The following is a 57,671-nucleotide window of genomic DNA, read 5'->3' as shown; positions in this document are numbered from 1 at the left end:
GTTTGAATATCCTACAATCGGCTTTGTTATAATAAGTGATAAAGAGGTATTTGGACAGGATAAAAGGATAAAAAAAGCAAAATCCAAGCATGACGGCAACAAAATAAAGGCTTTTTCCGATTTGAATGTGGGGGACTTTGTTGTTCATCAGGCACATGGAATAGGTCAGTACATCGGAATTGAGAAATTGGCTGTCGGCGAGATAAAAAGGGATTACTTAAAAATAAAATATCAGGACAATGGATTTTTGTATATACCTACAAATCAGCTTGATCTTATTCAGAAATATATCGGGAACGACGGAAAAGATCCAAAAGTGAATAAGCTTGGCGGTTCCGAATGGGCAAAGACAAAGAACAGGGTAAAGGAATCATTAAGAGAGCTTGCAGGTGAACTGATAAAGCTGTATGCCCAGCGGCAGGTTTCAAATGGATTTGCTTTTTCAAAAGACACAGTTTGGCAGAGACAGTTTGAGGAAATGTTCCCTTATGAAGAAACGGATGATCAGCTTAAATGTATTGATGAAATAAAACAGGATATGGAGTCTGATAAGCACATGGATAGGCTTCTTTGCGGAGACGTCGGGTACGGAAAGACAGAGGTGGCAATCAGAGCCGTATTCAAAGCTGTTATGGACGGAAAGCAGGTGGCGTACCTTGTGCCTACCACAATACTGGCCCAGCAGCAATATGAAAATTTTAAGAAGAGGATGTCTGATTTCCCGGTAACGGTGGATGTTATAAGCAGATTCAGGACTCCTGCGGAACAGAAAAAAATTATTAAATCTGTTAAAAGCGGTAATATCGATATTTTAATAGGAACGCACAGGATACTTCAAAAGGATATTTCATTTAAGGACTTGGGTTTGCTTGTTGTGGACGAGGAACAGCGGTTTGGTGTAACACACAAGGAAAAGCTGAAAGGTCTTAAACCAAATGTGGATTCACTTACATTAACGGCAACGCCGATACCGAGAACCTTGCACATGTCTCTAGTCGGAATCAGGGATATCAGCGTTATAGAGGACCCGCCGGAGGAGCGCTATCCTGTTCAGACATATGTTATGGAGCATAACGATGAATTAATCCGGGACGGCATAATAAGAGAGCTTTCCAGAAAGGGTCAGGTTTTTTATCTTTACAACAGAGTCAGAGGAATTGAACTCAAGGCCAATGAAATAAAGAGACTGGTGCCTGAAGCAAGAGTTGCCGTAGCACATGGACAGATGAATGAAAAAGAGCTGGAAGATGTAATGTATAATTTTATAAATGCAGAGTTTGATATCTTGGTTTGCACAACGATTATAGAATCCGGACTGGATATGCCGAATGTAAACACAATAGTGGTTGAGGATGCAGATAAAATGGGGCTTTCCCAGTTGTATCAGATAAGAGGCAGAGTAGGGCGTTCAAACAGACTGGCGTATGCGTATATTACTTACAAAAAGGACAAGGCTTTGTCTGAGGTGGCAGAAAAAAGGCTTCAGGCAATTAAGGAATTTACTGAGTTTGGTTCGGGCTTCAGAATAGCAATGAGGGATTTGGAAATCAGGGGAGCAGGCAATTTGCTTGGCTCTGAGCAGCATGGGCATATGGAAACGGTGGGTTATGAAATGTATTGCAAGCTGCTTGAGGAAGCGGTTCATGAGCTAAGCGGTGACAGCAGTAATACCTTTGATGATGAAATGGCGATTGATTTAAATGTAAGTGCATATATTGATGACGATTATATTGAATCTGAAGAGCTGAAAATTGATATGTATAAGAAAATAGCCGCCATACAGGATGAGAATGATGTTATTGACATAAAGGATGAACTTATTGACAGATATGGGGATATTCCGGGAGAAGTTGAAAATTTGATGGATATTGCATATATAAAGGCACTTGCCAATAAATGCAGCTTCATTAATGTACAGCAGAAGGAGGATACTGTCATTTTTCAGTTAAGCAAGTCGGCAGTAAGCATATCCTTGTACATTGGAGCTATTATGGATAAATACCCCAGAAGGATAATGTTCAATGCAAGCAGCAGCCCATATATAACCTTCAGACTCCTAAATAACAATCAAAAGGATATACTGGCAAATATTAAGATTTTATTACATGACATTATTAAATTGCAGTATTCCTAATAATTGAATATAATTGTTATAGTGGGGTTTTGTAAAATACAGGATTTGGGAGTATAGAAAAATATATAATGGGGAGCGATAACCTTTGGAGAATGAAAACGTAAAGGAAAATGCTAATGTAAATGAAGATGCAATTGAAAATACGAATGAAGAAGCAGTTGCAGATACAAGTACAGATGCAAATGAGATTGCAAAAGAAGCTGAAAAAGAAAATTTAAAAGAGCCTGCAAAAAAACCTAAAAAGGCAGATAAAAAAAAGAAATCAAAGGGCTTTGTTATCGGAGTAACTGCTGCGGCTTTAGTGGTTATAGCTGTTGCAGCAGTATTGTTTATATTTAAGCCTTGGTCAGCAGGATATGTCGCTACAGTGGACAAGCAGAAGATAACAGAGCAGGAATACAAGGTGATTTCAAAAGTTAATATGCAGCAGTTTTTAGCAAGTGCAGGAGTAGACAGCAGCACGACAGTTGAAAATTACGACTGGAACCAGCAAAAAAACGGAGAAGCTATTAAGGAGCAAATTCAGAAGGAAACATTAGATCAGCTTCAAGAAAATAAGATTATGCTTACAAAAGCCGGAGAAGCTGGCATTAAGCTTTCAAAAGAGGACATTTCCAATATTGACTCTACTATAACCTCACAGTACGGAAGTGAGGAGGCTGCTAAAGGCTCGATTGAAAGTACCTATGGTGTAACCTTGGAGGAATTCAAGGAATTTTATAAGGGTCTGGTGCTGCAGCAGAATTATTTTAGTTCAGAGCAGTCGAACAGCAAGATAGCAGTTACTGATGAAGAAGTGCAAAAATATTATGATGATAATCAAGATTTGTTTGATCAGGCTACAATATCCCATATAGTCATTTCTACGCTTGACAGTAACGGTGCGTCTGTTAGTGAAGGCAAGAAGGCTGAGCTAAAGAAGCAGGCTGATAATGTAGTGACACAAATAAAAGCCGGCAAGGATATGAAGACTTTGGCAACAGAAAACAATTCAAGCACTTCTGAAGACAATATAGAAATTACTTTCCTTAACGGGGAATTAAGCTCACAGTATTCAGTACTTGAAGCCCTTGAGAAATGGACTTTTTCAAATGATGAAGGTACAATTGGTATTGTTGAGGCTTCTTATGGCTATGATGTAGTAAGAATTGAAAAGAGAGGTATTAAAGCTTTTGAAGAAGTTAAGGATCAGATAAACTCTAACCTTAAATATACAAAATTTTCTGAGGAATTCAACAAAAAGCTTGAAGGCTGGAAAAAAGACAAGCAGTTTGAGGTCGTAAAGAATGGGACTGTCTTGGATAAACTTAACTTAGAGTTATACGGAAAATAATATTTATTTAAAAGAAGGGAATCACTTTAAATGTGGTTCCCTTTTTAATGTATAAAAAATGGTTGCTATCAATGAGTTACCAATTATGTATAAAAAATCATCAACTTAACAATACTAAGACTAAAATAACCTATTAAGGAGGTAATACTAAATTGAAAGCAACTGGAATAGTTAGACGAATAGACGATCTTGGAAGAATTGTAATACCAAAGGAAATAAGAAGGACTTTAAGGATAAGAGAGGGTGACCCGCTGGAGATATTTACCGACAAGGAAGGAGAGGTTATTTTAAAGAAATATTCTCCTATCGGAGAGCTTAGCGATTTTGCTACGCAGTATGCAGAATCATTGCATAAAACCAGTGGACACATTACATGCATAACAGACAGAGACTCTGTAATTGCAGTATCAGGAGCATCAAAAAAAGAATTTCTTGAAAAGCAGCTGAGCAGTGAAGTGGAAAAAACAATTGAAGACAAAACTACTTTACTTATAAAATCTCCCGAGGAAAAAGCAATATTTATATTAGCGGATGAAAACGGAGAAAGAAAGTATACTGCTCAAGTAGTTTCTCCTATAATATCTGAGGGAGATCCAATAGGTTCTGTAATATTACTGGCTACAGATGCAAATTCAAGAATGGGTGAGATTGAAGTTAAACTTGCTCAATCGGCAGCAAGCTTCTTAGGAAAGCAAATGGAACAATAATACTGTTAAATGGATAGGTTATTATATAAAGTGTAATTATTAAATAGTATCAATTTAGAGGAGAAGATTTGGAATGAGGGTCTTCTCCTTTTTAAAATTATTATGTTGACAATGAATATCAAACAATATATAATTATTTCAAGATTAAAGTAAGTTATTTCTATTAGAAGCATTTCATTTCTTAAATTCCGGAAACAACCTTAAAAAAGTCGATTGCTATTTCTAACTTAAAAGCTATTATTTTCCCCAAATATTTCTAAGTTCTATAGAGGTTTCTTAATTATCCTTTTAAAAACATGTCTAAATAGAGTATTTCAACCCTTGTTTAATTTTTTCAGCCTATAAATTTATATTTTAACAGGTTACATTTGCTTTTTATCTGCACATGCTAAAAGACAGCTATATGCAATTGCTGTACAAGGATTGGCATGTATGGAGCAATAGCAGTAATAATAAAAAACAGCCTATTTAAATTGGGCAAAAGGAGAATGATTTATGAATAACGTCAGTCTGGTTGGCAGGTTAACAAAAGATGTTGAGCTGCGCTATACAGCTAAAAATTCCAAAGCTGTGGGAGCATTTATATTGGCAGTAGGCAGAGAAATTAAAAAAACCGCCCAGAATAAAACAACAGATTTTATACCTATTGTCACATGGGGAAAAACAGCAGAATTTGCAAGCAAGTACTTCGCAAAGGGGAATAGAATAGCTTTGCAGGGAAGTATCCATACAAGAATGTGGGAAGATGAGCAGAAAAATAAACATTATGTTACAGAGGTGATAGCAAACAGAGTTTTCTTTGCAGATTCAAAACAAAAGGTGCAGGATGCCGATAATGCTAATGAAGCTTTAAATGAAAATCCTGCTGATGAGTTATTCAATGAAATGACGGATGAAGAGAAAGCTGATGAGGAACAAATTACATAAGGATTTGATATTCCTTTTATCATATGAAGGGGGAGGTCATAGAAGCGGTTAAAATTCTGCATACCCTTTCCTGACCGGCAAAAAATATAGTATAATAGATAATGTTAAATTTGTACATCATGAGGGATAAAGGGTAAACAAATGGCCCAAATTGCGATGTAAAAGGGAGATATGGAAGATGGAAAATGGCAGACTCGAAAGATTATTAAATATAATGGAAATACTCAGAAGCATGGAGGGATGTCCCTGGGACAGAGAGCAGACACATCAGAGCCTGAAAAAGTATTTTATTGAGGAAACATATGAATATCTGGAAGCGGTTGATTTAGATGACAAGGGCAAAATGTGTGAAGAACTGGGGGATGTTTTGCTGCAGGTGGTATTTCATGCACAGATTGCAAAAGAGAACGGGGATTTCAGTATGGAGGATGTAATAAACGGGGTTTGTGATAAAATGATTCACAGACACCCGCATGTCTTTGGAAATGTCAATGTTAAAACATCGGGTGAGGTTTTAAGGAATTGGGAAGAAATAAAGAAAAAAGAAAAGGGAAATAAAAATCAAACATCTGTATTGAAGGATGTACCTGCAAACCTGCCTGCTCTTATGAGGAGCTATAAGGTTCAGCAGAAAGCAGCTCAAATTGGGTTTGACTGGGATAATACGGAGGATGTATTCGCAAAAATCAGAGAAGAAATAGATGAGCTTGAAGAGGAGTTTAAAAAATCAGATAAAAAGGGTATTGAGGATGAGCTGGGAGATGTGTTGTTTTCAATTGTAAATTTGTCGAGATTTCTAAAGGTTCATCCCGAGCTTACTTTATCCCAGTCAACCGATAAATTTATCAGAAGATTTGAAATTGTTGAACAAAAAGCATCAGAGCTTGGCAGGAATATAAATGAAATGACACTTTTAGAACTGGATGTACTTTGGAAAGAAGCAAAAATGCATAAATATAATAAAAATGGATAGAATCATACTATAATAAAACTTATGGGAGGAATTGTTAATGAATAAGTCAGAATTAGTAGACAGTATTGCTGAAAAGTCGGGTTTGACTAAAAAGGATTCTGAAAAAGCCTTGAATGCCTTGGTAGAAAGTGTGGAAGAGGCATTGGTGAATAATGATAAGGTTCAGCTTATTGGTTTTGGGTCCTTTGAGGTTAAGCAGAGAGCAGCCAGAAAAGGAAGAAATCCGCAGACAATGGAGGAAATTGATATTCCTGAGAGTAAGGTTCCGACATTTAAAGCAGGTAAGGATTTAAAAGAAATGGTAAACCAGTAGAATCATAGTTTTTTATGGAATTGATTATTATCTTTTTAACTGTTATAGTTTTTAGCGGTTATAACTGCCGGCAGTAATCGGCATGAATTAAGTGCTTTTCGGTATGTGGGGATACGGAGGTTAAAATGAGGATAGACAAGTATTTAAAGAACAGCAGAATTATCAAAAGAAGAACTGTCGCAAATGAAGTTTGTGAGCAGGGCAGAGTCAAAATCAATGATAAAATAGCCAAACCCGGTTCTGAGGTTAAGGTTGGAGATGTAATTGAAATTCAATTCGGAAATAATACAACAACAATAGAAATAACAAGAGTCACGGAACATGTTACAAAGGATGATGCAAAGGAAATGTATATCATTAAGTAGCAAGATTGATGGATTGGCTTTATCAAAAGATATTTAAAAGCAGTTTTAGAAAAAGAACAAAACGCTATATGTGTTTGTTCTTTTTTATTTTGTACATGCATATGTATATGATGAGGAGGGATTCAATAATGGAGGAAAAGAAAATTATTAAACAAAAAAATCAGACACTTCTGCTTGAAAACAGGGAAAAGCTGTGTGTTACCGGTGTTATTGATGTTGAGAGCTTTAATGATCAGATTATAATAGCTGTAACAGAATTAGGAATATTGATAGTACGAGGTGCAGAGCTTCATATAAACAAACTATGCCTGGAAAGCAATGAACTTATTATAGAAGGCGATATATATTCATTAGAATACAACGATGGAGAAACTGCCAAATCCAAGTCATTTTTCGGGAAAATGTTTAAATAGCGATATGCCTTGACTAAGGTCAATTACGGTTCAAGCTGGATTTTGAGCGCGGCTTGGGTTTGAATTTGTTTTGACTTCAGGGGGCTTCAGCCTCAACCTCAAACTATCGGCCGATGGAATCGGGTTTTTAGCAGATGGTAATTAATTTAAAAACTGTAAAGGCTTGTGGTATGATAAATGATATTTATTGCAGATCAGGTATACATATTTTTGTATGCGATTGTCGGTGGAGCAATTGCAGCTTTCTTTTACGATTTTTTAAGAATAAAAAGAAGAACAATAAAAACAAATGCAGTAATAGTAGCATTTGAAGATATCCTTTATTGGCTTGCAGCAGCTGTATTCCTGTTTGTTACAGTATACATAAGCAATGGCGGAGAAATGCGCGGATTTATATTTATAGGAAATATTATAGGCGTTTTGCTGTATGAATCAATTTTCAGCAATATAATTATTGCTTCTTCCGTAATGATTATAAATATATTGAAAAGGCTTCTGCTTTTCATATTCAAAGTCTTGAGCTATCCCTTTATAATGCTGTATAAGGTTATAAAGGCAGGGATGACATTACTGTATAAGGTAATAAGATTTATTTTTAAACCAATATGTAATATTATGAATTTCATATATAAAAAAATATATGGTTTATTGGAAAAACCGATTAATTTAATTTCCGGCAAAGTCTTGGGAATTTTTAAAGAGTTTTTTGACAAGGTGAAGAGATTAAGCGGCAAAGCAAGCTGTGCGGCAGAAAAGAAATTAAAGAAAACCTCCGGCTTTAAAAAAAATAAAAAAGAACAAAAAAATAATTAATATTGCAGGAGTTTTTACCGACATATAGAATATAGGAAATGTGGCATTGTGTTTTTATTTTACAAAAGATATTGATAAGAGGAATAATAATGAAAAAACAAAAGAGATTCAAATTGTGGACACTTATTATGGTAGCTTCAATTTGCTATTTTGGCTATACATTATATACACTTCAAATTAGTATTAATGAAAAAGAGCTTAAAAATCAAGACCTGCAAAAGAGCATTTATAGTGAGACAGTTAAGAATCAGCAGCTTTTGAAGCAGAAATCATTAATTAATACTGATGAGTTTTATGAGCAAATGGCTAGGGAAAAATTAGGATATATCAAGGATAATGAAAAAATATATATTGATACTAATAAGTAACTATAGCTTGACGTAAATCAGCATGTACTGGTATAATTGAAGTGTTTTAGTGCTTAGACGTTATTAAGCTTGGGGTTAACCGAGGAGGATTTCTTATTTTATGCCACTTGAAGTAGGTACAATAGTTGAGGGTAGGGTTTCCGGCATAACTGCATTCGGTGCATTTATTCAACTGCCGGAAGGAAGAACAGGGCTGGTGCACATTTCTGAAGTTGCACAGGAGTATGTGAAGGATATAAGTGCTCATCTGAAGGAAAATCAAACAGTAAAAGTAAAAGTCATTTCAATTGATCTCAATGGAAAAGTAAGTCTTTCTATAAAAAAAGCTTGCGAGCAAAAACCGGCTTCAATGACAGTTAAGCCACCAATGGAGATAGAATGGAACAGCAGCAAAAATGCAGTTGCCAATACTTCTTTTGAAGACCGCTTAGCAAAGTTTATGAAGGATAGCGATGAGAAGCTGCATGACTTAAAGAAGAATGTTGATTCCAAGAGAGGCAGCAGCGGATATAAAAAATCAGCTCAGTATTGATTTCCATTCTGACTGGCTATAGGCAGATACGTTAAAAATGTATATGGAATTATTGTACCAAAATTTTAAAAATCTTAAATTAGGTGTTGACACCTTAGCGGTTATAGTATTATAATAATCTAGTCGCAAGCGGTAAGTGGCAATGGGTATGCCGAAGTGGCGGAACTGGCAGACGCACAGGACTTAAAATCCTGCGGAGTTAACCCTCCGTACCGGTTCGATTCCGGTCTTCGGCACCAAATAAAGGATTGAGATTGCTTTTAAAAGAGTATCTTAGTCCTTTATTTATTTTTTCTCCGCAATAAAATGTAAAGGAGAGCAGCTATGAAATACGACTTTGATGAAATTATTGACAGAAAAGCTACTTTTGCCGAGAAGCATATAAATCTTGAAAAATTATACGGAACTGATAAGGTCATACCTCTATGGGTTGCCGATATGGATTTCAGAGTGGCACAGCCTATTATCGATGCTATGAAGGAAAGAGCGGAGAATGGAATATTTGGCTATACAGTACGCCCGGACTCCTATTATGATGATGTGTGCGATTTTCAAAAGAGACAAAAAAATTGGGATATAGATAAAAAGCTGATGAGCTTCAGTTCAGGAGTTATGCCTTCAATATGCATGATAATTAAGGAACTGACAAATTTAAAGGACAAAATTATAATCCAGACACCGGTTTACCGTCCATTCTATAATGCGGTTAAACAGGCAGGCAGAGAGCTGCTTGAAAGTCCGTTAAAAGAGTCGGATGGCTTTTTTTCTATGGATTATAAGGATATAGAAGAAAAAGCCAAGCAAGGGGCAAAATATTTGATTCTGTGCAGTCCGCACAATCCTGTAGGGAGAGTGTGGTCATATGATGAATTAAAGAAGCTGGGAGATATTTGCCTGCGCTGTGGTATCACGGTGATATCCGATGAAATTCATTCTGATTTGATTTTGTGGGGAAACAGGCATATTCCGTTTGCTTCAATTTCAGAAGAACTGAGAAAGATAACTATAACATGCTTTTCTGCCACAAAAACCTTTAATCTTGCAGGACTTCAATCTTCTATTGTTGTTTTTCCGGATGAAAAGCTTAAGCAGGAGTTCGAACAGAAGTGGGCGGATTTTCATGTGGAGTGCAATAACTGCATGAGTATAGCCGGAACTCAGGCAGCATTCAGGTATGGAGATGAATGGCTTGAACAGCTTATAGAATATATTGAGGGAAATGTAACCTTTGTTTTGGAGTATTTTTATAGGTATATTCCTTCTATCCGGCCTGTTCGACCTGAAGGGACATATCTTGTGTGGCTTGATTGCAGGCAAATGGGTCTGAGCGGTCATGAGCTGACCAGGTTTATGGCTTTGAAGGCTGGTGTTGCAATGAGTGCCGGCACATATTTCGGACGGAACGGGGAAGGCTTTATGAGGATGAATGTTGCATGCCCAAGAGCTGTTCTTGAAAAGGCACTGGCACAGATAAGGTCAGCTATAGAAAAATAGGCTGGTGTATGTCTTGCAGCAGCTGCACTGTGTTAGCCAGCTTGAGCTCTTAATAATAAATGAAAAAGCGGCAGGTGAATAATCAAAATCCCCTGACCGCTTTTATATGCTTTAATATTTTATTTGCATATTAATATTGATACTGAAAGGCTCTTTTTTAAAAGGCTGGGTTTTAAAGCTAAATTACTTGCTCAGTACAGTAATAGTTTTAATTTTAACAGTTTCTGTCGGAACTGATTCTTCTCCGGTAAGAGAATTTGCTTTTACTGGAGTATCCGCTATTTTATCAAGAATATCTTCGCCGCTGATAAGCTTTCCGAAGGCAGCATATTGACCGTCTAAAGAAGCAGTGTCTCCATGCATGATAAAGAACTGGCAGGATGCCGAGTCTGGATCCTGACTTCTTGCCATTGAAATAACTCCCTTGGTATGTTTAAGTGTATTCTGTTCGAAGCCATTGCCGCTGAATTCACCCTTTATTGTTTTACCGGAGTCGCCGGTTCCGTCACCTTTGGGGTCCCCGCCCTGAATCATAAAGTTCTTGATAATTCTATGAAAGGTCAACCCATCATAAAATCCGGATTCTGCCAAGCTGACAAAATTATTAACTGTTTCTGGTGCAAACTCGGGATAGAGCTCAAAAACCATCTTATCGCCGTTTTCCATTTCGATTTGTACTTTAGGCTTGCCGGTTGACTCAGAAGTTTCAGACTTAGAACAGCCCGCCGCAAATGAAACCGTGCAAATTGCAGCCAATAATAGGGCGGTTGTTTTTTTAAATACAGATTTAAACATATTATTACAGCCTCCGTTTTTTAATAAATTAATTATATTTTTCATAATAAGCAAATTATTAATGCTTATTACAAGAAATTAAAATATTACTGTGATTATAATACCTTATAATAAAGAAAAGGTCTAGAATTTTTGATAAAAATAGTATATAAAAACATAAAATTATAAAAAAATCATATTTTATATGCTATCATATTTTACAATTTCAATTGAGTAAAATCTTACCGGTTAAATTTACTTTAAAAAAAACTTGCATTATTTAAAATTCTGTGTTAAAGTATAATAGTTGTCGGCGAGGGTAAGTAATGAATAAAAAGCTAACTATCGCATATAATAACAGAACAGTAAATTTCATATATCGCGGGATGGAGCAGTTGGTAGCTCGTCGGGCTCATAACCCGAAGGTCGTAGGTTCAAGTCCTGCTCCCGCAACCATTTGAGTTTAAATCACCGGAAAACATTTATTTCGGTGATTTTGCTTTCTTAAAAAAATTTCATTTCGCAGTATTCCCTTTATATCATGGAGAGTTTAAAAAACATAGAAATTATGGTAAACTTTCTAGTATTACAATTTATACTTGAAATATTACAAATCTATGTCTGTAAAGTTATGGAAATTATAATTGACTAAAGTCAAATATTGTTCCAAGCCTTAACCTGAATAAAAATATCGGGATGATATCTCTATTCAGGTGATATGTGCTTTTAGCTTGCTCAGATATATGAAGCTTATTATTATAGGTTGGCTGAGAAAAATAGTGATTTTCAGGGGCGAATACCTCTTCTGATTAAGGCAGATATTTATAAGCTGATAGCTCTAAAATAGAAGCTTTGAAATTTTAGCAGGAGGAAGTGTAATGCGAAAAAAAGTAAACCATAAAAAGAGGTATTACTTTTCGGACAAGCTTACAAGGAAGCTTGCCCAGATATCTCATTATCCTTTGACTGTAGTGGAGGCTCCGTTCGGTTTTGGGAAAACCACAGCTGTCAGGGAATATTTAAAAGCAAATCTTCCTCTTGATGCCCTTGAATGCTGGTATACCTGTTTAGGTGAACCGGTTTCCATAACATGGTCAGGCTTATGCGAATTATTGTCCAATGCGGATGCCAAGGCCGCAGATAGCCTCAAGGGTTTTGAAAATCCAACGATGGATACACTTTTCCATATAGCTTCATATATAAAGGATTTCAAATGTCAGGCTGAAACCTATCTGGTAGTAGATAACTATCAGCTTGTAAATTGTGATGTGTCACAGGAGCTGATAAATGTACTTTCAATGCACAACAGCCCCAACCTTCACCTTGTATTTATTACTCAGCGGCTTGGAGCCAAGCAGCAGTATTTGATTAATAACAACAGCATACATACAATTGACAGGAAGAATTTTTTGTTGAATAAGGAGGGAACAGGCACTCTTTTCAGCATGGAAGGAATAAATCTTGCCGACAATGCGCTGGAAAAGGTATATAAGAGAACAGAGGGCTGGGTGTCTGCCATCCGCTTTTATATGATAAATTACAAGGAAACAGGTTCTTTTAATATTACTGCTGACATTGAGCAGTTAGTGGAGTCAGCTGTTTGGGACAGGCTTACTCAGGAAGAAAAGGAGTTTTTGCTGTCTGTTTCGGTTATGGACAGCTTCACAGCATGTCAGGCAGCTATTATATTGGATAAGAAGAAACTGCCCGAAAAAATCGAGGAGTTTCTTAGGGACAATGACTTCATACAATATATTCCCGATAAGCATATTTACAGAATGCACAGCATTTTACTGAATTATGTGCGTAACCGTTTTAACTATTATCAGCCTGAGGAGTATCAAAACGAAATATACCGGCGGGCTGGGCGATCCTATGCCATGAGCTCGCAATATTATCAGGCGGCCTGTTTTTTCTATAAGGTCAGAGATTTTGATGCCATACTGTCTCTTCCCTTTAGCGGTGAATATTTTGATGCTCAAAAAGAAAAATATCAGCCTGAATTTATTGCGGAGATAATTAATGAATGTCCGGATAATATACTATGCAGGTATCCCTTTACTTTGCTTGTGTTTGGGTATATGGCATTTTCCTGCGGCCAGTATGAGGTTTATCACAGGCTGTGTCATTTGCTTTATTCAGTCATACAGGATGCAGAAAGGCCTGATGAGGACGAGCTTCTGAAAATTAAGGCTGAATACAGGCTGTTGGCTTCAATGAGAGATTTTAATGATTATTCGAAAATAAGAAAGGAATACGAAACGGTATTAAATATCTTGTGCAAACCGTCCGATGTGACAAAATATTGCACACCGTGTTTTTTTGCGGCTCCGTCTGTTTTGGATATTTTCTGGCGTGAATCAGGTAAATTGGAAGCTGTAATACAGCAGCTTGAGGAAGACTGCATATTATACAAGAAATCTGCCGGAGGATACGGTGCGGGTGTCGGCAGTTTAATGCGTGCAGAAGCTATGCTTATGAAAGGAAATGAGGACGAGGCTGAAATTCTTTGCCATAGAACGCTGTATTACGCCCAAAGGAATAAGCAATTCAATATATGTCTATGTTCTGAATTGGTACTTGCAAGAGTTGCTGTCCTGCGCGGAAATGCAGAGGGTTATCTTAGTGCAGTGAAGACTATTAAGGGCTATACAGGCAAATATTCAAATTCTTATATACCTCGCATGGTTGACCAATGTATGTCAGTAATAAGTCTTGTGCTTGGCATTAAGGATAATGTGGCTCCATGGCTTTATGATCTGGAAAAAATAAATAAGGTGCTGTATGCTCCTGTTGTTCCTCATGCTCAGGTTCTTTATTTAAGGCTTTTGCTAATGGAGAGAAGGTATAATGAATTTTACGGTATTTCTCAGGCCATCCTTGAGGAGGTCAGGAATAAAGCAGGGAAGGTTCAATACATTATGCCCCAGGTATATATTCTCATATATCTTGCCATAGCAAAGCTTAACAACGGGAATGGACATGAAGCCCAGAATTATCTAAGGCAGGCCTTGGCAATTGCATTGCCGGATAAGATTTATCTTCCGTTTGCTCAGCATTTAAGGGAGTTAATGGCCCTTTTGGAAATGGCAAAAGGCTATATTTCTGACAGGGAAGGTCTGAATGCCTTGATTGCATTGGGTATACGTCAGGACAAGGGTGCTGCCGCAATAAAAAAGGCAATTATTGCAGATAAATCCCCTCTGACACCCAGAGAACGAGAAATTGCCCTGTATGCCAGAGACAGATTAAGTGCAAAAGAGATTGCCGATAAGCTGTACATATCGGAGGCAACTGTCCGAACTATTTTAAAAAGTGTTTATGGAAAGCTGGAAATACATTCAAAATATGAGTTGGATTCTACACAATTTTGACGAAAGATGAAGAAATACCTCGAAATTGGGTATGTGTAAAAAATAATCTGCTGTATTCTTAATACAGCAGATTATTTTTTGCTTGATAAAGCTGAACGGGAGGAAGCAAATTGGATAACGGATTTTCAAATCAAACTATACTGGATACCTTCATATATGAAACCGCACAGAATATAGAGCAGCTCGAGGAAATAATACTGACAAGCGAAAAAGCAAGTTGCTTTGCGCCGGATGCCGTCAATGAAATTTTCAGGATTATGCATACAATTAAAGGCTCTTCTGCAATGATGAGGTACAGTAACATCGCATCAATATCCCATGCTACTGAAGACCTCTTCTATTACATAAGAGAGGAAAGACCTGAAAATATGGATTGCAGCCTTCTTTCGGATTTGATTCTGGAGTGTGTTGATTTCATTAAGCTGGAGCTGGAAAAGGTAAAAAATGAGGACATCCTCGACGGTGAGCCGTCAAACCTGATTGAAAAGATAAGGAGCTTCTTGATATCTATTAAGAAGGAAAGAAACTGCTCAGTTATTTCAGAAATGAAAGAACAAACCTTGCATAAGGGGCAATACACGTTGTCACGCAAGGACACTGAGACTGGTGAGCTGAAAGCTTATGAGGCTGTTATTTATTTTGAGGAAGGCTGTGAAATGGAAAATATCAGAGCCTATACTATTATTTATAATCTAAAGAAAATTTCTGAGGATTGCTTCTGCTTTCCGGAGGATATCACAGAAGATAACGGCAGTGTGAATATCATACAGAAACAAGGCTTTAAGATTATTTTCAAGTGCGGCAAAAGCATGAGGGAAATGTATGACTTTTTAAATAGTTTTGCCTTCATACGTGATCTTGAGCTGACCGAAGCATCAGGCTGTCAGTTTCCGGGACAAATTTGCATGTCTGAAGGCAAGGCGCCCGAAGAGGCTTTTGTCAAAATGTCAGGGCTTCAAGCTTCCGACCATGCTGTTCATGGTTCTGAAAGCAAAGGCTCCCATCAAAGCATTATAAGTGTTGATGTACAGAAGCTCGACAAGCTTATGGACCTGATGGGCGAGATGGTGATTTCCGAAGCAATGGTTACACAGAACCCCGAGCTTGAAGGAATGTCGCTGAGCAGCTTTTACAAGGCGGCTCGCCAGCTCAGGAAGATTACAAGCGAAATGCAGGATATGGTAATGTCCATTAGGATGGTTCCCTTGTCTGCCACCTTCCACAAAATGCAGCGAATTGTAAGGGATATGGGGCGAAGCCTTGATAAGGAGGTGGAACTGATGCTGATTGGAGAAGAAACAGAGGTTGATAAAAATATTATAGAGCATATATCCGACCCTTTGATGCATCTGGTTCGAAATGCGGTTGATCATGGAATTGAGTCTTATGAAAGCAGAATATCTAATGGAAAGTCCAAAGCCGGAAAGGTTGCCTTAGAGGCAAAAAATGCCGGAAGTGACGTTCTTGTAATTGTCAAGGATGATGGTAAGGGCCTTAATAAAGAAAAAATACTGCAAAAAGCGAAGGAGCATGGATTACTCAGCAAGCCGGAAAATGAAATGACAGACAGGGAGATTTTCAATTTGATCTTTTTACCCGGGTTTTCCACAAATGACAAGGTGACAGAGTTTTCCGGCCGGGGAGTAGGAATGGATGTTGTGGTTAAGAATCTGGAAGCAGTTGGAGGGTCAGTATCCATAGAAAGTGAAGAAGGAGCCGGAACTGTAACGACGATGAAAATTCCTCTCACCCTTGCTATTATCGACGGAATGAATATCCGTGTAGGCAATGCCAAATATACCCTGCCTACCACTTCCATACAGGAGACCTTTCAGCCTAAGAGCAGAAATATTGTTGAGGCTCCCGGAAGGAATGAAATGATTATGGTTCGGGGAGAATGTTATCCTATACTTCGTCTTCATAAAATGTATAGTGTGAAAACAGATATAACAGATTTTGAAAAGGGGATCATGCTTATGGTGGAGCAGGACGGAAAATGCATGTGCCTGTTTGCGGATGAACTTCTGGGACAGCAGCAGGTAGTTGTCAAGGCACTTCCAAGCTATATTAAAGACACGCGAAATATAAAAGGCTTGGCAGGATGTACCCTTCTCGGAGATGGAAGTATAAGTCTTATACTGAATATCGGCGGATTATTAAATATAAAAATATAAATTTGACAAAGCCAATTGAAGGCAAATATTGTTTTCAAGTTGACTAAAGTCAATTACGGTTAAAGCCTTCGGGACGATATCTCGTCTTTTTAGGTGAATTAAGCTTTTAAGCTGATTTTGAACACAGTTTGGGTTTGAATTTGTTTTGACTTTAGGAGGCTTCAGCCTCAAACCCAAACTATCGGCCGATGGAATCGGTTTTTTAGCCGATAGTAATTGACTTTTTAACGAAGTCTGTGCTTGTATATTTAATTGACTTTAGTATCAGAAAGGAGTGTCCGGATGGCGCAGGAAGAGGTGCAGAGATTATTGGAGCAGGAGGAGGATACACAGAAGGGAAGATTCCTTATATTTACAATGGGAAATGAAATGTATGGTATTGAAATCCGATTTGTCACCGAGATAATAGGAATACAAACGATAACAGAAGTTCCGGAGCTGCCGCAGTACATAAGGGGAATAATAAACCTGCGGGGAAAGATTATTCCGGTTATGGATGTCAGGCTGAAGTTTAAGAAGCCCTTTATGGAGTACAATGACAGGACTTGTATAATAGTTGTTGATATTAATGAGGTATCAATAGGTCTCATTGTTGATAGAGTATTGGAAGTGCTGTCTATTCCGGAGGGAAATATTGTTTCGCCGCCGGAATTGAATAGAGGGCTTGGCAACAGGTATATAAAAGGCATCGGAAAGGCTGGAAATGCGGTAAAGCTGCTTTTGGACTGTGAGAAGCTTATAGCGGAAGGAGAGCTGGAGAATTTAAATACTGTTTTATAAAGGCATGTGAAAACTATTATTTTAGGAGGAATTACATAATGAAATGGTTTCTGAATCTAAGGATAGCTGCAAGGCTCATTGTCAGTTTTCTATTTGTAGCATTGATTGCAGGCGTGGTAGGGGTCATCGGTCTTATTAACATTAATAGTATTGTAGAGGCTGACAAATTGATGTTTGAAGAGAACACATTAGGGCTTCAGTATACAGGCAATGCTTCTGTTTATTATCAAAGAGTAAGATTTAATTTATTAAAGATGACAATGGTTACTAATGCTGAGGATATCAATACCTGCATTAGTAATATAAAGGATTTTTCCGCAAAGAATGATGAGCTGCTGGAAAAATACAATGATGGAATAACAAGTGATAAGGACAGAAATCTGTTTGATAGCTTGAAACCTCAATGGGAACAGTATAAGTCTTCAACTGCGGAGGTTATCGAGCTGGTACAGGCAGGGCAGAAGGACAAGGCTATAGACCTGATATTGGGTGATATGGCCGATGCGGGAAGCTTATTGCAGAATTCCTTTGACTCATTATTCGAATACAATTCCTCGGAGGCCAAGGCAAGATCTGACAATAATACACAGCTTGCGGATACAGCCACATTAATCATGATAATAGTAATAATAGCCGGAATTATTATTTCCGTTGCACTTGGTATATTCATATCCGGTATTATAAGCAAGCCAGTCAGAAAATTGGCAGAAGCAGCCGATAAGCTTGCTCTCGGTGATGTAAATGTAAATATTAAAGCAGACACAAGTGACGAAATAGGCAAGCTTACGGCGTCCTTCGGTGATATGATAGAAAATATCCGCAGTCAGGCTATTATTGCAGGTAAAATAGCTGATGGAGATTTGTCTGTTGCTGTTGCTGTTAAATCGGAAAACGATCTGCTTGGCAAAAAGCTTTATGAGCTGGTAGAGAAAAATAATGAAGTGTTGTCCAGTATTACCAGTGCATCAGAACAGGTAGCCTCGGGGGCCAAGCAGGTTTCCGACTCAAGCATTGCTCTTTCACAGGGAGCAACGGAGCAGGCCAGCTCTATTGAGCAGCTTACTGCTTCAATAGAAGAAATTTCTGCTCAAACCAAGCAGAATGCTGAGAATGCAAATCAGGCAAATGAACTTGCTGATACAGCCAAGGCTAATGCAGAGCAGGGAAATACCCGGATGAAGGAGATGCTGAAGGCAATGCAGGATATTAATGCTTCTTCTGCCAGCATTTCCAAGATAATTAAGGTTATTGATGAAATTGCCTTCCAAACAAACATATTAGCTTTGAATGCCGCAGTTGAAGCGGCGAGGGCAGGTCAGCACGGGAAAGGCTTTGCGGTGGTTGCGGAGGAAGTGCGAAATCTAGCGGCACGTTCGGCAAATGCAGCAAAAGAAACCACAGATATGATAGAAAGCTCTATTAAAAAAGCTGAAGACGGCACCAGAATTGCTAATGAAACAGCCGGTGCACTCGTCAGGATTGTGGAAGGAATATCTAAGGTGGCCAGTCTTGTGGACAACATTGCTGTGGCCTCCAATGAGCAATCTACAGGCATTAATCAAATTAATCAGGGAGTGATGCAAATATCTCAGGTAGTTCAGAATAACTCGGCAACTTCCGAGGAGAGTGCAGCTGCAAGCGAGGAGCTGTCAAGTCAGGCAGAGCTTCTTAAAGAGCAGGTCGAAAGGTTTAAGCTGAAAAAAGGAGCAAGAAGGTCTTTCTATAGAGGGACTGAAGAGCTTAATCCTGAAGTTTTGCGTATGCTTGAGACAATGAGTCAAAACAATAAGCCTGATGAAAATATGGATGCAGAGGCTGATATTGAAGCATCAGCCGTGTGTGCAAGAAGGATAGCCTTGAGTGATAAGGAATTTGGGAAATACTGATTGAAGTCAGTTACGGTGGAGGCTTTAGCCTCAACCCCAGACTATCGGCCGGTAGAATCAGTTCTTTAGCCGGTGGTAATTGACTTTCGTTTATAAAGGCAGATGAGAATATGGCAGGGATAGCTGAAAAAGAGTTCAAGCAATTCGCAGAATATATAAAAGCCAGCTGCGGAATAAATTTGAAGGCTGAAAAGCAGTCAATGGTGGCTGGCAGACTTAACAATATACTTTTAAACGGTAAATTCAAAAGCTTATCAGATTATTTGAATTATGTGCTATCCGATAGAACAGGGCAAGCTGCTGTTACTTTGCTTGATAAGATTACTACAAACCATACCTTTTTTATGCGGGAGGCAGACCATTTTTTCTATTTCAGGGATAAAGCTCTCCCGTTTCTTGCACCTGCAATTAAGGATAAGGACCTGCGGATATGGAGCGCTGCATGCTCCTCAGGGGAAGAGCCCTATACTCTGGCAATGCTTATTGACGAATTTTTTGGAAAAGAAAAGCTTCTGTGGGATACTAAAATATTAGCCACCGATATTTCCAGCAATGTACTTGAAATAGCCAGAAAGGGTGTATACAGCAGAGAGAGAATTTCAGCCCTGCCTTCATCATGGAAGCTGAATTATTTCAAGGAGCTGGATTATGAAAATTTCGTACTGACTGAAAAGGTCAGGAATGAAGTAATATATAGAAAATTTAATTTAATGGATTCTGTATTTCCATTTAAACGAAAGTTTCATGTGATTTTTTGCAGGAATGTAATGATTTATTTTGACAGCAAGACCAAAAATGAATTGGTTGAGAAGCTGTATGAATTGACCGAATACGGGGGTTACTTGTTTATAGGGCATTCGGAATCCTTAAACCGGGATTTAACCCCGTACAGGTATATTATGCCGGCTGTTTACAGAAAGGAGTAGGCGGATACTGCTTTTAAGGAATTTTGTGAAGGCTTCAACGCTTGGGTTCAGCCTCAAACCCAAGCTATCAGCTTTCAGCCCCCAAAAATTATTTACAGTCCCGCTTTATACTCCTTTGGACTCATGCCGACATATTTTGTAAATACATGAGTGAAATATGCGGGATCTTCAATTCCCACAGACAAAGCTATTTCAAATATTTTATTTGTAGTATTCTTTAAAAGCTTTTTTGATATCTCAATTCTATGCTTATTTATAGCATCAACAATAGATTCTCCGGTTTTCTTTTTATAAAGGCGGCTTAAATAGCTGCTGTTGACATGCACATAGTCTGCAATTGACTGCAGGCTTATATTTATATTGTAGTTTTTATTTATATACTCATTCACCTGTATTACCAGATAATTATACTGCTTTTGATTAGAGGCAATTATAAATGAAGAAGACCTTATGACATTGCATATAATTTTGCTTACACCATTTATGGATTTGCTTGATTGTATCTGCCTGTAAATATTTGTTTCATCTGCCACAGAGCCTTCTTTATTATTTAAATTATAATTTGCAAGAATCCTGAAGCATTGAGAACAAATAAGCATACTTGAAACCTTCACGTTTTCGATAGGCTCCTTATTTTTCCTGTATTCTCTGAAAAGCTCATGCAAAAGGTGAAATGCATCGTCATGGTTTCCGTTCTGTATGCTGTTTATAATGTTATCGGCATACTTATGAATATTGATTTTATTGCGTATGTGAATACTATTCTTTTGCATATATACTGAAACATGGTTGTCGGTATAAAAGCTTTCGGAAAGAGCCTCTGTAGCTTCTAAATATGCCGGTGACAGCTCGTAGATATATTTGTGGATATTGCTTATTCCTATATTGAGGGTGAACTTCATGAAGCCTTCTGCAGTTGACAATATTTCGTTGCAGGTTATCAGCAGAGACTGCATATATTTTGAAGAAGCATTATTATTAAAGGATACGATTGTGATAAGCAGATTTTTGTTCATAACTGCCGTGTAATGGTGATAATCCTTAAAAGCCATTGATAAAAAATTTTTTATTGAAAAAACAAACTTGTTTTGTTCTTCAAGCGTGGCATTGATATTATCTTCCGAGGCATTATTTATTTCATATACTACAAGAAAAAAATTATTTATGTTAATGTTAAGTTCTTCAGCCTTATCGGAAATTAAGTCATGATTAATTATAATGCCATTTATAATATCCTTTATGAAATTATCGCATATTTCGGTAAAGCTGCAATTTATCTTGTCCTCCAAGAGCTTAAGCTCTTTTTCCTTGCACTTTTCATTCTCTATTACCTGTTGGGCTTTTCGTATAGCCTCAGGAATTGTTTCAAAGGGATTTGTCTTTACGACAAAATCTATAACATTGTATCTTATAGCCTGCTGGGCATATGAAAAGTCTGCATAGGCCGTAAGTATTATGATTTTTATCTCAGGGTAATTTTCATGTATATATCTGGAAAGGACAATTCCGTCAATACCGGGCATCCTTATATCAGTAATTATTATGTCAGCAGAACTTTTCCTTAAATATTCAATGGTGTCTGCCCCGTTTCCGGCTTCAAATACTACAATGCAATTCATTGCTTCCCAATTTATAAAAGACAGCATACCCTTTCTTATAACTGGCTCATCATCCACGATTATAACTTTATACATCAAAATCCTCCCTTCTGTCAACAGGAATATGAATAGTGACTTTCGTATTTTGATTCAGTTCGCTTTCAATGCTGATACCATATTGACTGCCATATAAAAGCTTTATTCTTTTATTTGTATTACGCAAGCCGATATTGTTATGCTTTTTTTGCCGGTCAACGGGAGGCTCACAGTCCTCCAAAGTAACAGGATTTTCAAAGCCGATGCCATTGTCTATAATTTCGAAGTATATCGAGCTATCATATTGCTTTATATTTATTTCTACTATTCCCTTGCCGATTTTATTTTCTATGCCGTGTACAACGGCATTTTCTACTATCGGCTCTGCGCAAAGCTTCGGAATAAGATAATTCAGAACTTCTTCATTGCAAATATTTATTTTGTACTCTAGCCTGTCCTCAAAGCGTATTCCCTGGAGATAAAGATAAAACTTTATGTATTCCAGTTCCTGCCGTATTGGAATCTTTGTTTTGCTGTCGGCATATATACTTGCCTGAAGCAGATTGCTAAGAGACGTTACCATATTGTATATGGTTTGGTTATCTGACATTTTTGCTTTCCATCCTATAGTTACCAGAGTGTTGAAAAGAAAATGAGGGTTCATTTGAGACTGAAGGAATTTAAACTCGGTTTTCCTTAAAAGCAGCTCATTTTCATAAACCTGATTAATCAGGTATTTAATTTCTCCTGTCATGCTATTAAAGGTTGAGCTTAATAAATTCAAATCCTTATCTTGATATACAGGCATTTTTATTTCATAATTGCCATTCTTCACGCTGTTTATGCAGTATAATAAATGCTTGATAAATACATTAAGCTTAACAGAAATCAATATACTGAAAATTATACATATAATAAAAATAAGAAGCGTGATGAAGAGGTAGTTTTTCATACTTCCGTACAGTCCTACTAGCACCTGCTTCTGGGGAATACCTGCCACAAAGATTAAATCAGTGTTATCAATTTTCTTAAAGGCCATTATAAAGGCTTCGCTATTAAGGCTGACGAAGCCTTCCTTTTGCTGGTCGCTATTGTATAAATCAAGTATTTCCTTTTCCACTGTTTTTCCAAGCATACTCTTATCAGGGTGTGAATAAATAGTCCCGTCATTGTCCATTATAAAAGCCCTTGACTTAGGAAACTCTAAAATTTTTGAGTACTTTTGAAAAATTATTTTTTCCTCAGTGCCTATTATCAGTTTTAAGTATTGCCTCGGAGTATTCAATTTTGAAATATTTCTGACATTGTATATAACATGGTTTTCTGGGGAAGGAGGAACTATTTTCATTTTTCTAGAGGTTCCGATATTTACTGTTTCATATATTTTAATATTATCCTGATTTATTATATTAATGTTGCCTTCAAGCCTTGAAATCGAGCAAAAATTTGACTTGTCAATAAAAAGATAAGCTGTTGTAATCAGTTCGGAATCCCAGGCATCATTAAAAAGCATACTGTATTTCAATTCCGCTTCAATTTCACTTTTTTTAATAAATAAATCGTACTTGCTGTTTCCGGAATATGATTGGTCATCGGACGCCCAAGATCTTATAATTCTGTTTGAGGCAAAATAAAACAGAGTATTGTCAATTATTCTGAATGAATCCCTAAGATTGTCACTTGTTTGCTCAATAAGCTGGTTCATATTATCATAAGCACTATCGGTAAGCATTGATGAGGTATTCCAATAAAAATAGAACCCTGTAAGGCACATGGGGAATAATACTATTGCTACTACTGCCGAGGTTATTTTATATTTTATTGGCATTCTTTTATAAAACATAAGGAAATCAATAAATTTTTTAAATTTATTCAATTTGAAAACTCCTTCTATTATTTAGGAATAAAATAAATTTATTAAATTACAAAACATATCTTTATTCGATATATAATTATATAATTCTACATTATATATAGTTCTAAACTGTTAAAAAAATACCTTTTAAAATTGTTATTATGTAAAGAAAATTATAGTATGGTAAAAATATTACAAAAAAATATTGGCTTTCCTATTTTACTGAAGGAAACTTTTTTTATACAAAAATATTGCAAGATAAGGTATAAAATCCTCATTAACAAGTATTGGGAGGAAGCTTATAATCTGACTATAGCGCTACTTTAAAGAATCATTTTAAAAGGAGGATACGAAATATGAAGAAATATCTAAAGGCGGGCTTGTCGGGATTGCTGGCAGTTGCAATGACAGCAGCACTGGTTGGCTGCGGAGGAGGTTCTGCATCAGAAGATACAAGTGCGTCTGCTGACAGTAAGGTACAGAAGGAACCGATAACACTCAAATTTCCTACATATCTGTGCGGAACTAATGTGGGGGCTGCACCTTTTAAAGTTATACTCGAAAATTTCAATAAGCAATATGGTGATGAAATAACGGTAAAGGTTGAAGAAATACCAAGTGACGATGCATACAAGGATAAGATAAAGGTTCTTATGTCTTCAGGAGATTTGCCCGATGTTATAAACGGAAAACAAGGTCTCTTTGATTTGGCAGTCAAGGGAGGTTTCGCTCTGGATTTTACACCTTATATGGATGCCGATCCAGAGTGGAAGGCATCTGTCACTGAAGCTGCTCTTAAGGCAAATTCAAGAGACGGAAAGATGTATTCGGTAACTGAAACAGCGGATGTAGTGGGATATTTTTATAATAAGGAAATGTTTCAGAAAGCAGGAATCACACCTGCAAAAACATGGGATGAATGGTTCTCAAATTGTGACAAGCTGAAAGCAGCAGGTTTCACTCCTTTAGCCTTAATGACAGGAGAAAATTCATGGACAACAAACTTAATCCTTGCTTCCTTAATCGGTACTAATGGAGAAGCGGGAAATACATTTATGAACACCTTGCATCCCAAAAACTATAATACACCTGAAGTTATAGATTCATTGACAAAAATGCAAAAGATGCTTCAGGACTATACTACAAGCGATGCGGTTGGTGCGAAGTATAATGATGCAGCAAATAACTTCCTGAGTGAAAAGGCAGCGATAATTGCAAATGGCTCATGGATGATCGGTGATTTCAGTAATACTGAAAAAGCGGCAGCCGGCTTTGACAAAAAGGTTGGATGTGCTGCTTATCCCGAAAGCGGAATTGTTACCGCATACAGGGAAGGCTGGATGGTTACATCAGATGATGATGCACACAAGGAAGCGGCAGTTAAATTTGTAAAGGCTTTGACTGAGGATGCCGCTCAACTCCAGAATCTTGAGCTTTCTTCCGTTATTCCTTTATCACCTACAGTAAATATTTCTGATGAATTTAAAGAAAAAAATCCGATACTTGCCGAATTAATAAATGCCAATTCAAGTATAAAATACAGATATCTGGAAATGGACAATATAGACTATGCCAATGTTACGGATGCGTTTGCAAATCTATATCCTGCATTAGCTATGAATAAAATGACAGCTGAGCAGGTAGTTCAGCAATTAAATGAAACCGCTGCCAAGAATACTGACTAAAGTCAATTACGGTTCAAGCCTTCGCGACGATATATCGTCTTTTCAAGCGAATTAAGCTTTTAAGCTGATTTTGAACACAGTTTGGGTTTAAATTTGTTTTAACTTTAGTAGGCTTCAGCCTCAAACCCAGACTATCGGACGATTATATCGTTTATTTAGCCGATAGTAATTGACTTTATTTACTTAAATTGCAAAATAGTTCTCCTCATATCAGAAATGATTGAGGAGAATTATTATAAGAGGTGGAAAATGGAAAAGAAAAACAGATTGTGGATAGCAATATTTTTACTGCCGTCAATATTAATATTTTGCCTGATATACGGAGCATCAGTTGTTACGCTTTTCGGCTCTTCCTTCACAGAATGGAAGCTTGCATCTAAGCTGGAATTTACCGGAATAAGCAATTATGTAAATCTATTTGCGGATAAGAATTTTTTAAAGGCATTGTCAAATACTGTGATTTGGGCATTGCTGCAATCAACTATTCATATTTTTATCGGAGTTACATTTGCATTGATACTGTCAAAAAAAGAGTTTTATTGGAAGTTTGCAAGAACTGCATATATGATACCTAATATAATTTGCTCGGCAGCTCTTGGAATGGTTTATTTAAGTATATTTAATCCGAAGTTCGGTGCCGTAAACAATATTATCAGAGCTTTGGGCGTAGAGGATTTCAGTCAGAACTGGTTTATGGATTATTCTTCAGCCTTTTTTACGGTTACAATAACCTGGCTTCCCTTTGCAGGTGTTGTTGCCATACTTGTTCTTGCTGAAATAGCGGCAATACCTGAAGCAATTCTGGAATCAGCTAAAATTGACGGAGCAGGTGAGTTCAAAACCAATATATATGTTGTGCTCCCTCTGCTGAAAAATATTATCGGAACATGTGTTATTGTAGCTGCGACAAGTATGCTGAAAAACTTTGACATTATTTTTATGACTACAAACGGAGGCCCGGGTAATACAACGCTGAACTTACCGCTTTATATATATAAAACCTCAATGCTTGAAAACAACTATGGTTATGCAAATACAATAGGCGCTTTTCTTATTTTGCTGGGAATTGTAATGCTGATTGTAATTAATAAGGCATTTAAGCTTGGACAGTCTGATATATAAACTAATTAGGGAAAGCGAGTATCTAATATGAAAATAAGTAAACTTCTTGTAGGACTAATTAAATATATGTTTGTTATTACACTTGTTGTAATTTCAGTAGTACCCATTGTCTGGGTGCTGATGTCTTCCTTCAAGACAAATGCACAGATACTGGAGTCAGCGTTTAAGCTTCCGGAGACCTTAAACTGGAGTAATTATTTTAATGCGTTTAAAATTGCTCCGCTGACTACATTTTACATAAACAGCATATTTGTGGCGGTTTTTGGCACCGGAATGAATCTTATAATAATCGGTATGGCGGCTTATGTATTTGCCAGGTTTGAATTTAAGGCCAAAAGCATACTTATGCTGGTATTTTCCATATCACTTCTGATACCAAATACATCGGTATTATATCCGCTGTATGTAACTATGAACAAGCTGGGGCTGTATGATAAGCTGCAGGGCCTGATACTGGTGTATATAGGTTTCGGACTGCCTGTAACCCTTTATATATTAAAAAGCTATTTTTTAACTATCCCGAAGGAAATTGAAGAATCTGCAAAGCTGGATGGAGCAGGGTTTTTGAGAACCTTTATTCAGATTATACTTCCGATTGCAAAGCCTGGTTTCGGAACTGCGGGAGTTATGCAATTTCTGCTTTGCTGGAATGAATTCCAGTTCGCTCTTATACTTACTTCCGGAAACAACAGCAGGACACTTCCGGTGGCATTGAGCTATTTTAATACGCAGTTTGCTTCAAATTACGGGGCTATGTTTGCAGCAACAGTGATAATAGTTATTCCTAGTATAATTATTTATGCGATTTTGCAGGAGCAGGTGGTTTCCGGCTTGGCAGCAGGTGCTGTAAAGGGTTAGGAGGTAAGAATGTCTGAATACAAAACGGCAATATTTGATCTTGACGGTGTTATAGTGGATACTGCAAAATACCACTATCTTGCGTGGAAGTGCCTTGCGGATGAGCTTGGCTTCGAGTTTACAGAGCATGACAATGAACGCTTGAAGGGAATAAGCAGAAGGAAGTCTCTGGAGATACTTCTGGATATAGGCGGTATGCGGTTGGATGAAAAAACAAAAATAACGCTGTCTGAAAAAAAGAACGGGTGGTATGTGGCCTTTATAAAAAATATAAGTTCCAAAGAAATTCTTCCGGGAGTTATTGATTTCATAAAGGAAATAAGGAGTCTCGGTATAAAAATCTCTCTGGGCTCTGCCAGTAAAAATGCAAGGCTCATTTTACAGAATATTGGAATGACAGAGTATTTTGATGCTATTGTAGATGGAAATTGTGTATTAAAAGCAAAGCCTGATCCAGAAGTGTTTATTGCTGCCGCCGGAAGGTTGGGCTCTGAAAGAAGGGAATGTGTTGTTTTTGAGGATGCCGAAGCCGGAATTGAGGCGGCCAAGAGTGCAGGGATGTATGCGGTAGGTATAGGCAGGCGGGATATTCTTGAAAAAGCGGATATTGTAGTAGGCGGCTTCAGTGGGAGCAAAGACAGGAAAATTATTGAAGAATTATTTAAATAAGGCTTGGAAGGGTGAATATTATGGACAATATTTTTAAAACTGCTGATAAAAACTGGCTGCTTGCGGAAGATGGATACAAGCCTTCCGAAAGCGGGCACTATGAAACGTTGTTCACGCTTTCAAACGGATATATAGGTATACGCGGTGTCAAGGATTTGTGCAAAACATTCTTCAGGAAAGGGACCTTTATTGCGGGAGCTTATGACAAATCGGATGCACAGGTTATTGAGCTGGTTAATTGTCCGGATTTTTTTAATTATGATATTTTTATTGAAAATGTAAAGCTGGACATGGAGGAGCTTGATATTTTATGCTACAAGCGAATTCTTGACATGAAAAAAGCTGTATTACATTCTTATTCTGAACTGGCAGGCAAGGATGGAAAAAGAATTGAAATTAGAACCTCAAAGCTTGTAAGTATAGCAAATAAGCATATAAGCGCATTTTCGGCAGGTATAAAATGTATTAATTTTTCGGCAGATATACGTATAGCAACGGCTATTGACGGGAACACGGTTAATATTGATTCTCAGAGTAATCAGGCTGTGAGACACTATAAGGTTTCAGAAGCAGCAATAATCAATAATAAAATCTCGGCACTGAAAATAAATACAAAGGACAAGAATACCGAGATGGATTTTTTATCCAATATTTCGGTTCATAACTCAACAAATACAAAAATGGAAGTTCTTTATGAAGGTGATTCAAAAGGAAATATGGTTATACAGGCAGCAGATTTCTTTGCCGAGCAGGGAAAGGAATATGTATTTGAAAAGGTGATTTATTCCCAAAGCAGCCTTAATAAAGAGCAGAAGCTTTGTGACTGTACTCTGTATGAAGCAATAAGCAGGCCTTTTTTACAGCACCTGAGTGAGCATGCTGCATCAATGGAGCAAAAGTGGAAAGTCAGTGACATAATAATTTGCGGCGATGACAGAATACAGGCTGCATTGCGATTTAATATATTCAGCCTTATTATGCTGGGCGCCAATCTGGACGGGAGCACTAATATTGGAGCCAAGGGCCTTCATGGAGAAGGGTATAAGGGACATGTGTTCTGGGATACGGAAATATTCATGCTTCCGTTTTATATATATAATGATGCGAAGGCTGCAAAGAAATTGCTGCTGTATAGATACAACCGGCTTCAGGATGCAAGGCAGAATGCATTGGAAAAAGGCTTTGAAGGCGCTAAATTTCCGTGGGAAAGTGCTGACGACGGCAGGGAAGTGACCCCTGAGATAATATTTTTGCCTGACGGGACTCCTACGAGGTGCTGGACAGGAGATGAGGAGATACATGTTACCGGAGATATAGCATTTGCCTTCTATGAGTATTATAGGATTACAGGTGATAAGGATTTCTATTACAGCTGCGGTGCGGAGGTAATACTGGAAACCGCAAAATACTGGGAATCAAGGCTGCTGTATAATTCAAATACTGAAGGCTTTGAAATAAAAGCTGTTATAGGGCCTGATGAATTTCATATCCATGTAGATAATAATTTTTATACTAATTATATGGCAAGATGGAATCTATGCACGGCTGCGGAAATCTGGGAGCAGCTTAGGGATTTATATCCGGATAAATTTGAAAAAATAAAAGCAAGGGCAGGCTTGACCGATGAAAAAATCAAGGGCTGGCTAAAGAAAGCGAATATGCTTTCTATTTCAAAGTCAGAGGGTGTTGTAGAACAATTCGATAATTTTTTCAAGCTTAAAGATTGCGTTATAACGGAGTACAGGCATGATGGAATGCCAATATTGCCTCATATGTTTAAAAACGAACTGGATTTTAAGGAATATCAGTTAATAAAGCAGCCGGATGTAGTTATGATAATGCATCTTTTTAATCATGAATTTACGTATGAGCAAAAAAGGATTAATTATGAATATTACGAAAAGAGGACAACTCATATATCTTCCCTAAGCCCGAGCATTTGCTGCCTGATGGGCATAGACATAAGGGATACAGCAATGGCAGGAAAATATTTTGATTTAGCTGCAAATACGGATATTGATGACAATCAGGGTAATACAGAACATGGCATTCATGCAGCCTCACTAGGAGGAGCATGGCAGGCTGCGGTTTTTGGCTTTGGGGGCTTCAGAATAAAAAATGGAGTAATACATCTGGCTCCGTGGCTTCCGGATACATGGAGACAGCTTGAATATAATGTTTGCTGGCAGGGCAGGCTTGTTCAGGTAAAAGTCACAAAAGACTGTATTACTGTAAGGATAAATGACAGTACTGACATGCTGCAAGCTGATAATGGCAGCAAGGCCTGCGGCTTCAAAGTGGTGGCAGGCGGAAAAGAGTACTTGGCCGAAGCTGGTATGGAAACAAGAATAGAGCTTAAAAATTAAAAGAATCTTAAAGAAGGGTAAATGAATCATTTATTGAAAGGGGGCTTAGCTGGAAGGAGAAATAATATACAGGATAAAGGAGGAATGTTCAGTCAGTAGATTTTCTTTTATTTGATGCATTAGTTGATGAAATAATAGGTGAAAAAGATGATGGAGGTAATAAAATGTCTAAAAAAGCAAGCTGTAAAGTTGTATCAATAATAATATGTATTTGCGTAATGTTATCGTCAATGCTGCCGGTCAATATGACATATGCTGATAGTACAGATCAACTTGCTGTTGTACAGTACCAGTTAAATGGAGAGCATCCTTTGAATTTGTCGGAGGCTGGAAACATTGATTGGCTGCATTTTAACGGAAGTAAGCAGATTATGAAAAATACTTCCCCGAGTGCAATTACATTCGATGAGCTTTCAAATACGGGATATGAGGGTAAATCAGACAGCGGAAGCAACTTAGATTATTGTTCTTATTCATGGAGTGATGGTATGGATGGATTTGAAACAGGTGCTGATGATACAGGATATAGAGTGTTTTATCCGCTTAGCACAAGGGACGCGGGTATATGCAGCGACGTTGGCTGGACATTTACGGTTGCGGCAAAGGATGTGAAAACAACAGTAATATTTACTGCCGGTATTTGGCAGGCAAAATCGGATATAAAGTTTTACTTGAATAATGTGCTGACGGATACAAAGAAAATACAGGCAGAGACTTCTTCCCTTATATTCAGGTATAAGGTGACTGTGCCGGCTAATTCTGAATTAAGGGTTGAGGGGATTCAAACGGAAACATTGTCTTCATACGGATATTGCACAGCATCAGACATTGCGGTAGGCGATAAAGCTTTTGTTGATAAGATTCTTTTGCAGAATCTTTATAATGAGTTAATTAATAAGACTAAAGGCCGTTATACAGATGAAACATGGTCAGCTTTTGAAAATGCATTGAGTACCGCAGGGGAGGTTCTTGGTAATCCAAATGCTGTACAGGATGAGGTTAATAATATAAAAGCAGTACTTGAACAGTCAAAAAATTCTCTTGTAAAAACAGAAACAAATGTAATGGTTGATTATACCGGTACTAAAACAAATGAGTATGCGCTGGGTAAAAACGGAGACCAGATGCACAGGTATCAGACTTTTACATCAGATGAAAGCTTTGAAATGGAGTATGTACAGTTTGGGGTTAACAAAGCAGGCAGCAGTGGGAGTAACTTGATAGTAGGACTATATGCAGCAGACAGCAGCGGAGTACCCACAGGCTCCCCACTGGTACAGACAACGGTGGGCAATGCTGATGTTGAAAGCAGTGGCTTAACATCAGTAAAGCTCAGCTATAATATAGCGGCAGGGACAAGGTATGCAATTGCTGCAACACAAGAAGTTCCTTCCTCAAGCGAACAGTACAGGTGGGCAGTTATGGCTAAAAACAGCACCACAGGAAGTGAATATTTCGGCAAGAGTGTGTCGGGTACCTTTCAGAATGAATCAGGTCTGGGTACAGGACTATTAAGAGTTGTTAAAAAGCTGTCGATTGACAGAAGTGCTTTGGAAACTCTTGTATCTGAAATGAATAATTATAACAGTATTTTGTATACGGTTGAATCATGGAATGATATGTCGGAAGGCTTAATATATGCAAAAGGAGTTTTATCCGACTTTGATTCCTCAGAGGAGGAAGTGAATTACGCAGTTACCCGGCTGCAAGCTGTAAAGGACAAGCTGGTTATGAGCATTGATATAGGAAACTTTGCCCAGCTAATCGGACAATTTGATAATGCAGTTGTAACCGGTTGCACTGAAAGTACTGTGGCTGCATTTACCAATGCCGTTACAAATGCAAAGATATTGGATGCCGGCGCATCAGAGGAGGATAAGCTGCAGGCATATTACAATATTCTGAATGCCATATCAAGTCTGAAGGTATCAGGCAAATATACAACCAATACCCATAACAAGCTGGCAGGTTCTATAGGCTTCGAAGGGGATATAAATGCGCCTATTGTTTATATAGACGGTACTATAAAGCTTGTAAGCAGGGATGAGCTTCTTATCAGGTTTGGTTTGGCGGATCTTGACAATAAGGGAGTTTCGATTAACTGGTACAACAGAGACGGATATTTACCCTGCTATGTAAGTGAATATACGGTGGATAATGTAGCATATAAAATTGAAGAATTTGCAAATAAGCATACTATCTATGGAAATCCTGTTGAGGTTGTGTACGTAAAAATGACTGCAACCAACAACTCGGGAGAAAAAAGGCTTCTGCCCGTTATAACGAAGGAGATGATTCCTCTGAATGAAGAGGGGAAAGCCTCTTTTGTTATAAATAACGGAGAAACGATTGTAAGAGAATATGCCATTGCGGCAGATAGATTTGAAAATGAAGGGCATTCAGGTGATGGTCTGGATGTGAGTCCTAAAGTTGAATTTCCGGATGATACTGCGGTTTATAAAGCTGCAAAAGCTGTCGATTACGGCAAGAACAGTATATTTGAAAATAACTATGAGGATATGAGGGCATACTGGGATGACAGGCTTGAAGGCATAATTGATATTGCTCTTCCTAACAGTAAGGAAGCAGATAATGGTGACAGCTTGATTAATGCATATAAGGCAGGCTATATTTATACAATGATTGTCAAGGACAACACTTATCTGCATGTTGGTGAAAGGGGCTATGACAGGCTGTTTTCGCATGATACGATTGGTATTATAGCAGCACTGTTTACGGCAGGTGATTTTAAGTATGCAAAGAGTTACCTTGAAAGTGTGCCGATGACCGGCGGAATAAATATTGAAAATGGCCAGATTGACGGTAACTTATACTGGGATGCAAACTGGAAGCTGCCATGGATATACTCAATGTATCTAAGCAAGACGGGAGATTCGGATTTAATTAAAGAAAGATTTGAAGAGATTATAAAGAAAATGGCTCGCTCAATCCACGATGACCGTACAGGTGACGCACATGACGGAATTATGAAAATCACCAATGCCATTGACGACAACGGGCAGTGGACAGTAGACAACTATTCTGCACTTCTGGGACTTACAAGCTATAAATACATATGTAATGAATTGGCTATAAAAGAGAATGACCAAGGCCGGAAGGCTTATTATTCTGCTGAGGCTCAATGGGCCGATGAGGAATATAACAGCTTGCTGGAGGCTGTTGATTCACAGCTTAATGATATAATTACAAGCAATAATTTAAACTATATTCCATGCTCAATGATTCAATCGAATGATGATAACAGATGTGTTGATGCAAGGGATGCAAACTGGGCTTCGATGTTCCTGTTCGGAGGCTTTCAGTGGGATGGGTACTTATACGGTGCAGACCAGAGCGATGCAGGTGTTAACATCAGTATGCTGGACGATACGTATGAATATGGTATTCAAAGACGGGAACCTCTTTTGCAGGAAGCATTAGACGCCGGAGTGAAAGTGCCCGATGCAGAAGCGGCAGAATGGGCTTACAATTTCGGAGGATATCCTCACGGATATTATTCGAGTGCTTATAATGCAGGATACGGCAGTGCGGCTCTTCGCGGTGAAAAGTACAGAGATATGGGAATAAAGGCATATGAATATTCTATAGATTATGCAATGAGCTCTCCGTTCGGCTGGTGGGAAGGTATCGGCCCAAAAGGAGACAGCTCCTCGTCAACTGAGCCGACGACCTCTTTGTGGAGCCATGATAATGCGGATATAGGAGGAGGCTCCTGCCAGCACATGTGGGGGCAGGCAAAGGCGTCTAAAGTTCTTTACGATGCGCTTATAGCTGAAAGAATATATAATGATAATAAAAATGTAGATATTATCATAGGCCGCGGAATCCCGAAGGAATGGGTAACAAATGCAAACGGAGGCAATGATGTGATTTCAAGTGTAAGCAATTATCCTGTACTTCAAGGCGGCAGGGTAGGGTACACAATTGAAAGGAAAAGCAACAAGCTGCTGGTTAAATTTATATCTGATTTGCAGGATTCCAAAATTGATAGCGGTACAGAGGTACAACACAGCGTTGAACTGCCCAGTATGGTGAATAATATTGCGAGTGCCTCCGCAGGGACGATTGATAACGAAAAGGGTATTGTGAAGGTTCCCCAGAATGTGACCGAGCTTTCCATTGTATTGGCAGATTTGCCTGAACAGCTTTATGTAAGCACACAGGAATTGCAGAACGGAAAGGAAGGAATAGCTTATTCAGCCGAATTAGAGGCAAAATCTGGAACAGAGCCTTATAAATGGAGTGGGTCAGGACTTCCGGAAGGACTGTCTATTTCAGAAAACGGTATAATTTCCGGTACACCGGCAAAAGCAGGAACATATGCTGTGACAGTAACAGTAACGGACAGCGATATGAATACGGCAAACGAGACCTACAAGCTGACAATAGAAAAGGTTGTTAAGGAACTCTCCATAATTACAGCTGAATTGCAGAACGGAAAGGAAGGAATAGCTTATTCAGCCGAATTAGAGGCAAAATCTGGAACAGAGCCTTATAAATGGAGTGGGTCAGGACTTCCGGAAGGACTTGCTATTTCAGAAAACGGCATAATTTACGGTACACCGGCAAAAGCAGGGACATATACTGTGACAGTAACAGTAACGGACAGCAAAAATGCAGCTGCAAGCAAAGCCTATAGACTGATAGTGGAAGGAGTCAAAAAAGCGCTTTCTATAAGTACAGCGGAATTTGCTAACGGAAAGAGGGGGACTGCATATTCTGCCGAGTGTATTGCAGCGGGAGGAACAGCACCTTATAAATGGAGTGCGTCAGGACTCCCTGATGGGCTTTCAATTTCGGAAGCTGGCATAATTTCAGGTACACCGACAGAAAAAGGAACCTTCTCAGTTAAGCTGACAGTAACGGACAGTGACAAAACTGCTGTAAGCAAAGATTTAAGCCTGTATATAAGGAAAGCATCGAGCGGCAGTTCCGGAGACAACAGCTCCGGTGGTACTTCAGATGGACAGACAGGTACTGGGGATGGAAAAACAGATGATAAAACTGATGGCAATGATACAGAGGATGAAACTACACAAAAGAGCTTCAAGGATATGAACAAGCACGGCTGGGCTGAAGAAGCCGTTGAAAAGCTTGCTTCCGAGGGAATTATAAGCGGAACCTCCGATACTACATTTGATCCCGGCAGGAGCATATCCAGAGCAGACTTCTTAGTACTGCTGATTAAGCTTCTTGATCTGAAAGCGGAAATTACCGATAATTTTTCTGATATCAGCAGCAACGCTTATTATTATCAGGCTGTCGGAATTGCAAAGCAGCTTGGAATAACCAGCGGGGAAGGTAATAATAAATTCAACCCGAAAGGGGAAATATCCAGACAGGATATGATGGTATTAACTGTAAAGGCACTGAAAATTGCAGGTATGGATATTTCAGAAGGAACGGAAAAGGATATTGAAGGCTTTGCAGATGCTTCAAAGGTAGTCGGTTACGCAGAGGATTATGTTGCGGCAATGGTTAAGAATGGATTTATTGTAGGCAGCGGAAATAAGCTTAATCCGACTGAAAGTATGACCAGAGCAGAGGCTGCGGTTGTACTCTATAAGATTTACCTGAAAAATAATTAATACGAGCAGAAAATAAGGCAGTGCGGGGGTTCTATTATCAAGAGCCCCTGCACTGCCTTATTATGTACTTCTGCCTGTCAGATAATACAAAAGCCGCGTTTTATTTTAATGTTTTTCTATATATGATATAATATACTTATTAAGTAAATTTTTCTTTTTATGTTAAACAATTAAAAATAAAATAGAAACGGAGGCCTGAGTAAAGCTTAATCAGCTGAAGGCTGACAAAGCATTGTTTTTCAGCTGGTATCATTATTTAATGATTTTGTAAAAATTAAATGGGGGAATGAAAAATGTTCAATTTCAAGAAAAGAGTACTATCTTTATTGGTTGTGCTTAGCCTTTGCCTGAGTGTTTGCGGTGCCGTTAATTTTACTGCTGCCGGGGCTTCCGCTGCACAGGCAGGAACGATAGTTTACGGAGACTGTAATAGTGACGGAAGTATTGATGCTTTGGATTTTGCATTGTTCAAGCAGTATTTAATTAATCCGGGGCAGGCCTTTAATGGTTCAATGGACCTGAATCTTGATAATGCCATTGATGCAGTTGATTTTGCTATTATGAAGAAATATCTGCTGGGAATTATTGATAAGCTCCCTGAAGGAGATATTCCCGTAGCTTCAAACGAATGGGTTGGTACGTGGGGGACATCGCCTCAGCTGACAGAGTCAAGCAATATGCCTCCAAGTCCGGGATTGTCAAATAATACTCTTCGGCAGATTGTCCGGGTTTCAATTGGAGGAGACCAGTTAAGATTAAGGCTCTCAAATCAATACGGAAACTCTGCTGTTTCAATGAATTCTGTGCATATGGCTGTATCTGCGGGAGGAAGCTCAATACAGGCAGGAACAGATAAAGTATTAACCTTCGGAGGAAAGGAATCAGTTACAATTCAAGCAGGTAAAACTGTTATCTCGGATACAATTGATTTTAATTTGAATAAGCTCACAAATGTGGCTGTAACAATATATTTTGGAGATGTCCCGTCAGCATTGACCGGTCACCCCGGTTCAAGGACAACCTCTTACATTCAGTCAGGCAACGCCGTTAACAGTTCCAGTATGCCTTCTGCGGTAAAAACCGAGCATTGGTATATTATAACAGGAATAGATGTATTTACGGAGGAGGCCTATGATTCTGTCGCTATTCTGGGAGATTCAATTACAGACGGCAGAGGCTCGACAACGGATGCAAATAACAGATGGACCGATGTTTTTGCAGCAAGATTATTGGATAATGCCGCAACCTCAAAGGTGTCAATGCTAAATATGGGGGTGGGAGGAAATGCTGTATTGACAGGAGGACTTGGCCCCACGGCTCTTACAAGATTTGACCGCGACATATTGGAGCAAAGCGGCGTCAAATATGCAATAGTATTTGAGGGTGTTAACGATATCGGGGCAGGCGCAGCCTCAGCAAACCTGATAAATGCTTACAAGCAGTTTATCGACAAGGCTCATGCAAAAAATATACTTGTATATGGAGCTACAATCACGCCTATTGGCAGCTCACAATATGCAAGCGGTGAACAGGCAAGGACAGAGGTTAACAATTGGATAAGGACTAGCGGACAATTTGATGCTGTAATTGATTTTGATGCCGCAGTCAGAGATCCGAACAACCAAAAGATGCTTCAAAGTTCATATGATAGCGGAGATCATCTGCATCTTAGTCCGGCAGGATATAAAAAAATGGCAGAGATTATAGATTTAAGCCTGTTCACAAAATAAGGAATATTATAAACCCCTCAAAGGATTCTGTTATCGTTCAAAGGGACAGATTGTGAACTGAGGTTCATATATACAAGGCGGACGGAGAAACCTGTCCGCCTTGTGCTGTTAAGCGATATTTTCCTGCTGCGTATTCTCTGCTTTTTCTGTTGTGACCTGCTCCACGCTTTCCATAATGTCCACATCTCGATAGACGATGCGGATTGTCTGCTCTGCTGTGCGGGAGTACTTCTGTCAAGTGGCTCCGGTATATACGGAAGCAGTGCTTATCAGCCAGCGCCAGAGTTTGCCCTACGGGAGATTTTCAAATGCACTCAAAATAAAATAATAGGTTTACGCAATTTTACTTGAATAGACAAAACAATTGTAATTTAGGCTCTTTTTTACTATAATAAATACTATCTACTGCCATAAAGGAGAGTTTTCCATGCAAAATGAGGATAGATGGTTAACCACAAAAGAGGTATGTGTATATTTAAGCATCAGCCGTCAGACATTGATGTTTTGGATAGAAACAAAAAACTTTCCTGCCGTTAAAGTAGGGAAGTTTTGGCGATACAAACAAAACGAGATTGACATATGGATGCGAAGCAGTGACGAAAATCGGTTCGATAAGGAGGTGTAGCGTATGTTGAAGATCGCAATTTGTGACGATCAGCCTAGAGAGCTGAAAATCATCAATGAATATGTATTAGAATACCTTGATGCTCGCACATTGCAAGCAGAGATAAAAAAATTTGCTCATCCTGATGAGCTTTTGACCGCCACCCAAACCGAGAGCTTTCATCTCTACCTGCTGGATATTGTCATGCCTATGGTCAGCGGGCTGGAACTGGGGCAGAGCATCCGCCGTATCAGCCGGGAGGCGCAGATCGTCTACATCACCACTGAGCCGGGCTATGCATTGGATGCCTATGCGGTCAATCCGCTGCACTACCTGATCAAGCCTATAGAAAAGCAGACTTTGTTTTCCGCATTGGAGCTTGCCTTTTCCAAGGTGGATTTCGGCAAGGAAATTACTGTTACCGTGAAAACCAAAGTGGGACTGCATACTTTGTCCGCAGTTCAAATTGCATATTGTGAGTATAAAAAACACGCTGTGCGCTATACGCTGATCGGCGGCGAACAGGTGGAAACCATCACGCTTGCCTGCAGCTTTGCCGAGCATATCACCCCGCTTCTGCACGATGCACGTTTTCTTTCGCCCCATGTCTCCTTTGCCCTCAATATGAGCCGTGTGGAAAAGCTGTCACGAGAGGGCTTTTATTTGCGTGACGGAGGCTTTGTGCCTGTTTCCGCCAAGCAGTATGCCTCTGTGCGCAATGCTTACCTAAACTACCGTCTGGGCGGGGAGGCGAAATAATGGAAATGTTTTTGGCCCACTTCTTGCGCGCCACCGTATCCGCTGCCGCAAACGTTGTGCTTCTGAGCTCGCTTTTGCAGCCCAAATACAGCCGAAAAGGTACAAATCTTGTTCTGCTCACCATATTTACGCTGAACCTGTCAACAGCGGTTTTTTGCTATACCAGCGGCAACCTCACCTTGCTTACAAAGATAGACGTTATATTATTCACACTGCTTTGCTTTGCGGCAAGGCCTTTTTTTCGCGATAGTTTTATGCAATGGCTGTTCTCTTACATCACTGCGATCAACGTGAGCATTATCGTGATTATACTCAGCTTTATTTTTTCAAGGTTTCTGCCATATCCGCAATATGCAAACACCGTATTGCGGCTGTTCCTTTTTGCGGCCTTTATTCTGCTGTTTCGCAAGGTGCTGCGGCCTCTTTACCGCCAGGTGGCGGAGCATTGGACGGTATTTTTCTATGTGGCGGGCAGCGCTTTTCTGGCCTTTTCGTGGCTCATGTTTAACACTGATGATATTGTGCATACGCTTACAGTTCAGGCTGTACCGCTGCTTTGGCTCATACTTGTTACGTTGGCCGGGTATGGGTCGGTGTTTCACGGTCTCAGAAGCGTGGGCGCGGAATACCGCCTGAAGCAGGATAAAACCTTATTGGAGCTGTCCGGCGAGACCATGAAACAGCGCCTTGCATTTATGGATGAGGCGGTAGGGCAAATGCGGGTTGTGCAGCATGACCAGCGTCACCTGAATGCCACCCTTTTGGAGCTGATGCAAAATGGCGATGTGGAAAATGCATCTGCTTTGCTTCATAAGCAGATTGCCGCTTTACCGCAAAAGCCGGTGCGTTATTGTGAAAATATTGCTGTAAATGCCGCCGTAAGCTACTATGCCGCCTTGGCCGAGGGGCGGAGAATCAGTTGTGATCTTAGGCTGGATATCCCCGAAAAGCTGCCATTTTCAGATCTGGCTCTGTCTATGACGCTTTCCAACCTGATGGAAAATGCCATACACGCCTGTGAAAAACTTGATTCCCAAGAGGAGCACTGCCTCTGCGTCCGAGCCATCTACACAGGGCAGCTCATTTTAGAGGTGGAGAATCCTTATTTTGGCGAGGTGCTTCTGGATGAAAACGGCTATCCCGCTGTCTGGGAGGAGGGACATGGTTGGGGCGGTGAGAGCGTCCGCGCCTTTGTGCGGGAAAACGGCGGAGAGATTCTCTATCAGGTAGAGAACGGCGTTTTTAATGTGCGGCTGCTGATCTAATCACAGCTGTTTTCATTTGTCAAGAGAAAACTTTGCGCTTATCCTTGAACATTAAGTAGAAAAATGAGTCTTTTAAGTAGAAAGGCTCATTTTTTCTTTTTCTTATGTTACGCTCAGGGCAGAAGCTTACAAAATATAATGGAGTTAATGGAGGAAATGAACATGAGAAAAAGAGTACTCTCCTTCCTGCTGGCGTCCTGCATGGTGCTTCCTTTAGCACTGTTCACAGGCGGCTGTGCACAAAAAAGCAGTGCATCTGCCTTGTGGGAGGCTGGTGGCACCAGAAACAAGATTGTCGTCATAAGCGATATTCACATCGGAGTTGACGACAAATATGCCGAAAATGTTGCAAACCGTCCAATATTAATTGATTTCTTGAAGCGGCTTCAAAGCACCAGAGATGTGCGGGAGCTGGTAATCGACGGTGATTTTCTGGATGAATGGTTTCTGCCGGTGGATTATCCCAGCTACACCGATGTGCAACAATTTTACAAGGAGGTCATTGCCAACAATCAGGGAGTCATTGATGAGTTGAACAAGGTAGCTGACAGCGGAATCAAGCTGGTCTACTTACCTGGCAATCACGATATGACGCAGGAGGATGAAGTTTTGCAGGAGGCAATCCCCAAAATTGTACAGATTCGGGATGCCAAAGGGCTGGGAACTTATTACACGGGTGACCGCAATGAAATTGTAATTGAGCATGGCCACCGTTACGATGTATTCTCCGCGCCAGATACGGTAACCAACGCAGAGCTTCTTGGTAATAATGATACTATGCTGCCGGCAGGTTATTTTTACGCCCGCTACGGAGCAACATGGGTGACCGAAGGCCGCCCGAAGGTTGAAAGAACTTTGCCGGTAATCACCGATGTACCCGATAAAGCTGATTTAGACCAATACGGTGCATATATGTATTACCAGATCCTTAAAAGTGTATCCGAACGGCTGACGATCAACGAAGGTCTTGAGGAAAAAGTATTCGATATGCATATGGATGGTTTTGATGATTCCTATACTTATCTGGATTTTTATCCTGCCCGTCAGGAGGACGGAAGCATATCCGCACCGGTGCTGTTTCAAAACATTCAGCGTACATGGGCGGAACGTCAGAAAGTCAATCAGGTCAAGGTTCCGAACAGCTTTCTTGAGGCGGTTGCCGGAACCTTGGATGGAGAGTATTTCTTCAAACAGGCAAACATACAGTATTTGGATAATCCTGATGAAAACGTGGATGTAGTTGTATTTGGTCATACACATATACCCGAATATAAAGCTCTGGACAACGGAAAATACTACGTCAATGAAGGCACGTGGATTGACGATAACACCCGCTCGGAGGCTGAGCGTACATTTGCCGTCATCACCACCGGCGAGAAAACCACGGCTGGACTATATCAGTATGAGAAGGACGGCTTGGTGACCGATATTACCGCAAATGTCGGCAAGGGGAAATAGGAAGCCACCGCTTTCAAAAGCTCTTTCGCCCGTGTCCTTTAAAAACTGCGGGAATGCTACCATGCAGGCACGTTATGTATAGGCAGGCGGCTTAGGCAACGATGCGGTACGGGCAAAACTGAATGAAGGATTAAAGGTATTCTGTCTTGAACGGGCCTTTGCTGCCTGAATACAGGGGAGCAGGATGGCGGCAGGCTGAATTTATGGTGCGACGGTAACAACCACGCAACCGGGGATTATTGAGAGTTTGACAGTCCTATCACGGATTTGTCAGGCGCTGCAACAGACCGGTTGCTCCCCATTAATTGATGCACTGAAGAATATCGGCAATTAAACTGGGTATATGCCGCTTTGAAATGAATGGGAAATCTGAGGCAACCGGAAAAGTATCACTGAGGTTTCCCCTGAAGGAGCGTGACGAAATAGAAAATCGTAGACGTGAGGATGCGCCGCTTTCTGCCCCTAATACGGAGGGCAACGTGTGGCCAAAACAGGTTTGTCCGGCTTTTGAACCGAGGACCGGTGCACCGGAGGGAATGCGGCAATGCTGGTACTGCCGGTGTGCAGATTTTCATCTGAACAAACCCCGCTCACTGGATGTGGGCGTATGCTACTGGCCGAAAAAAACTGAAAGCTAAAAAATACATACAGCAAAACAATGTGCGTGTCTGTGCTTATCCTCGTGAGCTGTATATATAGGGGTATTTTGATGTCAATACCGAGAGGAATCCGACGCGGATTATAAAAAGAGATTCTTCTAAAATAATGTGACAGAACATATAAGACAGAAACAGCAATGGCAATGGAAGCGTTTTGCCGTCTCAAGTGGCTGGGACGGAGGCATTATCAACTATGCATCGCGGCCACAGCGGTAGAATGGAGTTTATTATGATAAAGAAAAAGCTACTGTCAACTGCTCTGGTATTATTGCTGCTGCTGACAATAATACCTACCGCTGCTCTGGCGAGCGAGCCGGTTTATGTTACCAGAGGAACCGTGTGCGATATGTTGCTTGTTGCGGCGGATGATTATACGGAAGACCTGACCCGCGGGGATATAATTAAAGGCTATGGCGACGGTGAGCTCAAAGAAGATCAGCTTGTAACCCGTGCCGAAGCCTTTGTTATGATAAGCCACGCCTTCGGAGAGCTTCCTGCGCCTGTGGGCAATGACCTGCGCTTAAACCCGCAGTCCGTCAGTTTTACAGAGGTTCCCGTTTGGGCTCAGGCAGATGTTAATAATCTTGTCAGTGCCGGAGTCGTTATCGGCTCGATCGACAGCACACTATATGAAAAGGACAATGTTACGGCCGAACAGGTGCAAACAGTCATAAACCGCATCTGGGCGCTCAAGGGAAGTAATTTGAAGGATGATTTCTATAATACCGTCAACAAAGCATGGCTTGACCAAAGCGTCATAAAGCCGGGCGAAACCTCTGCCGGCGGGTTTGTGGAAATCGATAATCTGAATAATGAGCGCCTGACGGGGATCATCAACGAGATTATTTCAGGTACATACAGCAAGGGAACAAAAGAACAGAAAATTTCAGATTTCTACCATTCTGTGCTCGATATGGACGCCCGCAACAAACAGGGCATTGCACCTATCAAATCCTATCTGGACGAGATTGATGCGGTGGACAGCATGGATAAGCTGTATGCTGTGCAGAAAACTCTTTTAGACGACCTGAGTCTTAACGGTCTTTTTAGCTTCTCCGTTGATGTAGACATGAAGGACAGCAATAAGTACACGATATATTTCAGCGGCATTTCACCTGAGATTCCCAAGGAGCTTTACGCAGCCGGGGATTCGCCGCAGACAACGGCCTATAAGAACCATCTTAAAACGCTCCTCGATTTATCTGGGGATGAAAATGCTCAAGAACAGGCAAATGCCTTTTATGAAATGGAAAAGGTGCTGTCACAAAGCCAGCTTGATACACAGGACTACGGAAATGTGGATAAAATCAATAATGCCTACACGGTTGATCAGCTACAGGCAATCTTTCCGGCAATGGATGTCAGGCAGGCCATCACCGATTCAGGCTATCAGCTTCCCGACAAGGTCATCATACTGGACGTGGAGCTGACGGAGGCCTTTGCGAAATACTACACCGCAGAAAATCTTTCCCTGCTTAAAACAATTGTGAAACTCAGCTTGCTCTTCGGGTACGGCGACTCGCTTGGGCAGGACTTCTTGGATGCCAGTGACGCGTTCCGCGCCGCTTTTTACGGTGTGGAAGGAACACAGTCGGACGCAGAGATTGCCTCGCTTGAGACACAAAACATCATGAGCGACTATCTGGGCAAGGCTTTTATTGATAAGTATTTCTCGGCTAGAGCAAAACAAGACGTGGAAAATATGGTCACGGATTTCATTTCCATATATAAAAGTCGGGTCAGCAAGCTGGACTGGATGAGCGCTGTGACAAAACAGATGGCCATCAAAAAGCTGGATACGATGACCGTTAAAATCGGGTATCCGGATTCATGGGAGTCCCCTATGGACAAGGTCGAAATCAAGAGCGGCAGTTACTTTTCAAACATGACTGCGATTGCGAAACAATCCCGCCTTGAAAACATCGCCTTGCAAGGGCGGCCTGTTGACAATACAAAATGGATGATGTCGGCTTATGAGGTAAACGCCTATTATAACCCCACTGCAAATGAGATTGTGTTCCCGGCAGGCATTCTGCAAGCGCCGTTCTATGACATTAACGCATCCAAAGAGGCCAATTTGGGCGGTATCGGAACAGTGATTGCGCATGAGATTACACACGCTTTTGACAACAACGGGGCTAAATTTGATGAAAACGGCAATGCGGTCAACTGGTGGACTGCATCGGATTATCAGAAGTTCGAGGCTCTTTGCGCCGAAGTAACACAGCACTATAACGGATACGAATCCGCTCCGGGTATTTACCTTAATGGGGCACTTACTCTCAGTGAGAACATTGCTGACCTCGGCGGCATGGCTTGCGCGCTTGAATCCATGAAAAAGCTTAGTGATCCCGATTATGACGCTTTCTTTAAAAACAACGCAAAAATTTGGGAAATGACTTGCACACGGCAATATCTTGAACTGCTGAGCCAGATGGACGTACATAGCCCGAACAAGGCGCGGACCAATCAGGTTGTGCAAAATTTTGAGGAATTTTATCAGACATACGGTATTACTGAAAAAGATGGCATGTACACCCCGGTCAGGGTGCAGATTTGGTGATAAGAATCGTCCGAATTTAATCGATCTAAATGCATGCAATGGATTGTCTCAAAAAGACAGCAATAAAAAGCGTGAAGGTAAATCCCAAAGGGGTTACTTTACGCTTTTTTGCTCGATTATATGTCTAAAGATAATCAAAAATCCTTTTTCCTAAAATATGTTTTGAGGTTACAACCGTATAAACCCTTTTACTTTGAGGGGTTTTTGAAGGACATGGATTTATAAAGCATCCGCATTGATTTTGCATTTCATGTCACCTGCCGGAAGCCAATGGGGAATTTTGGCTTTTCAGGCTCAGGTCTTTTGGCGGCAAGGAGAAGTACGCTTATTTGGCTTACATGCTGAACTAATTGTATATGAGTACCGTCTTCCGTATGTCCGCTGAAGATAATAAGGCTCGGGTCAGAAAAACCGATACTTTCTATACCGAACTGTACTGTTTCACCAAAGCTGACAAGTCTGGCAGCCACCTCATTTTCAGTATCCAGATTTGAATCGAATTCATTTATTTCAGCGTATAGCTTCTTGCAGAATTCACTGGCAAAGTTCTGCTGCGCAAGAAGGGCAGTCAGACTTTTTTCAAAATTGGATTTAATGGCTTCTGCATCAACCACATCTGCTTGCTTGTTAATTTTTATCATTGCTTTATTCAAGGGATTGAGAAATTTCACTTAAGGTTACCTCCGTTCTTTATTGAAGGATAATATACCCTCATGAATATCATATGAATTTTTTGAAAATTTGGGAATGTTTAATTTAATTTTAAATATAATGTGTAATATAAAAAATGCTTTTAATTTCAACATGTGGTATGATATATAGTATACTTAATAGCCTGTGTTATAGGAACAGAGGCTGACAAATGTAATTTTAAGGGGATATACATATGAAAAAATTTATAATTGCCTTGATTATTGCGCTAAGCTTTACAAATGTTTTATCAGCAGCAGTGTTTGCCGCACAGCCGCAGATATCTGTGGTGGTTAATGAGGAAAAGCTGGATTTTCCTGATGCACAGCCATTTGTAGATGTAAACGGGCGTACTCAGACACCTGCAAAGTATATCGGTGAAGCCTTGGGGGCTTCGGTTACATGGAACGGAAGAACAAAAAAAGCAGTATTTACATTCGGAGATACCGAGCTGGTTTTGTATATAGGGAAAAGCAGCTATGAGATAGACGGTAAGATTAAACAAATGGATACTACCGCTGTAATTAAAGATGGAAGAACCTTTGTACCTGCAAAATATATCGCTGAGGCTTTTGGAGCTGATGTGGAGTGGGACGGCGGAACAAAGACTGTCTATGTGAGCAGGACTCTGACGTCACAGCTGGAAGAAGGAAAGGACATTGAGGACGGAACAGTTGTAAATAATCAGACAGAGCTTATAGAGGTAATAAGTGCGGCGGCCCTTACACTTCAGCCTTCTATGAATATAAAGTGCAATAACTATAAGTCTTCGGATTACGATTTGGATGCTTTGCTTGACAGTGACCTTGGCATATTCGGAGCAAGGTATATAAGTATAAATTGGTCGGAAATTCTGGATGTAGCGGATATGACCTTGAATATTACCTACTCTCAGGTACACAAAATTCAGCAGTCTATGACTAGTACGCTTGCATCAGATAGATTATCCTCTGAGGATATAGAGGTCAAGGACAAAATGGAGGAAATTGTTTCTGAAGTTATAGCAGATGAAATGACTGATTATGAAAAGGAATTGGCTATACACGATTATTTGGTTGCAAATTATAAATATGACTATGAAAATTATAAAAGCGATACACTCCCCGACGAATCATATACACCCTACGGTCTTTTGATTAAAGGTACGGGAGTATGCCAGGCTTATGCAGAGGCAATGAAGCTGCTGCTGAACAGGGTAGGAGTAGAGTGCGAGGTTGTTATAGGCAAATCCAGAGAAGAGGCGCATGGCTGGAATATTGTGAAGCTTGATGACGAATACTATATGGTTGATGTGACATGGGATGATCCCACGCCTGATGAGGAAGGGTATATAAGTTATGGCTATTTTAATGTGACCTCCGGGCAATTGGAGGAGGATCACAGCTGGGATACCGACAAGTGGCCAGTTGCAACAGGTACAAAATATAATTATTTTGTATATAACAATCTGGTGGTAAATAACTATATGGAATTTCGGAAGCTGGTCGAGAAAAGTATCAGTGAGGGGAAAAAGGATATAGTAATGTATATATATGGATACAATAAAGGTGCATTTGATTTGAATTTTATATTCAACTTCAATTCTAATTCCTTCATGTGTACAGATACAAATGAAATAAATACGGTATTCAGAATTATACTGCACTAGGTGACAATTAAAATTCCTCATAAATCCTGATAATTTTTGTGCCGGAATTCCGGCGTGGAGGAGGTTAACTTGGAATTTTACAGTGAGCGTCTGAACTACAGATATTTTACCGAGCAGGACTTTGAGTTGTTCCGTTCTGTATTTTCTGATGAGAAGGTTATGAAATATGCATGGATAGATAAGATTGACAAAGATGATGATATGGCTTTGTTTTTTAATGATTTTCTTAATCATGGCAATGAGCTGAATAGTAACAGTTCATATGCATTTGCTGTTTTCGTCCGTGAGAATGAAAGGTTTGCAGGGTTTGCCGATATAGTTATAAATTGCCGGAATCCTAATGGAGGCTGCGGGGAAATAGGATACTTTTTACTTCCGGAGCACTGGGGGAAGGGCTATGCCACAGAATTGTCCGAGACATTGGTTAAAACAGGCTTTACAAGGCTTGGCCTTCATAAAATGTCAGCAAGGTGTAATTCAAAAAATTTAAAATCAGAAAGTGTTATGAAGAAAGTTGGTATGATAAAAGAAGGAGAGCTGCGTAAGGTCAGATTCAAAAACGGGTCATGGGATGATGAAAAGCACTATGGCATACTTATTGAAGACTGGAAATGTGACAAACAGTAAAAGCATGTATGGTATTTAAAACAAGTTATGGCTTAAAAAACCTTTAGTGATATTTTAATTGACCGTAAGAAATGGATTATTTTTTTGATTAAATGGGTAACTTAATATTATAACAAATTGACGTAAGGTGGAGCTTAGCTTGAAAAATGCGAAGTTTAAGATTCGTGCATTCATCGTTTTCTTCCCAAGCAAGCAATGAGTGTTAAATTTGTACCTTGAGCACACGAAAGGAATGATAGTTAATATGATAAATAATATCAGCGATGACTTAAAGAAAATAGTATTAGCCGGAATAGGTGCTGTTGCCGCAACAACTGAGAAATCAAAACAAGTGTTGGATGAGCTTGTCAGAAAAGGTGAGATTACAGTTGAGCAGGGCAAAGTTTTAAATGAAGAGCTGAAGAGAAACATTAAATCCAGTATAATAAATCAACCGGATAAGCAGGACAAAGAAGTACAAGATACAAATCAGTCAAATGAAGACCCGTCAGCTGCAAGTATACCTCATACAAAGGTTTTGTCTATTGCCCGGCAGCTTGAGAAACTGAGTAAGGAGGATTTAGCCGCGGTTAAGGCTAAGCTTGCTGAATTAGAGAGGACAAACGCTGATGGAGAGACAGGAAAGCAGTACTGATAGCAGTAAAAAAAGGCTCGGTCAAATAATATTGGTTTTGGTAAAAAATGAGGTGGTTAAGGGCATTACGCCCGAAAAACTCAGGAAGATTATTGAAGAATTAGGACCGACTTTTATTAAGCTTGGACAAGTTATGTCAATGCGTAACGAAATACTTCCTGCCGAGTACTGCAAAGAGCTTGAAAAGCTTCGGGCAGATGTCAGGCCAATGGACTTTGCGGAAGTAAAAAAGGTAATAGAGGAAGAGTATGGAACAGAGCTGGAGGAGATTTTTGAGAGCTTTGAAAGTACTCCTTTAGGGTCTGCTTCTATTGCTCAGGCACACTTTGCCATCCTGAAAAATGGTGATAGGGTTGTCGTCAAGGTACAGCGCCCAGGTATCAAGGATATTATGGCCAGAGACATTTCACTTCTCAGAAAAGCTTCCAAAATTCTCAAAATTGCCGTTAATACCGGAAATGTAGTGGATTTTGGAATGATTCTCGATGAAATGTGGACAGTTACAAGTCAGGAAATGGATTTTCTTATTGAAGCCCGTCATGCAGAAGAATTCTATGATTATAACAGAGATATTGTTTATTCCACATGTCCTAAAATAGAACATAAGTATACAACTTCAAAAGTACTTGTAATGGAGTATATTGACGGTATTCAGATAGATGAAACCGATAGCCTTATTTCAATGGGATATGATTTGAATGAAATTGGTCTGAAGCTGGCCGAAAATTACATAAAACAAATTATTGACGATGCTTTTTTCCATGCGGATCCACACCCGGGCAACATCAGGATAAGAGAAGGAGAAATAGTGTGGATTGATTTGGGCATGATGGGACGGCTGTCAAACAGGGACAAGCTGCTTTTTAAAAATGCAGTCGGTGCAATTGCAGAAAATAATACGGAAGAAATAAAAAATATATTGATAACATTGGGCAATCACAAGGGTAGAATAAACCATGTAAGGCTTTATTCGGATATCAGCGATATGCTGTCCAAATACGGAAGCATGAATATCGGTGATATGAATTTAGGCAGCATTATTGAGGAGTTTATTGTGCTTGCAAACACTCACGGTATATCAATGCCCAAGGGCATGAGTATGCTGAGCCGTGGAATAATTACAATTGAAGGAGTATTGTCAAAGCTCTCACCTGATATAAATATTGTTCAAGTGATGGCAAACCGTATGTCATCGGAAGTTATGAAGGATATTGATTTGTCCAAGGAGCTCCTGAATACCGGAAAGACCTTGTACGGTTCGGCGCGAAAAACATTGGAAATTCCGGCGCAGCTTTCTGATATTCTAAAAATGACAATCAAAGGGCAGACCAAGGTAAATCTGGAGCTTACAGGATCAGAAGAGCCTCTTACTGCTATAGATAAAATGGTAAATAAGCTGGTTATTTGCATTATAAATGCCGGACTGCTAATCGGCTCCAGCTTGATATGCACAACTGATATGGAACTAAAGCTGCTTGGTCTGCCGCTGATTGGAGTGCTTGGCTATGCAGTGGCTATTATTCTTGGTGGCTGGCTTATATTTGATATAAGAAAAAGGAAACCATAGGTGTGAAAATCTGATATTTAACTTGTAATATTACAAATTACTGTCAATAAAAATATACTTATGTTATAATTTTTATATAATATATGGAAAATAATTTGAGATATTTAAAAAATGGAGGATATATGCCAAAGAAAGTCACCATGGATACTATAGCTAAAAAACTTGGGATATCGAAAAATACAGTTTCTTTAGCCTTGAGGGGAATGGCCGGGATTAGTGAGGCCACCCGAAAAAAAATAGAAGAAACTGCATTAAGTATCGGATATAAGTATAAGACAAATGGTGTAAAATCCTTAAATACAAGAAATCTATGCCTTGTCATAGCAAAAAGCACACGTGATTCCATTGGATTTTTCAGCTATATTCAATTGGGCATAGAAGACGAGGCCAGAAAGAATAATATGAATACAATAATTCATTATTACGATGAGAAGGATGATATTTTTGAAATTCCAAATTGTATCAGAGAAGGAATGATTACAGGAATAATAACACTTGGAAGAAATTCTCTTAAAACGATAAATGCTATCCTTTCATACAATTTACCTGTAGTACTGGTAGATAATTATTTTGATAACCTGGAAATGGATTGTATATTGACAGATAATCAGTGCGGAGGATATCTCGCGACAGAATATCTGATTAAGTGCGGTCACACGAAGATAGGCTTTATAGGAGACACCTCCTTATCTGTTAGCTTTTATGACAGATATCAGGGGTATTTAAAGGCCTTGAACCAGCATAATATAGAAATGGTTGAAGGATATTCGGTAACTGACAGGGTTTTGGATAATTTAACAAGTGAAGATGCGGAATATATAATCAGTGAAATTAAATCAAAGGAAGGATTGCCTACTGCTTATTTCTGCTGCAATGACGCTCAGGCTGTTGTATTATTGAAAGCCTTGAAAAGTATGAATATTTCTATACCTGATGAGATATCAATAATAGGCTATGATGATATAGAAGCAGCAAGAAGTATCACACCGGAATTAACTACCATGAAGGTAGAAAAGGAACTGATGGGAAAAAGGGCGGTAAGTATGCTAATTGAAAGAATAGAGAATAGAAAGGAAATAACGGAAAAAATTCTTTTATCTGCAAAGCTGATTGAGAGGCAATCGGTAAAAAATAAAAAACTGTCATAAAGCAGTGTAAAATTATTTAAACTTAATTTATAACAAAAAATCACTTAATATATAATGAGTGATTTTTTTTATTGTATTTTTATAATTATAATTAACTATATCAATACTGGAAAATGTAAAATTTAATCTATATAGGTCGAAAAAGGTTAGATTTTGATGTTTGACAGTTTTAGACGCAATGAGATATACTAATTTTAGAATAATAGTTGGTATATTAGTAAAATATTATACAAAGTTCAGCATAAAAATTACTTCTTTGGAAGATTCGCGATTAATACATATATAATACATGAAAAAGGCGCATAAGTATACATAACAGATTTATTACGAAATTGAGAAATCTTTGTTTACTTGTATTTTTTTGAAGGTTAACCATTACATTACATAAATACTTCATTAACGGTTGGATTTTCCCCGGTGTAAGCATGAGAGATAATCAGCACTAATTATATAATATAAAAGGAGAGTTATTTATTATGAAAAAAGAGGAAATTGAACAAAAAATCTCTGAGCTTTTAAAAGGCCGCAGTCAGTTTAATGGTGATAATATTAAGCTGGACTGTGACTTGAGAGATAATTATGGTATTGATTCCATCGCATTAGTAGAATTGCTTATAGAAATTGAGTGTGAATTTGACATCAGTATAGACAGCAACCTTCTTACCTATGAGTATTTTTCCACCGGAAATGCTATTTGCGACTACGTATTTAAGAAGCTGTAAGTAAACAGCAGCAACATTAATATCTATTAGGAGTGTTGTAAACGATGGCAATAAAAGAGATTAAAAATGTACCCAGATTTTTTGAACCATATGTAAGCGATTGCTTTCATAATGCATTATCAGCTCAATTGATGTATTTAGGATTGAATCCGAATATAATTCTGGCAGATTACCTGTCGTTTTTATATGATAAGGAAACAGGGTACATGGGAGTAAATTATCTGTATAAGTACAACACATCAGTTGAGTTTTCGGAAACAGAGCTGAATACATCATTCGAACAAGCGTATTTTCCGGTGCCTGAGGTTTATAAAAGAGATGGTACCGAAAATAAAGCTGATTATTCAAGAGATCAAATTATGGTAAAGATGTATATTGAAAGTGACTCTGATTGTGCATATAACAGAGTAAAGGAGTTAATTGACAGTGATATTCCGGTTGTAGCGGCTGTAGACTTGTTTTACATGCAATACCACAGAGCTTATCAAAAAGAGCATGGCCTTCACTATGTTGTTATAACAGGGTATAACGAAGAGGAGGGCTGGTATGAGCTGTTTGACAAATACAGACTCTCCAACAGTGATTTTGACGGGAGATTGCCGATTAATGAGGTGAGGATGGCAAGAGCCTCTGATAACCCTTTGAACAATGCGATGATGGGTGAGTATTCACGTCCTGTTCAGAATGTATGGTGTGAGGTAGAAAACCATAAAGGCTTCAAGCTTCAAAATGACAGGATTGCTGCTACCTTGAAGGAGAGCTGCATAAGAATGAGCAGTAAGAAAGAGGTTCTGGGATATCAATGCGGATTTGATGCTATTAATACCTTGGTTGATGATTTGGAGGCCAAAAAGGCAGTACCCCTTTGTGAGAAAAACCAGTATATGTTTAAGACTTATTATAATGAGACCTTTAAAAATATTGCCAGGAGCAGAAAAAGATTTAAAACCTTCATAAATGAAATAGACGGAATACTACCGCAGAATATTCAATCAGACATATCTGACCTGCTTGAGGAATCATCAAGACATTGGGACATCTGTGCAAATTTATCCTTGAAACTGGGAATAACCAAAAAATTGACGCTTTTAGAGGATATTATAAATCAACTGAAAGAGGTTATCGTAAATGAGCAGAAGGTAATTTCTGATTTGGGAAATGCGCTTTAAAAATAAGCAAATTTCAAAAATTTTTGTGAGAGGAATGATGCATTTTGGATTATTCACCATGGGGATTATTTTCAGATAGTTATAAAAAATTTCCAAATAATTTTATGCTGGTGTTTGAAAATTCTCAATTTACATATACACAAATAATGGAGAGGGTTATAGAAACATCAGGGTTTATTGATAATATGAATTTCCGGATAGGGGGTATTTTTCTTCCCAATTGTCCGCAGTTTATAATATATCTGCTTGCGCTTAACAGGCAGAATAAACTGACAGTACCCCTGTCTTATCAGCTCAAGGGGGAATCACTGTGTGAAAGAATCAATTATGCAGACATTGAATTTTTAGTAACAGATAATAACGGATTCAATGAAATTCGTAAAATTAAAGACAGATTACAGATTAAATATATTGTGGTATTGCAGGATTCGGCAGAGGCTCAGGTACACACATATGAGACTGAAAAAGTAATTAATGAAAGCATTAAAGAGGGCACATTTGGCATCTGTTTCACCGGAGGTTCGACCTCAGAGCCAAAAGGAGTAGTGCTCTCTAATTTTGCTGTTTCGGGTAATGCCTTGGCAGTTGCGGAGGTTTTGCAATTTACGGATGAAGACAGGTTCCTTATGGCCAGGCCGTTAACTCAGGCAGGCCCTATAGCAAGTGACCTGCTTATGGCAATAAGCTGCGGAGCATGTGTTATTCTTCTGAATGACCTGTATCATCCTGCAATTTTTCTCAAAACGGTACAGGACCTAAGACCTACCACAACATATTTAGTGAGAACAATGCTTGTGCAAATACTGGAGTATCCTTTTATAGACAGGTTTGACATCAGCTCTGTAAAGAGAATCATACTGGGAGCAATGATAACGCCGGAAAGTGTTTTCTTGAAAACTAAGGAAAAGTTCAGCAATGTTTCTGTATACAATGCGTATGGCTTATCGGAAGCTGCCGTAAGAGTATCTTTTGCCTGCAATGAGGAGGTGCTGAGGTATCCCGGTACTGTCGGCAGGCCGATAAAGGGCTGTGACATGACAATTTACCGTGATGACGGGACAGTTTGTGATACAGGCGAAATAGGAGAGATATTTGTCCATACGGATTATATAATGGACGGATACTACAAATATCCGGATAAAACCTTACAGGCCGTAACTGATAAAGGCTTACGTACCAAGGATAAAGGATATAAAAACGAACAAGGCCTGTATTTTATTGTTGGCAGAACAGATGACCTGATTATTCAGGGAGGGAATAATGTATACCCGATAGAAATTGAGCAGATTCTGCTTATGAATCCCTTGATAAAAGAGGCTGTTGTATTGGGCATAGATGATGAAAAATTAGGTCAGAAGATAGTTGCAATGGTACGTGTAGCTGATGGAAAAAGTGTTTCGGTTCAGGACTTATACAGATGGTGCCGTGCAAATCTGGAGGACAGGAAAATACCCAGAGAGATAGCAATTGTAGAGAACATACCCAGAAATGAAATGGGAAAGCTTAATAAAAATGTGCTTAAAAGCTTTTATGAAAATGAAATCCAAAACAGGGGGAATTAAAAATGAAGAGAGATGAACTATCCGCAGAAAGGCAACTGGTACTGATGACAGCAATTGAAATGGAAGAAGCACAGGGAGCCATACTGGAAGAAATCCTTAGCAGCCACCTTAATTGGGCAGATATTATTTTCCAGATGATCACCCACAGAACAATAGGTATGTTTTACTATAACCTGAAAAAGTTCAAATTGGTTGATAAGCTGGAAAAAGAAATATCTCGGCTTTTGGATGCACATTGGCAGGTATACGGTGAGAGAAACGGACATTATCAAAAGGAACTTGCTGAGGTACTGAAGGCTTTTAACGAGCACAATGTGGTTGTGCCCATTCTGAAGGGAAATTTGCTGGCAAGTATAGTATATCCTGAGTTGGAAACAAGAATATTCAATGATTTGGATATGATTATGAAGCTTGATGACGTAGTTCCTGTTACGCAGGCTTTGGAAGGGATAGGCTTTATTCAGGGACATTTTGACGAAGAGAAGCAGGAAATAATACCTGCCTCCAGAAAAGAAAAAATGCTGCAGCAGATGGTATCCCACGAATTGCAGGAGTTCCAGAAGCTGAGCGGAAATAAATTTGCAAAGCTGGTACAGGTTGATATAAATCATGATATCCTCTGGAAAGGAAATTGCCCGTACAAGGTTCCTACCGCGGAGCTGATTGCCAGAGCACTTCCTATAACCATAAGCGGTGTGCAGGGCTATATGCTGGATTACATCGACAATATCATTCAGCTCAGCTGCCATCTTTATAAAGAAGCGACACTAATGATGTGGGTTACTGATTTGAGAGATTTGAAAATATACAAATTCTCTGATTTGTTTATGTACATCAAGAAGTTTTTTGGCAAAATTGATTGGGAATTGCTTATTGAAAGGGTTAAAGGCTACAATCTTGACAAGGTTGTTTATTACAATTTCCATTATATAGAGATGATGTTTGGCAAGCTTATCCCGGAAAAGGTAATGGAGGCGATAAGACCGTCTGATCTGACATATCTGGATGAATACGGGATAGAAAATAAGGAGCCTTCAATATGGGAATATGATTTCTTCACAAGACTTTTCGAAACAGACAGAGTTCTTACATTAGCTGAAAATCAAGTTTCGGGAATGAAGAAATACCTTGATGCAAAGGCCAAATCTGACGGAGTATTCAAGCATAGAATACTGGACAAATAGTTATATTTTATAATGTGTAAAACAAGTTGGAAGGAGAGATATAAGACTATGGAACCTGATAAAGACAGTATAATTAAGATGCTGATTACAGCCCTGAAAAGGGATGAGAGTGAATTTGCTGATATAACGGATGATACAGATTTGAGAGAACATGGTCTTGATTCAATTACCAGTATAGAAACCATTGTTATGCTGGAGGAAGCATACGATATCAATGTTGATGATGATGATTTATACATAGAGAATTTTAATACCATTGGCAAAATAATGACATTGCTTGATAAGTGTATGAATAATTGATTATGCTGTTCGATAAGAATATTTTTTAACGGCTGCGCTAATATAAACGAAGCTTGGCTGTAACAGATAAACCCCCAAAATACTGCCTGTTTGACGGCAGTATTTTGGGGGTTTATACTAGTAAAAAATAGAATGCCCGGACTTGTAAGGAAAGGTCAGCTGTATTTATCAAATTTATTGGTATATAATATTTTATATGCTATTTAAACAGCTTTGCTGAAAGTGTGTTTGATGTATTAGTACTGGGATTTTAGTAATTTATTTTTAATGTGACAGAGGTATATTTATAATTATGCAAATACTTGTTGATGCGGATGCATGTCCGGTTAAGGACATAATTGTGAGGCTTGCAAAGAAATACAGTATTCCGGTTACAATGATAATTGATACAAGCCATGAGCTGTATGACGGCTACAGTACAATAATAACGGTGGATAAGGCCAGAGACAGCGTTGATATAAAGCTTGTAAATCTGCTGAAAAGAGAGGACATAGTAGTTACTCAGGATTACGGAGTTGCGGCGATGGCTTTGGGAAAGGGTGCTGTGGCACTGAATCAGAACGGAATGATATATTCGGATAATAATATTGACAGGCTGTTATTTGAAAGGCATATCGGGCAGAAGGTTCGCAGGGCGGGAGGACATACGGGCAGTATAAAAAGGAGAACCAAGGAGGAGGATAAGAGCTTTGAGAAAGCATTATCAAAGCTTATCGGAGAATAAAACAGAAATGCTGAAATTGATATAAGGATTGGAGTGTATTTAGATGGACAATAATATAAAGACTATTATGGAAAAACGCATAAGTAAGGTTGCTAAGAATCTTGAGAAAAACAACATGCAGGTTCATTATGCTGCCAGCATGTCGGAAGTAGCCGCCAAGGTGGCAGAATTATTAAAGGATGGAGATACTGTCGGCATCGGAGGCTCACAAAGCATTTTTGAAAGCGGTGTAATTGAGCTGCTGAGAAGCGGAAGGTACGATTTTTTGGACAGGTACAAGGAGGGATTATCCAGAGAGGATGTGGAAAAAATATATATTAAATCTTTTTCGGCAGATGCTTATATTTGCAGTTCAAATGCAATAACCGAAGATGGCGAGCTTTATAATGTAGACGGAAACTCCAACAGGGTAGCCGCTATATGCTACGGACCTAAGTCTGTAATTATTATAGCCGGGTACAATAAGCTTGTAAGAAATTTGACTGAGGCTGTAAGCCGTGTGAAAGCAGTTGCGGCACCTGCCAATTGCAGCAGACTGGAATCCAGAACCTATTGCAGGGAAAAGGGAGAATGT

Annotated in this window: 46 protein-coding genes and 2 tRNA genes (2 of these 48 running past the window's edge); 44 read left to right on the top strand and 4 right to left on the bottom strand. The window is 39.2% G+C overall.

Annotated elements, in window-relative coordinates:
- From mfd to LY28_RS07915, 13 genes are all read left to right on the top strand, one after another.
- Window positions 1-2,134: the 3' portion of a transcription-repair coupling factor gene (gene mfd / locus LY28_RS07975; RefSeq protein WP_110461645.1), read on the top strand. 1,388 nt of this gene lie to the left of the window's left edge; the window shows 2,134 of its 3,522 coding nt (coding positions 1,389-3,522); the start codon falls outside the window, past its left edge; it ends in the stop codon at window positions 2,132-2,134.
- A gap of 85 nt (window positions 2,135-2,219) precedes the next feature.
- Window positions 2,220-3,467 (top strand): peptidylprolyl isomerase, encoded by a 1,248-nt coding sequence (locus LY28_RS07970; protein WP_110461644.1) that lies wholly within the window; start codon window positions 2,220-2,222, stop codon window positions 3,465-3,467.
- A 152-nt stretch (window positions 3,468-3,619) separates the two neighbouring features.
- Window positions 3,620-4,174 carry a stage V sporulation protein T gene (gene spoVT / locus LY28_RS07965; RefSeq protein WP_110461643.1) on the top strand — a complete coding sequence of 185 codons (555 nt, stop codon included), beginning with the start codon at window positions 3,620-3,622 and terminating at the stop codon, window positions 4,172-4,174.
- A gap of 495 nt (window positions 4,175-4,669) precedes the next feature.
- Window positions 4,670-5,101 (top strand): single-stranded DNA-binding protein, encoded by a 432-nt coding sequence (locus tag LY28_RS07960; RefSeq protein ID WP_110461642.1) that lies wholly within the window; start codon window positions 4,670-4,672, stop codon window positions 5,099-5,101.
- A 178-nt stretch (window positions 5,102-5,279) separates the two neighbouring features.
- The gene (gene mazG / locus LY28_RS07955) at window positions 5,280-6,074 is read left to right on the top strand and encodes a nucleoside triphosphate pyrophosphohydrolase (protein WP_110461641.1); all 795 of its coding nucleotides are present in this window, start codon (window positions 5,280-5,282) and stop codon (window positions 6,072-6,074) included.
- 37 nt (window positions 6,075-6,111) lie between these two features.
- Entirely contained in the window at window positions 6,112-6,387 is a 276-nt protein-coding gene (locus tag LY28_RS07950) for an HU family DNA-binding protein (protein WP_110461640.1), read from the top strand.
- Window positions 6,388-6,512: 125 nt separating this feature from the next.
- Window positions 6,513-6,752, top strand: coding sequence for an RNA-binding S4 domain-containing protein (locus LY28_RS07945; protein ID WP_110461639.1), 240 nt, complete (start codon window positions 6,513-6,515; stop codon window positions 6,750-6,752).
- A gap of 128 nt (window positions 6,753-6,880) precedes the next feature.
- A complete protein-coding gene (gene yabP, locus LY28_RS07940) occupies window positions 6,881-7,165 on the top strand; it encodes a sporulation protein YabP (protein ID WP_110461638.1) in 285 nt (94 codons plus the stop codon).
- A gap of 177 nt (window positions 7,166-7,342) precedes the next feature.
- The gene (gene yabQ, locus LY28_RS07935) at window positions 7,343-7,978 is read left to right on the top strand and encodes a spore cortex biosynthesis protein YabQ (protein WP_110461637.1); all 636 of its coding nucleotides are present in this window, start codon (window positions 7,343-7,345) and stop codon (window positions 7,976-7,978) included.
- An 89-nt stretch (window positions 7,979-8,067) separates the two neighbouring features.
- A complete protein-coding gene (locus tag LY28_RS07930; RefSeq protein ID WP_110461636.1) occupies window positions 8,068-8,346 on the top strand; it encodes an FtsB family cell division protein in 279 nt (92 codons plus the stop codon).
- Between the two features lie 100 nt (window positions 8,347-8,446).
- Window positions 8,447-8,878: a S1 domain-containing RNA-binding protein gene (locus LY28_RS07925; RefSeq protein WP_110461635.1), complete on the top strand. Its 432-nt coding sequence runs from the start codon at window positions 8,447-8,449 to the stop codon at window positions 8,876-8,878.
- 150 nt (window positions 8,879-9,028) lie between these two features.
- Window positions 9,029-9,117 (top strand) — tRNA-Leu (locus LY28_RS07920).
- Between the two features lie 85 nt (window positions 9,118-9,202).
- Window positions 9,203-10,372 carry a MalY/PatB family protein gene (locus tag LY28_RS07915; protein ID WP_110461634.1) on the top strand — a complete coding sequence of 390 codons (1,170 nt, stop codon included), beginning with the start codon at window positions 9,203-9,205 and terminating at the stop codon, window positions 10,370-10,372.
- A gap of 183 nt (window positions 10,373-10,555) precedes the next feature.
- Here LY28_RS07915 and LY28_RS07910 read toward each other — a convergent pair whose 3' ends face one another.
- Window positions 10,556-11,167 carry a peptidylprolyl isomerase gene (locus LY28_RS07910; protein ID WP_110461633.1) on the bottom strand — a complete coding sequence of 204 codons (612 nt, stop codon included), beginning with the start codon at window positions 11,165-11,167 and terminating at the stop codon, window positions 10,556-10,558.
- Between the two features lie 359 nt (window positions 11,168-11,526).
- Here LY28_RS07910 and LY28_RS07905 point away from each other — a divergent pair.
- The 6 genes from LY28_RS07905 (at window position 11,527) to LY28_RS07880 (ending at window position 20,286) form a co-directional block, all read left to right on the top strand.
- Window positions 11,527-11,602: transfer RNA gene (locus LY28_RS07905), tRNA-Met, on the top strand.
- Between the two features lie 422 nt (window positions 11,603-12,024).
- Window positions 12,025-14,520: a winged helix-turn-helix domain-containing protein gene (locus LY28_RS07900; protein ID WP_110461632.1), complete on the top strand. Its 2,496-nt coding sequence runs from the start codon at window positions 12,025-12,027 to the stop codon at window positions 14,518-14,520.
- Window positions 14,521-14,630: 110 nt separating this feature from the next.
- Window positions 14,631-16,694 (top strand): chemotaxis protein CheA, encoded by a 2,064-nt coding sequence (locus tag LY28_RS07895; protein ID WP_110461631.1) that lies wholly within the window; start codon window positions 14,631-14,633, stop codon window positions 16,692-16,694.
- 282 nt (window positions 16,695-16,976) lie between these two features.
- Complete coding sequence (locus LY28_RS07890) at window positions 16,977-17,474, top strand: chemotaxis protein CheW (protein WP_110461630.1); 498 nt, start codon at window positions 16,977-16,979, stop codon at window positions 17,472-17,474.
- A gap of 38 nt (window positions 17,475-17,512) precedes the next feature.
- On the top strand, window positions 17,513-19,360 hold the full coding sequence (locus tag LY28_RS07885; protein WP_110461629.1) for a methyl-accepting chemotaxis protein: 1,848 nt from the start codon (window positions 17,513-17,515) through the stop codon (window positions 19,358-19,360).
- Window positions 19,361-19,470: 110 nt separating this feature from the next.
- Complete coding sequence (locus LY28_RS07880; RefSeq protein WP_110461628.1) at window positions 19,471-20,286, top strand: CheR family methyltransferase; 816 nt, start codon at window positions 19,471-19,473, stop codon at window positions 20,284-20,286.
- A gap of 92 nt (window positions 20,287-20,378) precedes the next feature.
- Here the strand turns inward: LY28_RS07880 and LY28_RS07875 are convergent, their stop codons facing one another.
- Together LY28_RS07875 and LY28_RS07870 are read right to left on the bottom strand one after the other, a co-directional pair.
- Window positions 20,379-21,980 carry a response regulator transcription factor gene (locus LY28_RS07875; protein WP_110461627.1) on the bottom strand — a complete coding sequence of 534 codons (1,602 nt, stop codon included), beginning with the start codon at window positions 21,978-21,980 and terminating at the stop codon, window positions 20,379-20,381.
- A complete protein-coding gene (locus LY28_RS07870) occupies window positions 21,973-23,796 on the bottom strand; it encodes a cache domain-containing sensor histidine kinase (RefSeq protein ID WP_242981186.1) in 1,824 nt (607 codons plus the stop codon). The genes LY28_RS07875 and LY28_RS07870 overlap by 8 nt, the downstream gene beginning before the upstream one ends.
- Before the next feature lie 335 nt (window positions 23,797-24,131).
- Between LY28_RS07870 and LY28_RS07865 the strand changes: the two genes are divergently transcribed.
- The 13 genes from LY28_RS07865 to LY28_RS07805 all read left to right on the top strand — a co-directional run bounded on the left by LY28_RS07865 (window position 24,132) and on the right by LY28_RS07805 (window position 45,122).
- On the top strand, window positions 24,132-25,460 hold the full coding sequence (locus tag LY28_RS07865; protein ID WP_110461626.1) for an ABC transporter substrate-binding protein: 1,329 nt from the start codon (window positions 24,132-24,134) through the stop codon (window positions 25,458-25,460).
- Window positions 25,461-25,709: 249 nt separating this feature from the next.
- Entirely contained in the window at window positions 25,710-26,582 is an 873-nt protein-coding gene (locus LY28_RS07860; RefSeq protein ID WP_110461625.1) for a carbohydrate ABC transporter permease, read from the top strand.
- A 27-nt stretch (window positions 26,583-26,609) separates the two neighbouring features.
- On the top strand, window positions 26,610-27,440 hold the full coding sequence (locus LY28_RS07855) for a carbohydrate ABC transporter permease (RefSeq protein WP_110461624.1): 831 nt from the start codon (window positions 26,610-26,612) through the stop codon (window positions 27,438-27,440).
- Between the two features lie 9 nt (window positions 27,441-27,449).
- The gene (pgmB, locus tag LY28_RS07850) at window positions 27,450-28,109 is read left to right on the top strand and encodes a beta-phosphoglucomutase (RefSeq protein WP_110461623.1); all 660 of its coding nucleotides are present in this window, start codon (window positions 27,450-27,452) and stop codon (window positions 28,107-28,109) included.
- Between the two features lie 20 nt (window positions 28,110-28,129).
- Complete coding sequence (locus tag LY28_RS07845) at window positions 28,130-30,475, top strand: glycoside hydrolase family 65 protein (protein WP_110461622.1); 2,346 nt, start codon at window positions 28,130-28,132, stop codon at window positions 30,473-30,475.
- Between the two features lie 164 nt (window positions 30,476-30,639).
- Window positions 30,640-36,084: a putative Ig domain-containing protein gene (locus tag LY28_RS07840; protein ID WP_110461621.1), complete on the top strand. Its 5,445-nt coding sequence runs from the start codon at window positions 30,640-30,642 to the stop codon at window positions 36,082-36,084.
- A gap of 293 nt (window positions 36,085-36,377) precedes the next feature.
- A complete protein-coding gene (locus LY28_RS07835; protein WP_110461620.1) occupies window positions 36,378-37,814 on the top strand; it encodes a GDSL-type esterase/lipase family protein in 1,437 nt (478 codons plus the stop codon).
- 427 nt (window positions 37,815-38,241) lie between these two features.
- Window positions 38,242-38,439: a helix-turn-helix domain-containing protein gene (locus LY28_RS07830; RefSeq protein WP_110461619.1), complete on the top strand. Its 198-nt coding sequence runs from the start codon at window positions 38,242-38,244 to the stop codon at window positions 38,437-38,439.
- 3 nt (window positions 38,440-38,442) lie between these two features.
- On the top strand, window positions 38,443-39,177 hold the full coding sequence (locus LY28_RS07825; RefSeq protein ID WP_110461618.1) for a LytR/AlgR family response regulator transcription factor: 735 nt from the start codon (window positions 38,443-38,445) through the stop codon (window positions 39,175-39,177).
- Window positions 39,177-40,442 carry a sensor histidine kinase gene (locus tag LY28_RS07820; protein ID WP_110461617.1) on the top strand — a complete coding sequence of 422 codons (1,266 nt, stop codon included), beginning with the start codon at window positions 39,177-39,179 and terminating at the stop codon, window positions 40,440-40,442. The genes LY28_RS07825 and LY28_RS07820 overlap by 1 nt, the downstream gene beginning before the upstream one ends.
- 162 nt (window positions 40,443-40,604) lie before the next feature.
- Window positions 40,605-41,900: a metallophosphoesterase gene (locus LY28_RS07815; protein WP_110461616.1), complete on the top strand. Its 1,296-nt coding sequence runs from the start codon at window positions 40,605-40,607 to the stop codon at window positions 41,898-41,900.
- A gap of 356 nt (window positions 41,901-42,256) precedes the next feature.
- A complete protein-coding gene (locus LY28_RS07810; protein WP_242981185.1) occupies window positions 42,257-42,538 on the top strand; it encodes a hypothetical protein in 282 nt (93 codons plus the stop codon).
- Between the two features lie 250 nt (window positions 42,539-42,788).
- A complete protein-coding gene (locus LY28_RS07805; protein WP_165835521.1) occupies window positions 42,789-45,122 on the top strand; it encodes a M13 family metallopeptidase in 2,334 nt (777 codons plus the stop codon).
- Window positions 45,123-45,370: 248 nt separating this feature from the next.
- Here the strand turns inward: LY28_RS07805 and LY28_RS07800 are convergent, their stop codons facing one another.
- Window positions 45,371-45,793 (bottom strand): DUF6173 family protein, encoded by a 423-nt coding sequence (locus LY28_RS07800; protein ID WP_207658065.1) that lies wholly within the window; start codon window positions 45,791-45,793, stop codon window positions 45,371-45,373.
- Between the two features lie 215 nt (window positions 45,794-46,008).
- Here LY28_RS07800 and LY28_RS07795 point away from each other — a divergent pair, with 215 nt between their 5' ends.
- The 12 genes from LY28_RS07795 to LY28_RS07740 all read left to right on the top strand — a co-directional run.
- On the top strand, window positions 46,009-47,460 hold the full coding sequence (locus tag LY28_RS07795; protein WP_110461614.1) for a copper amine oxidase N-terminal domain-containing protein: 1,452 nt from the start codon (window positions 46,009-46,011) through the stop codon (window positions 47,458-47,460).
- 69 nt (window positions 47,461-47,529) lie between these two features.
- Window positions 47,530-48,087 (top strand): GNAT family N-acetyltransferase, encoded by a 558-nt coding sequence (locus LY28_RS07790; RefSeq protein ID WP_110461613.1) that lies wholly within the window; start codon window positions 47,530-47,532, stop codon window positions 48,085-48,087.
- A 232-nt stretch (window positions 48,088-48,319) separates the two neighbouring features.
- Complete coding sequence (locus tag LY28_RS07785; RefSeq protein ID WP_340162535.1) at window positions 48,320-48,721, top strand: phasin family protein; 402 nt, start codon at window positions 48,320-48,322, stop codon at window positions 48,719-48,721.
- Window positions 48,696-50,288 (top strand): ABC1 kinase family protein, encoded by a 1,593-nt coding sequence (locus LY28_RS07780; RefSeq protein WP_110461612.1) that lies wholly within the window; start codon window positions 48,696-48,698, stop codon window positions 50,286-50,288. Before LY28_RS07785 ends, LY28_RS07780 begins: the two co-directional genes overlap by 26 nt.
- A 122-nt stretch (window positions 50,289-50,410) precedes the next feature.
- A complete protein-coding gene (locus LY28_RS07775; protein ID WP_110461611.1) occupies window positions 50,411-51,436 on the top strand; it encodes a LacI family DNA-binding transcriptional regulator in 1,026 nt (341 codons plus the stop codon).
- 476 nt (window positions 51,437-51,912) lie between these two features.
- On the top strand, window positions 51,913-52,158 hold the full coding sequence (locus tag LY28_RS07770) for an acyl carrier protein (RefSeq protein ID WP_110461610.1): 246 nt from the start codon (window positions 51,913-51,915) through the stop codon (window positions 52,156-52,158).
- A gap of 44 nt (window positions 52,159-52,202) precedes the next feature.
- Complete coding sequence (locus tag LY28_RS07765; RefSeq protein ID WP_110461609.1) at window positions 52,203-53,327, top strand: BtrH N-terminal domain-containing protein; 1,125 nt, start codon at window positions 52,203-52,205, stop codon at window positions 53,325-53,327.
- Between the two features lie 44 nt (window positions 53,328-53,371).
- Entirely contained in the window at window positions 53,372-54,889 is a 1,518-nt protein-coding gene (locus LY28_RS07760; RefSeq protein WP_110461608.1) for a class I adenylate-forming enzyme family protein, read from the top strand.
- Between the two features lie 2 nt (window positions 54,890-54,891).
- On the top strand, window positions 54,892-56,073 hold the full coding sequence (locus tag LY28_RS07755; protein WP_110461607.1) for a nucleotidyltransferase domain-containing protein: 1,182 nt from the start codon (window positions 54,892-54,894) through the stop codon (window positions 56,071-56,073).
- A gap of 48 nt (window positions 56,074-56,121) precedes the next feature.
- Window positions 56,122-56,373 carry an acyl carrier protein gene (locus LY28_RS07750; RefSeq protein ID WP_165835520.1) on the top strand — a complete coding sequence of 84 codons (252 nt, stop codon included), beginning with the start codon at window positions 56,122-56,124 and terminating at the stop codon, window positions 56,371-56,373.
- A gap of 292 nt (window positions 56,374-56,665) precedes the next feature.
- Window positions 56,666-57,097: a YaiI/YqxD family protein gene (locus tag LY28_RS07745; protein WP_110461605.1), complete on the top strand. Its 432-nt coding sequence runs from the start codon at window positions 56,666-56,668 to the stop codon at window positions 57,095-57,097.
- A gap of 43 nt (window positions 57,098-57,140) precedes the next feature.
- On the top strand, window positions 57,141-57,671 hold the 5' portion of the coding sequence (locus tag LY28_RS07740; RefSeq protein WP_110461604.1) for a lactate utilization protein. The gene runs 144 nt beyond the window's last position; 531 of the gene's 675 nt are visible here — the first part of the coding sequence; it begins with the start codon at window positions 57,141-57,143; its stop codon lies beyond the right edge, outside the window.

The organism is Ruminiclostridium sufflavum DSM 19573 (assembly GCF_003208175.1).
GTDB classification, from domain to species: Bacteria; Bacillota; Clostridia; order Acetivibrionales; family DSM-1351; genus Ruminiclostridium; species Ruminiclostridium sufflavum.
The sequence above is the reverse complement of the archived record's forward strand: the minus strand, read 5'-3'. Positions and strand labels throughout refer to the sequence as shown.

Coding starts and splice junctions, on each gene's coding strand:
- LY28_RS07960 (WP_110461642.1), top strand. CDS start 4,670: ATGAATAACGTCAGTCTGGTTGGCAGGTTAACAAAAGATGTTGAGCTG.
- mazG (WP_110461641.1), top strand. CDS start 5,280: ATGGAAAATGGCAGACTCGAAAGATTATTAAATATAATGGAAATACTC.
- LY28_RS07950 (WP_110461640.1), top strand. CDS start 6,112: ATGAATAAGTCAGAATTAGTAGACAGTATTGCTGAAAAGTCGGGTTTG.
- LY28_RS07945 (WP_110461639.1), top strand. CDS start 6,513: ATGAGGATAGACAAGTATTTAAAGAACAGCAGAATTATCAAAAGAAGA.
- yabP (WP_110461638.1), top strand. CDS start 6,881: ATGGAGGAAAAGAAAATTATTAAACAAAAAAATCAGACACTTCTGCTT.
- yabQ (WP_110461637.1), top strand. CDS start 7,343: ATGATATTTATTGCAGATCAGGTATACATATTTTTGTATGCGATTGTC.
- LY28_RS07930 (WP_110461636.1), top strand. CDS start 8,068: ATGAAAAAACAAAAGAGATTCAAATTGTGGACACTTATTATGGTAGCT.
- LY28_RS07925 (WP_110461635.1), top strand. CDS start 8,447: ATGCCACTTGAAGTAGGTACAATAGTTGAGGGTAGGGTTTCCGGCATA.
- LY28_RS07915 (WP_110461634.1), top strand. CDS start 9,203: ATGAAATACGACTTTGATGAAATTATTGACAGAAAAGCTACTTTTGCC.
- LY28_RS07910 (WP_110461633.1), bottom strand. CDS start 11,167: ATGTTTAAATCTGTATTTAAAAAAACAACCGCCCTATTATTGGCTGCA.
- LY28_RS07900 (WP_110461632.1), top strand. CDS start 12,025: ATGCGAAAAAAAGTAAACCATAAAAAGAGGTATTACTTTTCGGACAAG.
- LY28_RS07890 (WP_110461630.1), top strand. CDS start 16,977: ATGGCGCAGGAAGAGGTGCAGAGATTATTGGAGCAGGAGGAGGATACA.
- LY28_RS07885 (WP_110461629.1), top strand. CDS start 17,513: ATGAAATGGTTTCTGAATCTAAGGATAGCTGCAAGGCTCATTGTCAGT.
- LY28_RS07880 (WP_110461628.1), top strand. CDS start 19,471: ATGGCAGGGATAGCTGAAAAAGAGTTCAAGCAATTCGCAGAATATATA.
- LY28_RS07875 (WP_110461627.1), bottom strand. CDS start 21,980: ATGTATAAAGTTATAATCGTGGATGATGAGCCAGTTATAAGAAAGGGT.
- LY28_RS07865 (WP_110461626.1), top strand. CDS start 24,132: ATGAAGAAATATCTAAAGGCGGGCTTGTCGGGATTGCTGGCAGTTGCA.
- LY28_RS07860 (WP_110461625.1), top strand. CDS start 25,710: ATGGAAAAGAAAAACAGATTGTGGATAGCAATATTTTTACTGCCGTCA.
- LY28_RS07855 (WP_110461624.1), top strand. CDS start 26,610: ATGAAAATAAGTAAACTTCTTGTAGGACTAATTAAATATATGTTTGTT.
- pgmB (WP_110461623.1), top strand. CDS start 27,450: ATGTCTGAATACAAAACGGCAATATTTGATCTTGACGGTGTTATAGTG.
- LY28_RS07845 (WP_110461622.1), top strand. CDS start 28,130: ATGGACAATATTTTTAAAACTGCTGATAAAAACTGGCTGCTTGCGGAA.
- LY28_RS07840 (WP_110461621.1), top strand. CDS start 30,640: ATGTCTAAAAAAGCAAGCTGTAAAGTTGTATCAATAATAATATGTATT.
- LY28_RS07835 (WP_110461620.1), top strand. CDS start 36,378: ATGTTCAATTTCAAGAAAAGAGTACTATCTTTATTGGTTGTGCTTAGC.
- LY28_RS07830 (WP_110461619.1), top strand. CDS start 38,242: ATGCAAAATGAGGATAGATGGTTAACCACAAAAGAGGTATGTGTATAT.
- LY28_RS07825 (WP_110461618.1), top strand. CDS start 38,443: ATGTTGAAGATCGCAATTTGTGACGATCAGCCTAGAGAGCTGAAAATC.
- LY28_RS07820 (WP_110461617.1), top strand. CDS start 39,177: ATGGAAATGTTTTTGGCCCACTTCTTGCGCGCCACCGTATCCGCTGCC.
- LY28_RS07815 (WP_110461616.1), top strand. CDS start 40,605: ATGAGAAAAAGAGTACTCTCCTTCCTGCTGGCGTCCTGCATGGTGCTT.
- LY28_RS07810 (WP_242981185.1), top strand. CDS start 42,257: ATGAATGGGAAATCTGAGGCAACCGGAAAAGTATCACTGAGGTTTCCC.
- LY28_RS07805 (WP_165835521.1), top strand. CDS start 42,789: ATGATAAAGAAAAAGCTACTGTCAACTGCTCTGGTATTATTGCTGCTG.
- LY28_RS07795 (WP_110461614.1), top strand. CDS start 46,009: ATGAAAAAATTTATAATTGCCTTGATTATTGCGCTAAGCTTTACAAAT.
- LY28_RS07785 (WP_340162535.1), top strand. CDS start 48,320: ATGATAGTTAATATGATAAATAATATCAGCGATGACTTAAAGAAAATA.
- LY28_RS07780 (WP_110461612.1), top strand. CDS start 48,696: ATGGAGAGACAGGAAAGCAGTACTGATAGCAGTAAAAAAAGGCTCGGT.
- LY28_RS07775 (WP_110461611.1), top strand. CDS start 50,411: ATGCCAAAGAAAGTCACCATGGATACTATAGCTAAAAAACTTGGGATA.
- LY28_RS07770 (WP_110461610.1), top strand. CDS start 51,913: ATGAAAAAAGAGGAAATTGAACAAAAAATCTCTGAGCTTTTAAAAGGC.
- LY28_RS07765 (WP_110461609.1), top strand. CDS start 52,203: ATGGCAATAAAAGAGATTAAAAATGTACCCAGATTTTTTGAACCATAT.
- LY28_RS07755 (WP_110461607.1), top strand. CDS start 54,892: ATGAAGAGAGATGAACTATCCGCAGAAAGGCAACTGGTACTGATGACA.
- LY28_RS07750 (WP_165835520.1), top strand. CDS start 56,122: ATGGAACCTGATAAAGACAGTATAATTAAGATGCTGATTACAGCCCTG.
- LY28_RS07745 (WP_110461605.1), top strand. CDS start 56,666: ATGCAAATACTTGTTGATGCGGATGCATGTCCGGTTAAGGACATAATT.